Annotated in this window: 55 protein-coding genes (1 of these 55 running past the window's edge); 9 read left to right on the top strand and 46 right to left on the bottom strand. The window is 49.8% G+C overall.

Annotated elements, in window-relative coordinates; genetic code table 11:
• The 10 genes from H503_RS0103735 to trpS form a co-directional block, all read right to left on the bottom strand.
• A protein-coding gene (locus H503_RS0103735) for a 7(1) septoil knot domain-containing protein (RefSeq protein WP_009016088.1) crosses the window boundary here: on the bottom strand, window positions 1-235 show its 5' portion. Its footprint begins 95 nt before the window's first position; the window shows 235 of its 330 coding nt (coding positions 1-235); it begins with the start codon at window positions 233-235; the stop codon falls past the left edge of the window.
• 129 nt (window positions 236-364) lie between these two features.
• Window positions 365-1,876: an IMP dehydrogenase gene (locus H503_RS0103730; protein ID WP_009016089.1), complete on the bottom strand. Its 1,512-nt coding sequence runs from the start codon at window positions 1,874-1,876 to the stop codon at window positions 365-367.
• Between the two features lie 141 nt (window positions 1,877-2,017).
• Window positions 2,018-3,292 (bottom strand): phosphoribosylamine--glycine ligase, encoded by a 1,275-nt coding sequence (gene purD, locus H503_RS0103725; RefSeq protein WP_026385442.1) that lies wholly within the window; start codon window positions 3,290-3,292, stop codon window positions 2,018-2,020.
• Window positions 3,293-3,307: 15 nt separating this feature from the next.
• Window positions 3,308-3,898, bottom strand: a complete 591-nt coding sequence (locus H503_RS11760; RefSeq protein ID WP_014128428.1) for an IMP cyclohydrolase — start codon at window positions 3,896-3,898, stop codon at window positions 3,308-3,310.
• A gap of 10 nt (window positions 3,899-3,908) precedes the next feature.
• Complete coding sequence (gene purN, locus H503_RS0103715) at window positions 3,909-4,523, bottom strand: phosphoribosylglycinamide formyltransferase (protein WP_009016092.1); 615 nt, start codon at window positions 4,521-4,523, stop codon at window positions 3,909-3,911.
• Window positions 4,516-5,571: a phosphoribosylformylglycinamidine cyclo-ligase gene (gene purM, locus H503_RS0103710; RefSeq protein WP_009016093.1), complete on the bottom strand. Its 1,056-nt coding sequence runs from the start codon at window positions 5,569-5,571 to the stop codon at window positions 4,516-4,518. The genes purN and purM overlap by 8 nt, the downstream gene beginning before the upstream one ends.
• Before the next feature lie 13 nt (window positions 5,572-5,584).
• The gene (purF, locus tag H503_RS0103705) at window positions 5,585-7,027 is read right to left on the bottom strand and encodes an amidophosphoribosyltransferase (protein ID WP_009016094.1); all 1,443 of its coding nucleotides are present in this window, start codon (window positions 7,025-7,027) and stop codon (window positions 5,585-5,587) included.
• Between the two features lie 24 nt (window positions 7,028-7,051).
• Entirely contained in the window at window positions 7,052-7,546 is a 495-nt protein-coding gene (gene purE, locus H503_RS0103700) for a 5-(carboxyamino)imidazole ribonucleotide mutase (protein ID WP_016459534.1), read from the bottom strand.
• A gap of 279 nt (window positions 7,547-7,825) precedes the next feature.
• Entirely contained in the window at window positions 7,826-9,172 is a 1,347-nt protein-coding gene (locus tag H503_RS0103695; protein WP_009016096.1) for an MATE family efflux transporter, read from the bottom strand.
• A gap of 99 nt (window positions 9,173-9,271) precedes the next feature.
• Window positions 9,272-10,333, bottom strand: coding sequence for a tryptophan--tRNA ligase (gene trpS / locus H503_RS0103690; protein WP_009016097.1), 1,062 nt, complete (start codon window positions 10,331-10,333; stop codon window positions 9,272-9,274).
• A 293-nt stretch (window positions 10,334-10,626) separates the two neighbouring features.
• Here trpS and H503_RS0103685 point away from each other — a divergent pair, with 293 nt between their 5' ends.
• The 4 genes from H503_RS0103685 to H503_RS0103670 all read left to right on the top strand — a co-directional run bounded on the left by H503_RS0103685 (window position 10,627) and on the right by H503_RS0103670 (window position 13,695).
• On the top strand, window positions 10,627-11,004 hold the full coding sequence (locus tag H503_RS0103685) for an endonuclease domain-containing protein (protein ID WP_009016098.1): 378 nt from the start codon (window positions 10,627-10,629) through the stop codon (window positions 11,002-11,004).
• A gap of 328 nt (window positions 11,005-11,332) precedes the next feature.
• A complete protein-coding gene (sstT, locus tag H503_RS0103680; RefSeq protein WP_009016099.1) occupies window positions 11,333-12,583 on the top strand; it encodes a serine/threonine transporter SstT in 1,251 nt (416 codons plus the stop codon).
• A gap of 66 nt (window positions 12,584-12,649) precedes the next feature.
• Window positions 12,650-13,378, top strand: a complete 729-nt coding sequence (locus tag H503_RS0103675; RefSeq protein ID WP_009016100.1) for an AzlC family ABC transporter permease — start codon at window positions 12,650-12,652, stop codon at window positions 13,376-13,378.
• On the top strand, window positions 13,375-13,695 hold the full coding sequence (locus tag H503_RS0103670; RefSeq protein WP_009016101.1) for a branched-chain amino acid transporter permease: 321 nt from the start codon (window positions 13,375-13,377) through the stop codon (window positions 13,693-13,695). The genes H503_RS0103675 and H503_RS0103670 overlap by 4 nt, the downstream gene beginning before the upstream one ends.
• Window positions 13,696-13,859: 164 nt before the next feature.
• On the opposite strand, the gene phoU is transcribed toward H503_RS0103670, so the two are convergent.
• Genes phoU through H503_RS0103645 form a run of 5 tightly spaced genes read right to left on the bottom strand, consistent with a single transcriptional unit; the run spans window position 13,860 to window position 18,109 of the window.
• On the bottom strand, window positions 13,860-14,525 hold the full coding sequence (phoU, locus tag H503_RS0103665; protein ID WP_026385441.1) for a phosphate signaling complex protein PhoU: 666 nt from the start codon (window positions 14,523-14,525) through the stop codon (window positions 13,860-13,862).
• A gap of 20 nt (window positions 14,526-14,545) precedes the next feature.
• Window positions 14,546-15,322 (bottom strand): phosphate ABC transporter ATP-binding protein PstB, encoded by a 777-nt coding sequence (gene pstB / locus H503_RS0103660; protein ID WP_009016103.1) that lies wholly within the window; start codon window positions 15,320-15,322, stop codon window positions 14,546-14,548.
• Between the two features lie 3 nt (window positions 15,323-15,325).
• Entirely contained in the window at window positions 15,326-16,246 is a 921-nt protein-coding gene (locus H503_RS0103655; RefSeq protein ID WP_009016104.1) for a PstA family ABC transporter permease, read from the bottom strand.
• Window positions 16,243-17,169 carry a phosphate ABC transporter permease subunit PstC gene (gene pstC / locus H503_RS0103650; protein WP_009016105.1) on the bottom strand — a complete coding sequence of 309 codons (927 nt, stop codon included), beginning with the start codon at window positions 17,167-17,169 and terminating at the stop codon, window positions 16,243-16,245. Before pstC ends, H503_RS0103655 begins: the two co-directional genes overlap by 4 nt.
• Window positions 17,170-17,206: 37 nt before the next feature.
• Window positions 17,207-18,109, bottom strand: coding sequence for a phosphate ABC transporter substrate-binding protein (locus H503_RS0103645; RefSeq protein ID WP_009016106.1), 903 nt, complete (start codon window positions 18,107-18,109; stop codon window positions 17,207-17,209).
• A gap of 328 nt (window positions 18,110-18,437) precedes the next feature.
• Here H503_RS0103645 and H503_RS0103640 point away from each other — a divergent pair, with 328 nt between their 5' ends.
• Window positions 18,438-19,655: an iron-containing alcohol dehydrogenase gene (locus tag H503_RS0103640; RefSeq protein ID WP_009016107.1), complete on the top strand. Its 1,218-nt coding sequence runs from the start codon at window positions 18,438-18,440 to the stop codon at window positions 19,653-19,655.
• A gap of 126 nt (window positions 19,656-19,781) precedes the next feature.
• Here the strand turns inward: H503_RS0103640 and H503_RS0103635 are convergent, their stop codons facing one another.
• Window positions 19,782-20,633, bottom strand: a complete 852-nt coding sequence (locus H503_RS0103635) for an aldo/keto reductase (RefSeq protein ID WP_016459535.1) — start codon at window positions 20,631-20,633, stop codon at window positions 19,782-19,784.
• A gap of 151 nt (window positions 20,634-20,784) precedes the next feature.
• Here H503_RS0103635 and H503_RS0103630 point away from each other — a divergent pair, with 151 nt between their 5' ends.
• Window positions 20,785-21,630: a LysR family transcriptional regulator gene (locus tag H503_RS0103630; protein ID WP_016459536.1), complete on the top strand. Its 846-nt coding sequence runs from the start codon at window positions 20,785-20,787 to the stop codon at window positions 21,628-21,630.
• A 42-nt stretch (window positions 21,631-21,672) separates the two neighbouring features.
• On the opposite strand, the gene H503_RS0103625 is transcribed toward H503_RS0103630, so the two are convergent.
• The 6 genes from H503_RS0103625 to H503_RS0103595 form a co-directional block, all read right to left on the bottom strand.
• The gene (locus H503_RS0103625; RefSeq protein WP_009015672.1) at window positions 21,673-22,872 is read right to left on the bottom strand and encodes a quaternary amine ABC transporter ATP-binding protein; all 1,200 of its coding nucleotides are present in this window, start codon (window positions 22,870-22,872) and stop codon (window positions 21,673-21,675) included.
• Window positions 22,869-23,729, bottom strand: a complete 861-nt coding sequence (locus H503_RS0103620) for an ABC transporter permease (protein WP_009015673.1) — start codon at window positions 23,727-23,729, stop codon at window positions 22,869-22,871. Before H503_RS0103620 ends, H503_RS0103625 begins: the two co-directional genes overlap by 4 nt.
• A gap of 17 nt (window positions 23,730-23,746) precedes the next feature.
• The gene (locus H503_RS0103615; RefSeq protein ID WP_009015674.1) at window positions 23,747-24,730 is read right to left on the bottom strand and encodes an ABC transporter substrate-binding protein; all 984 of its coding nucleotides are present in this window, start codon (window positions 24,728-24,730) and stop codon (window positions 23,747-23,749) included.
• A gap of 266 nt (window positions 24,731-24,996) precedes the next feature.
• On the bottom strand, window positions 24,997-26,103 hold the full coding sequence (locus tag H503_RS0103610; RefSeq protein WP_016459537.1) for an amidohydrolase family protein: 1,107 nt from the start codon (window positions 26,101-26,103) through the stop codon (window positions 24,997-24,999).
• A gap of 45 nt (window positions 26,104-26,148) precedes the next feature.
• Window positions 26,149-27,738 carry an AbgT family transporter gene (locus H503_RS0103605; protein WP_026385439.1) on the bottom strand — a complete coding sequence of 530 codons (1,590 nt, stop codon included), beginning with the start codon at window positions 27,736-27,738 and terminating at the stop codon, window positions 26,149-26,151.
• 180 nt (window positions 27,739-27,918) lie between these two features.
• Window positions 27,919-29,520, bottom strand: a complete 1,602-nt coding sequence (locus tag H503_RS0103595) for an AbgT family transporter (protein WP_026385438.1) — start codon at window positions 29,518-29,520, stop codon at window positions 27,919-27,921.
• A gap of 455 nt (window positions 29,521-29,975) precedes the next feature.
• Between H503_RS0103595 and H503_RS0103590 the strand changes: the two genes are divergently transcribed.
• On the top strand, window positions 29,976-31,151 hold the full coding sequence (locus tag H503_RS0103590) for an MFS transporter (RefSeq protein WP_009015678.1): 1,176 nt from the start codon (window positions 29,976-29,978) through the stop codon (window positions 31,149-31,151).
• A 51-nt stretch (window positions 31,152-31,202) separates the two neighbouring features.
• On the opposite strand, the gene H503_RS12420 is transcribed toward H503_RS0103590, so the two are convergent.
• The 16 genes from H503_RS12420 to H503_RS0103510 form a co-directional block, all read right to left on the bottom strand.
• Complete coding sequence (locus H503_RS12420) at window positions 31,203-31,370, bottom strand: hypothetical protein (RefSeq protein ID WP_155877833.1); 168 nt, start codon at window positions 31,368-31,370, stop codon at window positions 31,203-31,205.
• Window positions 31,371-31,538: 168 nt separating this feature from the next.
• Window positions 31,539-32,054, bottom strand: coding sequence for a thiol peroxidase (tpx, locus tag H503_RS0103580; RefSeq protein ID WP_009015679.1), 516 nt, complete (start codon window positions 32,052-32,054; stop codon window positions 31,539-31,541).
• 240 nt (window positions 32,055-32,294) lie between these two features.
• Window positions 32,295-33,923 carry a chaperonin GroEL gene (gene groL / locus H503_RS0103575; protein WP_009015680.1) on the bottom strand — a complete coding sequence of 543 codons (1,629 nt, stop codon included), beginning with the start codon at window positions 33,921-33,923 and terminating at the stop codon, window positions 32,295-32,297.
• A 64-nt stretch (window positions 33,924-33,987) separates the two neighbouring features.
• Window positions 33,988-34,281 (bottom strand): co-chaperone GroES, encoded by a 294-nt coding sequence (gene groES, locus H503_RS0103570; RefSeq protein WP_009015681.1) that lies wholly within the window; start codon window positions 34,279-34,281, stop codon window positions 33,988-33,990.
• Between the two features lie 888 nt (window positions 34,282-35,169).
• Window positions 35,170-35,418 carry a cysteine-rich small domain-containing protein gene (locus H503_RS0103565; RefSeq protein WP_009015682.1) on the bottom strand — a complete coding sequence of 83 codons (249 nt, stop codon included), beginning with the start codon at window positions 35,416-35,418 and terminating at the stop codon, window positions 35,170-35,172.
• Entirely contained in the window at window positions 35,415-36,260 is an 846-nt protein-coding gene (rsmA, locus tag H503_RS0103560) for a 16S rRNA (adenine(1518)-N(6)/adenine(1519)-N(6))-dimethyltransferase RsmA (protein ID WP_016459540.1), read from the bottom strand. The genes H503_RS0103565 and rsmA overlap by 4 nt, the downstream gene beginning before the upstream one ends.
• A gap of 14 nt (window positions 36,261-36,274) precedes the next feature.
• Window positions 36,275-36,820, bottom strand: a complete 546-nt coding sequence (gene rnmV, locus H503_RS0103555; RefSeq protein WP_014128414.1) for a ribonuclease M5 — start codon at window positions 36,818-36,820, stop codon at window positions 36,275-36,277.
• Window positions 36,821-36,953: 133 nt separating this feature from the next.
• Complete coding sequence (locus tag H503_RS0103550) at window positions 36,954-37,937, bottom strand: 3D domain-containing protein (RefSeq protein WP_009015685.1); 984 nt, start codon at window positions 37,935-37,937, stop codon at window positions 36,954-36,956.
• Between the two features lie 147 nt (window positions 37,938-38,084).
• Window positions 38,085-38,870 (bottom strand): TatD family hydrolase, encoded by a 786-nt coding sequence (locus tag H503_RS0103545; protein WP_009015686.1) that lies wholly within the window; start codon window positions 38,868-38,870, stop codon window positions 38,085-38,087.
• Complete coding sequence (gene metG / locus H503_RS0103540; RefSeq protein WP_009015687.1) at window positions 38,870-40,804, bottom strand: methionine--tRNA ligase; 1,935 nt, start codon at window positions 40,802-40,804, stop codon at window positions 38,870-38,872. The genes H503_RS0103545 and metG overlap by 1 nt, the downstream gene beginning before the upstream one ends.
• Window positions 40,797-41,642: a 16S rRNA (cytidine(1402)-2'-O)-methyltransferase gene (gene rsmI / locus H503_RS0103535; protein WP_009015688.1), complete on the bottom strand. Its 846-nt coding sequence runs from the start codon at window positions 41,640-41,642 to the stop codon at window positions 40,797-40,799. Before rsmI ends, metG begins: the two co-directional genes overlap by 8 nt.
• On the bottom strand, window positions 41,635-42,363 hold the full coding sequence (locus H503_RS0103530) for a tRNA1(Val) (adenine(37)-N6)-methyltransferase (RefSeq protein ID WP_009015689.1): 729 nt from the start codon (window positions 42,361-42,363) through the stop codon (window positions 41,635-41,637). Before H503_RS0103530 ends, rsmI begins: the two co-directional genes overlap by 8 nt.
• Window positions 42,356-43,201 (bottom strand): PSP1 domain-containing protein, encoded by an 846-nt coding sequence (locus tag H503_RS0103525; protein WP_009015690.1) that lies wholly within the window; start codon window positions 43,199-43,201, stop codon window positions 42,356-42,358. Before H503_RS0103525 ends, H503_RS0103530 begins: the two co-directional genes overlap by 8 nt.
• Window positions 43,202-43,206: 5 nt before the next feature.
• Window positions 43,207-44,187, bottom strand: coding sequence for a DNA polymerase III subunit (locus tag H503_RS0103520; protein ID WP_026385437.1), 981 nt, complete (start codon window positions 44,185-44,187; stop codon window positions 43,207-43,209).
• Window positions 44,188-44,235: 48 nt separating this feature from the next.
• Entirely contained in the window at window positions 44,236-44,853 is a 618-nt protein-coding gene (gene tmk, locus H503_RS0103515) for a dTMP kinase (protein WP_009015692.1), read from the bottom strand.
• Window positions 44,850-46,292 (bottom strand): aminotransferase class I/II-fold pyridoxal phosphate-dependent enzyme, encoded by a 1,443-nt coding sequence (locus H503_RS0103510; RefSeq protein ID WP_016459543.1) that lies wholly within the window; start codon window positions 46,290-46,292, stop codon window positions 44,850-44,852. Before H503_RS0103510 ends, tmk begins: the two co-directional genes overlap by 4 nt.
• Here H503_RS0103510 and H503_RS12485 point away from each other — a divergent pair.
• Window positions 46,285-46,806 carry a hypothetical protein gene (locus H503_RS12485; protein WP_162141330.1) on the top strand — a complete coding sequence of 174 codons (522 nt, stop codon included), beginning with the start codon at window positions 46,285-46,287 and terminating at the stop codon, window positions 46,804-46,806. The two genes, H503_RS0103510 and H503_RS12485, sit on opposite strands and share 8 nt — an antisense overlap.
• Window positions 46,807-47,188: 382 nt before the next feature.
• Here H503_RS12485 and pyrE read toward each other — a convergent pair whose 3' ends face one another.
• From pyrE to H503_RS0103465, 8 genes are read right to left on the bottom strand one after another with little or no spacing between them, the layout of a single operon-like run.
• Window positions 47,189-47,761 (bottom strand): orotate phosphoribosyltransferase, encoded by a 573-nt coding sequence (gene pyrE / locus H503_RS0103500; RefSeq protein WP_016459545.1) that lies wholly within the window; start codon window positions 47,759-47,761, stop codon window positions 47,189-47,191.
• A complete protein-coding gene (gene pyrF / locus H503_RS0103495) occupies window positions 47,754-48,482 on the bottom strand; it encodes an orotidine-5'-phosphate decarboxylase (RefSeq protein WP_009015695.1) in 729 nt (242 codons plus the stop codon). The genes pyrE and pyrF overlap by 8 nt, the downstream gene beginning before the upstream one ends.
• Window positions 48,483-48,495: 13 nt before the next feature.
• Window positions 48,496-49,422 carry a dihydroorotate dehydrogenase gene (locus H503_RS0103490; protein ID WP_009015696.1) on the bottom strand — a complete coding sequence of 309 codons (927 nt, stop codon included), beginning with the start codon at window positions 49,420-49,422 and terminating at the stop codon, window positions 48,496-48,498.
• The gene (locus tag H503_RS0103485; protein ID WP_009015697.1) at window positions 49,416-50,183 is read right to left on the bottom strand and encodes a dihydroorotate dehydrogenase electron transfer subunit; all 768 of its coding nucleotides are present in this window, start codon (window positions 50,181-50,183) and stop codon (window positions 49,416-49,418) included. Before H503_RS0103485 ends, H503_RS0103490 begins: the two co-directional genes overlap by 7 nt.
• A gap of 3 nt (window positions 50,184-50,186) precedes the next feature.
• Entirely contained in the window at window positions 50,187-53,393 is a 3,207-nt protein-coding gene (carB, locus tag H503_RS0103480) for a carbamoyl-phosphate synthase large subunit (RefSeq protein ID WP_009015698.1), read from the bottom strand.
• Window positions 53,394-53,395: 2 nt separating this feature from the next.
• Complete coding sequence (gene carA, locus H503_RS0103475) at window positions 53,396-54,475, bottom strand: glutamine-hydrolyzing carbamoyl-phosphate synthase small subunit (RefSeq protein ID WP_026385435.1); 1,080 nt, start codon at window positions 54,473-54,475, stop codon at window positions 53,396-53,398.
• Window positions 54,463-55,755: a dihydroorotase gene (locus tag H503_RS0103470; RefSeq protein ID WP_009015700.1), complete on the bottom strand. Its 1,293-nt coding sequence runs from the start codon at window positions 55,753-55,755 to the stop codon at window positions 54,463-54,465. Before H503_RS0103470 ends, carA begins: the two co-directional genes overlap by 13 nt.
• The gene (locus H503_RS0103465; RefSeq protein WP_009015701.1) at window positions 55,739-56,695 is read right to left on the bottom strand and encodes an aspartate carbamoyltransferase catalytic subunit; all 957 of its coding nucleotides are present in this window, start codon (window positions 56,693-56,695) and stop codon (window positions 55,739-55,741) included. The genes H503_RS0103470 and H503_RS0103465 overlap by 17 nt, the downstream gene beginning before the upstream one ends.
• An 810-nt stretch (window positions 56,696-57,505) precedes the next feature.
• Between H503_RS0103465 and H503_RS12815 the strand changes: the two genes are divergently transcribed.
• Window positions 57,506-57,671 (top strand): DUF559 domain-containing protein (locus H503_RS12815; RefSeq protein WP_155877831.1); only part of this gene is annotated, 166 nt, incomplete at its 3' end.

The following is a 57,671-nucleotide window of genomic DNA, read 5'->3' as shown; positions in this document are numbered from 1 at the left end:
ACTGCCACTCTCCAATTTCATCCGGGAAATAGTCAACCACTTTCACTTTAAGGTCAGGGAAAGCATTGACGACCTTGACCTTGATATCGGCATTATATTCAACAATGCGTACCTTCCCACTGAGACGAATCTTTCCAAAATACCCATCCCTGGATACACCAGAAGTCCATCCGGTAAGCGGCAGGGCAAAGACGAACAGTAACAGGCAAAAAGCAGACAGTATGCGTTTTTTCATCGGCCTTCCCTCCTTTCTCTTATTATAACAGAAATATGCCCTAAAAAAAGAGGATAAGGGAGAGTTATTCTACCCATAAAAAAAACTGTGAAGAAAGACGACACGCATTCTTCACAGCCAGTTGTACACTTATTTAGGATAATTATTGGACGTACTGTCCTTAAGAACGACGTCATGGGCTCCACCTTCGACAAGGCTGGTTGCAGAAACAAGGGTCAATTTTGCTTTTTTCTGCAGCTCAGGAATCGTAAGCGCCCCACAGTTGCACATGGTAGAGGAAATCTTGGCAAGAGTGACACCGACGTTTTCTTTTAGCGGCCCTGCATAAGGAACATAAGAGTCTACGCCTTCAACAAAGGAGAGTTTCTTATCTCCGCCCAGGTCATACCGCTGCCAATTGCGGGCACGGGCAGAACCCTCACCCCAATATTCCTTCATATACGTGCCGTTGATATTGACACGCTTGGTAGGGGATTCATCAAAGCGGGCAAAATAGCGTCCCAGCATAATGAAATCAGCCCCCATGGCAAGGGCGAGGGTCATGTGATAGTCATAGACAATCCCGCCGTCCGAGCAGATTGGCACATAGATTCCTGTTTCTTCAAAGTATTCATCACGGGCTTTGGCTACTTCGATGACAGCCGTTGCCTGACCGCGGCCAATCCCCTTTTGTTCACGGGTAATGCAGATGGAGCCGCCGCCAATACCAATCTTGATGAAATCGGCACCCGCTTCAGCCAGGAAGCGGAACCCTTCCTTATCAACAACGTTGCCGGCACCAACCTTCACCTTGTCGCCATACTTGTCACGGATCCACTTGAGGGTCCGTGCCTGCCATTCACTGAATCCTTCGGAAGAATCGATGCAAAGGACATCAGCACCAGCTTCGACAAGGGCTGGAACACGCTGTTCATAATCCCGGGTGTTGATCCCGGCACCAACCATATGGCGCTTCTGACCATCAAGAAGCTCCAACGGATACTGTTTGTGGGTCTGGTAATCTTTCCGGAAGACCATATAAAGCAGATTTCCGTCTTTATCAATAATGGGAAGGGTGTTGAGTTTGTTATCCCAAATGACATCATTGGCTTCTTTAAGCGTTATGTCCGCATCGCCAACCACCATTTCAGAAACTGGCGTCATAAAGTCCTTGACAAGATCCGTCATATGCATGCGGCTGACACGATAGTCACGACTTGTTACGATACCTTCGAGGTGACCATGACCGGAACCATCGCTTGTAACTGCGACGGTAGAGTGTCCCGTTTTTTCCTTTAAGGCAAGAACATCGGCCAGGGTGCTGTCTGGGCGAAGATTGGAATCACTTACGACAAATCCCGCTTTATAGCTTTTTACGCGAGCAACCATCGCGGCTTCGCTTTCCACAGATTGAGATCCATAGATGAAGGACAGGCCCCCTTCACGGGAAAGGGCCACCGCCATCCCATCATCGGATACGGACTGCATAATAGCAGAAACAAGGGGAATGTTCAGGCTAAGGGCCGGCTTTTCACCCTTTTTAAACTTTACCAGAGGGGTCTTGAGACTTACGTTCGCAGGAATACATTCGCTGGAAGAGTACCCAGGGACCAACAGATATTCACTAAAAGTATGCGCAGGTTCATCATAAATGAATGCCATTCTCATTCCTCCTTGAAGATATTTTCCCTATTTTATCACTACACTGTCACAAATGCAACAGTTATTTTACAAATTCCCCGTTTCCCGTCTTAAAAGGCGAGATATGGGAAGGAACGGCCCGAAGGCCGTTCCTATGATCAATCAGCGGTTCAGCGCTCTCCAGGCAATATCTTTACGATATTGGGCCCCTTCGAAATGAATGCGTTCTACAGCACCGTAAGCGCGTTCCTTTGCTTTTGCGATTGTTTCATCGACAGCCGTCACTCCGAGAACCCGGCCGCCATTTGTGACAATCTGCCCGTCCACTTCCTTGGTTCCTGCATGGAAGACCACGACATCTTCGAGCTTGGACGCTTCCTCAAGACCCGTAATGGCGATGCCCTTGGGATAGGAACCAGGATAACCGCCGCTTGCCATGACAACACAGACAGCAGCACCAGATTTCCATTTCACCATATCAGGACGAAGGGTTCCTGTTGCGCAGGCATACATCACTTCTGCGAGGTCCCCGTCGAATAAAGGCAGGACGGCCTGGGTTTCCGGATCGCCAAAGCGGCAGTTGAATTCAACGACCTTGATGGAATCCCCACTGATCATGAGACCTGCATACAGACAGCCAGAATAAGGCCGTCCTTCCTTTTCCAAAGCATCAATGACAGGACGAATAATCGTATCCAGAGTCTTTTGCTTAAGGGCCTCTGTCATCACGGGTGCTGGGGCATAAGCGCCCATGCCACCCGTATTGGGCCCCTTATCCCCATCAAAGACCCTCTTATGGTCTTGGGCTGGAATCATAGGAACAATGGTCTTGCCATCGGTAAAGCACAAAAGGGAACATTCCTCCCCTTCCATAAATTCCTCGATGACAACGCGACTCCCGGCACTTCCAAAACGATGCTCTTGCCCCATCATTTCTTCCAGCGCTTCCAGCGCTTCTTTTTTCGTCATCGCGACAACGACACCTTTACCGGCAGCAAGTCCATCGGCCTTGATGACAATCGGGGCCCCTTTTTCGCGAACGTAAGCCTTCGCTTCATCCAAGGAATCGCATACCTTGAAAAATGCCGTAGGCACGTGGTACTTTTCCATCAGTTCCTTGGAAAAGATCTTGGATCCTTCAATCTCTGCCGCCTTGGCCTTAGGCCCAAAGGCCTTGAGCCCATGAGCTTCAAAGACATCGACGAGACCCGCTACAAGGGGTGCTTCCGGCCCCACTACGGTCAGGTCGATGGCATGCGTTTCGGCCCACTGGGCCAGACCTTCAAGATTGGTCACATCCATGGGAACGCATTCTGCCAATCCCATCATCCCCGGACCGCCAGGAATCGCATAGAGCTTCTTCACCTTAGGACTTTGGGCGAGTTTCCAAACAATTGTATGTTCGCGGCCGCCACCGCCGATGACGAGTACATTCATACCAATAGGCCTCCTTTATGACAGCAGTTTCTCGAAATAGGCGCTGATGGCCGTATCATAATGCGCCGTATGGGCAAAAGCCTCATGGGCCAGCATCCGGCGCGTCTTAAGGTCCACGTCACCTTTTTCGTCAAGCATCTTCATGAGACTGGCATAGCGATCCGGATTCGTGATGACCACCACATCGTGGAAATTCTTTGCCGAAGCCCGAACCATGCAGGGACCGCCAATGTCGATATTTTCGATGGCTTCCGCTTCTGTCACGTTCGGTTTAGCAATCGTCGCTTCAAAAGGATACAGGTTGCAGACCACCAAATCAATCGGTTTAATGCCGTTCTTTTTCATATCTTCCATGTGTTTGGGATTGCTGCGCACCGCAAGGATTCCGCCATGAATCTTTGGATTCAGCGTCTTGACGCGGCCGTCCATCATCTCCGGCGTGCCCGTCACATCACTGACATAGGTCACAGGAATACCGGCATCCTCGATGGCTTTCATGGTTCCGCCCGTAGAAATGATTTCGATGCCTTTATCATGAAGGAAGCGGGCTAATTCTACAATGCCACGCTTATCAGACACACTGAGGAGGGCTCTTTTGATTGCCATAGCGATCACCTTATTCCTTTCTGATCTTGACTCTCCGCCCTTTAACGCTCAGGCGGTCTTCACACCATAGTTTCACAGCTTCCGGAAGGATTGTATGTTCTTCTACTAGGATCCTCGCGGCAAGGGTATCGTGTGTATCCTCATCGTAGACGGGAACCGCCCTCTGGAGAATAATTGGACCGGAATCCATGCCGGCATCGACAAAATGAACGGTACAGCCAGCAATCTTGACTCCATACTGGAGGGCCTGCCCCTGTGCGTCAAGACCTTTGAAACTCGGCAGGAGGGCCGGATGGATATTGATGATGGCGTGAGGCCACTTGGTCACAAATTCACCGCTTAAGATGCGCATAAACCCAGCAAGGACAACAAGCTCGACCCCCGCATTCCGCAAGGCGGCATCAAGGGCCGCTTCATAGGAAGCCTTATCCTTAAACTCCTGACGGAGAATGGTCTTTCCCGTGATTCCCGCTTTGGCCGCCCGTTCAAGGGCAAAGGCTTCCGGACTGTCGCTGATAACAAGGCAAATCTCAATGGGAAGGGATTCTGCCGCAATCTTATCAATGATGGCCTGCAAGTTGCTTCCTCGACCGCTAACAAGGACACCGATCTTTCTTTTATTCACCAAAAACGCCGCCTTTCATGACCGTCTTCTTTGTTCCAGGTACAACATGACCAAGTTCATAGAAGGTTTCCCCATTTTCCTTCAAATGGGCACGGACGGCATCTGCTTCATCGGCCCCGACAACAAGGACCATGCCGACACCCATATTAAAGGTGCGGTACATTTCCTTCCAAGGCACGTTGCCCCATTCCTGGAGTTTCTTGAAGACCGCCGGCATTTCCCACGCATCGGCATGAACTTCGGCATCACAGTCAGCCGGAAGAATACGAGGAATGTTTTCATAGAATCCGCCGCCCGTGATATGCACCATGCCGTGGAGATCGAACTTCTTGATGAGCGGCAGGCACGTACGGGGATACAGACGGGTCGGTGTAAGAAGTTCTTCACCGAGAGTCTTGCCAAATTCAGGGATATACGTATCAACCTTCATGCCCATCACGTCAAAGCAAAGCTTACGAACAAGGGAATAACCATTTGAATGGATGCCCGTGGAAGGAAGGCCCAAGAGCACATCACCGGCCTTTACCTTATCACCAGTAATCATCTTGTCCCGTTCGACCACACCGACGGAAAAACCGGCAATGTCATATTCATCTTTGGCATAAAAGCCGGCCATTTCAGCGGTTTCACCGCCAATAAGGGCACAGCCCGATTCTTTGCAGGCGCCGGCCACACCGCGAACGATGTCAGCAATCTTTTGGGAATCCACCTTAGCCGTTGCAATGTAATCGAGAAAAAAGAGCGGTTCCGCTCCCTGGACAAGGATATCATTGACACACATGGCGACTGCATCCTGGCCGATGGTGTCATGACGGTCCATGAGGAAGGCAATCTTGAGCTTGGTACCCACGCCATCAGTGCCGGATACAAGAACAGGATTCTTGTAGGAACCCAGGGCAAAAAGACCTCCAAAACCACCTAGGTCACCAATGACCTCCGGACGATAGGTCGCGCGGACACTATCTTTCATCAGTTCAACGGCTTTGTTGCCGGCATCAATGTTTACCCCGGCATCAGCATAGGTAATGCTCTTTTTCTCATCACTCACGATTGGTACCTCCTTAGCAGCCCATTTCAAATTGATACTTGGAACCTTGTTTCATCTCTTCATCTGCCCCATCAGGATACTTGGCATTGAAGCAGGCATAGCACATATCATCCGGATCAAGGACGGACAGGGATGACCGTAAGCCTTCCATGGAAATATAATGCAGGCTATCAGCTTTAATGTATTCACAGATCTCTTTTTCCGTCTTGGTCGCAGCAATCAGTTCCTTGCGTTCTGACGTATCAATGCCATAATAGCAGGAATTCATGACCGGTGGAGAACTGATACAGACATGGACCTGCTTAGCCCCAGCATCACGCAGGAGCTGGACAATTTTGCCGCTTGTCGTCCCGCGGACAATCGAATCATCAACCATGACGACAGACTTGCCCGCCACCAAACTGCGGTTGGCATTGAGCTTCAGCCGAACTGCGTTGAGGCGCTGTTTCTGCGTCGGCTGGATAAAAGTCCTTCCAATATATTTATTCTTTGTCAATCCTTCGAGGAAAGGTATTCCCTTTTCAAGGCCATAGCCAATGGCGGCCGGCGTCCCTGAATCAGGAACGGAAATAACGATATCCGCCTTGATATCCTTAGTTTCACGGGCAAGGATACGTCCCATATTGACACGGGCCAAATAAATGCTTTCTCCATCCATGATGGAATCAGGACGGGCAAAATAGACAAACTCAAAGATGCAATGGGCGCGGTGTTCTGGTTGATGCTGGGCATACATGAGGCTTGTCGGCTCTTTATCAGCATCATCGATAACAATCATCTCGCCTGGTTTTATGTCACGGACATAATGAGCACCCACCAAATCAAGGGCACAGGTTTCACTGGCAACAACCCAGCCATGATCAAGACGTCCCAAACAAAGAGGCCGAAAACCATAAGGATCACGGAACGCAATCAGTTTATCATTACTCATGATGAGGATGGCAAAAGCACCCTTGATTGCATTGGCAGCCTCCGCTACGCGCTCTTCCAAGGTCTTTTTGCGGGAACGGGCAATCAGGGACAGAACGACCTCGCTATCAACCGTAGTCTGGAATACGTGTCCTTCCTTGGCAAGCTCCTGCCGCAGGCTAGCTGCATTTGTCAAGTTACCATTATGGGACAGGCAGAGATTTCCCCCATCATAGAACACTTTCAAAGGCTGGACATTGTAAGTCATACTGCTGCCCGTCGTGGAATAACGGACATGACCAATGCCAATATATCCGTCAAGACCCTCGAGTCCTGATTTGAACACATCGGAAACAAGGCCCATATTCTTTTTCACATGGACGTTCTGTCCGTCGCTGACAATAATTCCCGCACTTTCCTGACCGCGGTGCTGCAGTGCAAAAAGCCCCCAGTACGTATTAAGTGCTACATCGTCTTTGTGGGAATAGATACCGAATACACCGCATTCTTCATGCAGCTTATCCGCTTCGTAGAAAAGGTCCCGCATAGTTCCTCCTTAAATGACAATCAATTAGTTAGAAGCACGGGCAGCTGCCAGCTTCTCCCCTTTGGCTCTGACTTCTTCTTTCATCTTGGCACGATAAGTGGCAAGCTTCCGAACCAGTTCCGGATACTTAAGGGAAAGGATTTCTACAGCAAAAATAGCCGCGTTCTTGGCCCCGTCGATAGCCATGGCTGCCACAGGAATTCCGCTTGGCATCTGGACCGTACTCAAAAGGGCATCCATTCCATTAAGAGCCGTTGCATTAATTGGCACCCCAATGACCGGAAGCGTAGTATACGCAGCTACGACACCACCCAAGTGAGCCGCCGCTCCTGCAGCGGAGATAATGACATCAACACCGCGGTCCCGAGCCCCTTCGGCAAAGGCCTTGACGAGTTCCGGCGTACGATGGGCGCTAGCAACCGTGACCTCAAGGTCAATGCCAAATTCCTGAAAGACTTTTTCAGCGCTCTCCAGTTTAGGCCAATCAGAATTGCTTCCCATGATCATTGCAACTTTCATCTTAAGCACCTCCGAATAAAAAAGACCCAGAGCCTACCATGAATCGATTACCATGAAACTTCTCTAGGGTCAGTTGAACAAATGCATAAATGCTGATTACATTCTATCAATCTGCAGCCTTGCTGTCAATTCTAATTCGAACTTTTATTTCATATATTACAAAATTGTTCATGCATAAGTGAGGCTTTCCTCGTCCCTAACAAGGGTGCTTCCTGCTCTGCCATAAGGCCACAAGAGATAGAAAAAGAGCTGCCCGCAGGCAGCTCATACATACACGAGTCAAGCAAAGCGTTTTTCCCATCCTGATTTTTGGTAATAGAGATAAAGCAGGAAACTGCACATCATCCACCCCAAGGGGTAGCCAAAAGCCATGAGATGCGGCTCATTTTGGATATGGGAGACAATGAAAAGATAGATTTGTCTAAAAAAGACAAAGGAAAAGAGCATGATGACCATTGGCGCCCGGGCATCGCCAATGCCCCGCAGAACGCCAGCGTAGACCTGGTTCAGGCAGGCAAAGAGAGCGAACCAACAGTTCGTTCGGATGAAAAGGGTGCCATAATAAACAACGTCTGGATCTGTATTGAAAATCCGAACGATCTCCGGGGCAAAGCAGAGTGCCGGCAGAGCCAGGATCAGCGTCCCGATTTCCGCCATTTTCAAGGCGACCTTATGACCCTCCTTGATGCGGGAAAGATTCCGGGCCCCGGCGTTTTGACCAGTAAAGGTCGTAACAGCTAAGGCAATGGTCATCATAGGCATGAGGATAAAAGCATCAATTCGGAAATAGACACCCCACCCCGTGGTGCTCGCCGCCCCAAAAAAATTGATATAGGCCTGGACAAAAACATTGGAAAAACTGGTGAGAGCCTGTTGAAATCCTGCCGGCATACCGACATCGATGATCTGCTTAAAAACAAAGGCGTGGATCTTCATGTTCCTGAAACGGATCTGATAAACATCATGGGAGCGATAGAGAACAAATAGGATAAGGAATGCCGAAACATATTGGCTCATGACGGTTGCAAGCGCTGCGCCGGCCACACTCATCTTGAGGGAAACCACAAAATAAAGATCCAGTACGACATTAAGTAGACTCGTAAAGATAAGGAAATAGAGCGGCCTTTTAGAATCCCCGACGGCCCGTAAGACGGCAGAGCCCATGTTATAAAGCATGGTACTTGTGGATCCCGTCAAAAGGATCCGGAGATACACCGTCGCAAGAGGCGTAATGGAGGGCGCCGTCCGCATGAATCGAACCATATAGGGAGCTCCCACATAACCAATTGCATCAAAAATAAGGGAAAGGATAAAGGTCCCCAGCAAGGATGTATGGATGGCTTTTTTTAGCATGTCCGGGTCATGGGCGCCAAAGTATTGGGAAATGATGACACTGGCCCCCGTACTGATTCCCATAAAAAGGCCAATCAGCGTATTGACGGCAGGCATCATGCTGGTAACCGCGCCCAAGGCGTCGGCTCCCACAAAATTTCCCACAACAAGACTATCAACGGTGCTGTACAGCTGCTGAAAAAGATTACCCAGCAAAAGCGGCAGTGAAAAAAGGAAAAGGCTTTTCCAGATACTCCCCTTCGTCATATCCATAGTGGTTGAGGAATGGGCCATAGCTTCAGCTCCTTTGCATGAAGAAAAGGAAGCGCCGCCACGGGCCCTTCCCTTTCCAGATGATTCAGTTCAATGACAAGAAAAAATGTCTTCGCTTCCTTATTTCAGGAGACTGCGGTCCTCAAAATAATTGATCCGCATAGACCGGCGAACCTCAGCGAGGGTCTCTCCAGCCTTTTGGGAAGCTTGTTTGCTTCCTGCTTCAAGGATGTCATACACGTCGTCCGGGTGTTCTTCCCACGATCTGCGGCGGGTACGGATCGGTTCAAGGAAGGTCTCCATGACCTTATTGAGGAACTTCTTGATTTTCACATCCCCTAAGCCGCCTTGGCGGTAGTGATCCTTCAGTTCATCAAGGTTATTATATTCCGGCAGGAACTGCGCAAAATGTTCTGGTTTCGAAAACGCGTCAAGATAAGTAAAGACCGTATTGCCTTCCACGTGCCCCGGATCGGAAACCTGGAGGTGAGTGGGATCCGTGTACATGGACATGATTTTCTTTTTCACGGTTTCAGCATCGTCGGAAAGATAGATACAGTTGCCCAAGGATTTGCTCATCTTGGCTTTGCCATCAATCCCTGGCAGCCGATAACAAGCTTTATTAGGCGGCAGATAAATATCCGGTTCCGTCAAGGTTTCCCCGTAAACGGAATTGAACTTGCGCACAATTTCCCGACATTGTTCGAGCATAGGTTCCTGATCTTCCCCAACGGGAACATGGGTGGCATGGAAAGCCGTAATATCAGCAGCTTGGCTTACAGGGTAGCAGAAAAAGCCAAGGGGCACGCTGTTTTCAAAGTTCTTCTGCTGAATTTCCGCTTTAACGGTCGGGTTGCGCTGTACTCGTGAAACAGTAACAAGATCCATATAATAAGCAGTCAATTCATAAAGGGCCGGGACCATGGACTGGATAAAAATGGTGGCCTTTTCAGGGTCAATCCCTACAGCCAGATAATCGAGGGCAACTTGCAGTACATTTTGACGAACTTTTTCGGGATTTTCTGCATTATCCGTGAGTGCCTGGGAATCGGCAATCATAAAATAGATTTCATCGAAATCACCGGAATTCTGCAGTCTTACGCGATTTTGCAAGGACCCAACATAATGACCGACATGAAGATGACCCGTAGGACGATCCCCTGTTAAAATAATTTTTTTCATAAACCGATGCTCCTTCTTAGGATATTCCTTCGTTTTGACCGGTCATTCCCTAAAAAAGGAGACCGGAACGGTTCTTTCTTTGTATAACTATACTATGATTCTGTTTATTTTTCAAATAGCTGGCAAATCTTTTGAGATAATGACCAAAAGGATCATTTTGTCCCCGAAATCATCCCTTTTAACGTCAAAAACTTCCCTTTTATCCAATCCCCCTTTTATATCCGTTCTATTTAGGGCATAATAAAGGACATGAACCCATTACACGCCAATCCATAACGAAGGAGACACGACACATGATCTATTACCAACAACACGAAGATTGGGAAAACAGAGGCCTTGCTGCCACCATGAGACGGTCCATGAATGAAGCCGAATGTCATCTTTGGTTTGACTTCATGCGACCCTACCCTCTCCGGTTCGGCCGCAAGAAATGTATCTTTGGCTTCATTGCCGACTTTTACTGCGCCAAGGCAAAGCTGCTCATTGTCATAGACGGCAATCCCAACAATCCGACAACCCCCATAGATGATACAGCCGAAGGCAAGAAAAAGCTTTGGCGATATGGCTATGAGATCCTTCATCTGACCAGAGACGATATTATGCATCATTTTGAGGATGTTTGCCTAGAAATTGAAGAACGGATTGAAGAGGCAACGGGCGTTCTCTCCTAACAGCCCTCCTGATTTCAAATAAAGGCCTGCCCGAACTCCAACGCTTGTGGCAGGCCTTTTCAAATAGAAGATTCATTCAGGCGCTACTCATCAACGGCCAGTTGATCAACTCTCCCTTTTCAGCACGGGAGATAGAAAACTCACTATGTTAGAATTAGCGAATTAAAGATTACAATGTTTGTTTTAATTATCTTGTTTAGATAGCATTTGTAATGTGCATCCTTTTTTATGATTTTGTTGAAAACTATTGTACTTGCAACATGAAACGAGTATACTAGAAGAATCTTATTTTCATTTGTTTCAGTCATGAAAGAAAGGGAGTTTGCACATGAATCCGCTTGTTACCTTTGTAAAGAAAGTGCCCCTCATTGAACAGATTGCCATTGGACTCGTCATTGGCATCATGCTCGCCGTCTTTGTACCCTCTGCGGTCCCCTTCGTCAGTATCTTCGGCGATTTATTTGTCAGTGCCCTTAAAGGCGTGGCTCCAGTCCTTGTCTTTATTCTCGTTATGAACGCCATGACGCAGCGCAAGAGTGATGGTGATACCAACATGAAACCCATCGTCACACTTTATGTCCTAGGCACTTTCGCTGCCTCTCTTGTTGGCGTAACGCTGTCCTTTCTCTTTCCTGTCACTCTACAGCTATCGATTGGAAACAGTGAAATCAATCCGCCCAGCGGGATTGCCCAAGTCCTTCATACGCTGATCATGAACGTCGTGGATAACCCTGTTAACGCCCTCCTGCGGGCCAACTACATTGGGATCCTCGCCTGGGCCGTCATCATTGGCCTTGCCATGCATAGCGTCGCTAAAGAAGAAACGAAAAAAGTCTTTGATGACCTCTCGAAGGGCATCACCATTGTCGTCAGCTGGGTCATCCGTTTTGCCCCGCTCGGCATCATGGGTCTTGTGACGCAGTCCATTTCTGCAAGCGGACTTTCCGCCCTTCTTTCTTATTTAAAGCTGCTCGGGGTCCTCATTGCCTCGTATGCCTTGGTAGCCCTTGTCATGAACCCAATCATCGTCTTTGCCAAAATCCACCGCAATCCCTATCCCCTTGTCTTTGCCACGATTCGTGAATCAGGCATCTATGCCTTCTTTACCAGAAGTTCAGCTGCGAATATCCCCGTCAATCTGTCCCTTTGCAAACGCTTGGGACTTAATCCGGATACCTATACCATTTCCATTCCGCTTGGCGCTACAATCAATATGGCAGGTGCTTCGATTACAATTTCTGTCCTTGCCTTGGCAGCGGCCAACACCTTAGGAATCCAAGTCGATCTTTTGACAGCCCTCCTCTTATGCCTCATTTCCACCGTCGGTGCCTGTGGGGCTTCCGGTGTAGCTGGCGGTTCTCTGCTTCTGATTCCTGTCGCCTGTGCTTCCTTTGGCATCTCCAACGACCTTGCCATGCAGGTTGTTGGCGTTGGATTCATCATCTCCGTTTTGGAAGATGCTTGTGAAACAGCCCTTAACAGCAGCAGTGATGTCCTATTTACGGCAACGGCTGAGTTTGCGGAACGGGCCAAGCGCGGTGAATTAAAGGCCGGGGACCTTGTTCCCAGCAAAGATTGATTGTACAGCACATGAATGGGACTGCGCCAAAACGGCGGCAGTCCCTTTTAATAAGGAGTGATTACATTGGTTCTGCCCAAGTCCCCTGCCCGTCCACCCATCTTAAATGCTTTCAGGGAGGCCTTGACAGCTACACTTCCCATTGCGGCCGGATTTCTTTTTATCGGAGCAGCCTATGGATTTTATATGCAGCGTATGGGGTTTTCCTTTTGGTATCCCATGCTGATGGCCATGATCATCTTTGGCGGCTCCTTGGAGTTTGTTACAGTGACCATGCTCCTTTCTCCCTTTGCCCCGCTCCAAGCTTTTCTCATGGCTCTCATGATCCAGGCGCGGCACCTCTTTTATGGCATTGCCATGCTGGACCGCTATAAAGGAATGGGTTGGAAAAAACCGTTTCTGATCTACGGCATGTGTGATGAAACCTTCGCCCTGATCTTTGCCAAAAAGCCCCATCCCGACGTTGACCCAGGCTGGTTCATGCTTTTTGTTACGCTGCTTGACTACACGTACTGGTTTACAAGCGCAGCCCTTGGCGGCATTTTTGGTTCCCTCGTTCCCTTTGACACAAAAGGTATTGACTTTGTCATGACAAGCATGTTCATTGTCATTTTTGTTGAACAGGTTCGCCAGCAAAAAACGCCGCTCACCGCATCCATCGGACTTTGCTCTGCCGTAATCTGCAGGCTTCTATTTGGTCCCGACCACTTCCTGATTCCCACCATGATCGTGATTCTCATTCTCGTAACGGGCCTGCGCAAACGAATTACCCAAAAAGGAGGCTTTCCTTCATGACCTTTTTTGAAGAAGCCATTACGATTGGCGTCTGTGCCGCGGCAACCATCCTGACCCGCTTTCTTCCTTTCTTTGTCTTTTCATCTAGGCGCCCCACACCGCCTTTCATGACTTATCTGGGAAAGGCCCTGCCACCCGCCATTTTTGCCATGCTTTGCGTCTACTGCCTGCGCCATATCACCTTTCTTGTTTCGCCCTACGGACTGCCAGAATTATGTGCGTCAGCCGTCACCGTTTTCCTGCAGCTCAAAAAGCGCAGCATGATGCTTTCCATGGTCGTTGGAACGGTTTGTTACATGGTGCTGATTAGGCTCTGACAATCTGCTCGCTGCACGGATTTTGCTCACATCAATGAAATCGTAATAGTCCCGCGATTTAGAAAGGATGAACGAAGGCAAAGAACGTTTTCCTACTTGTTAGAGACAGCAAAAAAGGGCTCCATCACCCGAGCCCTTTTCTTCCCCACATCCGGATATCCAAATTATAGATTCGGCCGTCCAGGCAATTCATTATTTTTTTGATAGACGACCCACTCACCAATATTGGTTCCATGGTCCGCCATGCGCTCGATATATTTGATGATGAGCACGTAATCCACATAGGCACCCGTACTTAACCGGTCTTCCTGGTTCTCGATTTTATTGGAAAGATCATAAAGCAATTGGTTGAAGTGGGCATCGACAACATCATCCTTATCCTTGATCAGTTCCGCGGTCTTGGAATCCCCACTTAGGTAACAGTCAAAGGCCGTCGTGACAAGACCCTCCATATCTTCATAGAGATGATCGACCCCTTTCGGCAGTGGAAGGGGATTTTTCATTCCCGCAATACGCAGCACATAGCTGCTGATATCGGAACAATGATCTGCAATCCGTTCCATATCCCCTAGGATCTTGAAGGTTCCGACAAGACCCCGCCAATCACCGGCAACGGGTGACTGCAGGACCTGGATATTGAGGTCTTTGTGCATGATATCACGGATCATGTTATCAAAGGCCTCATCACCATCACGGATTTCCCGTGCCATATCGACATCCATGCTGAGCATGGCTTGCCCCGTCCTTTTGACTGTATCCTTGAGCGCGCAAATGAGCTTTTCCACATCTTTGTGCATTTCTTCAAGGGAGTCTACATAGGCATCCCGCATGTTTATTCCTCCTTTTGGCATCAACCGAACCGGCCCGTAATGTAAGATTCCGTACGAGGTTCGTCAGGATTGGTAAAGAGTTTTTCGGTTCGGTCCATTTCCACCAATTCACCCAAGTAGAAGAACGCTGTTCGGTCGGAAATCCGTTTGGCCTGCTGCATATTATGGGTCACGATGACAATCGTATATTGTCGCTTAAGTTCCAAGGCAAGATCCTCGATTTTCTGGGTAGAAATCGGATCTAGGGCACTTGTTGGTTCATCCATAAGGATCACGGAAGGCTGCGCGGCAAGTGTCCTTGCAATGCACAGGCGCTGCTGCTGCCCGCCGGAAAGGCCCAAGGCACTCGTGTTGAGTCGATCCTTGAGTTCATCCCAAATGGCAGCTTGCTTTAAACTTGTCTCCACGAGGCCGTCTAGGACGGACTGACTCGTAATGCCCTGGACGCGCGGCCCATAAGCAACATTATCATATATACTCTTAGGAAACGGCGAAGGCTGCTGAAAGACCATCCCCACCCGATAACGCAGGAGCAAGGAATCGATTTCCGTAAAGATATCAAGCCCTTCAAACTTGATGGATCCTTCAACGCGGCAGCCCTCAACAAAATCATTCATGCGGTTAAGTGTCTTAAGAAGCGTGGATTTCCCGCATCCGCTCGGTCCAATAAGAGCAGTGATCTCATTTTTGCGGACCTGCATGGAAATATCCTTCAAAGCTTGATTCTTTCCATAGAAAAGATTCACGTGCTGAATATCAAATGTCAGGTCCTCCGATCTTGCATCTAGTTTTTCCATGGATCAAATTCCTCCCATTTTCTTTTCCATGCGCCAGCTGATATAGCGAGCCAGCGCATTGAAAATAACAACGACCAACATCAGGATGGCACTCGTGACCCCTGCGATTTGCGCCGCATTGGGATCAAGCGCTTCCGTCCGTAGTGCCCAAATATGAAGGGCCAAGGTTTCACCCGGCCTAAACGGGTTCAGCGGACAGGATTGGCTTAAAATATCCCAGTTTGACCAGTCGATGTCCGTGCTCATTCCCGCCGTAAACATCAGGGCGGCCGCTTCCCCAAAGCCACGGCCAGCAGCGAGGATAAGACCGGTCATGATACGCGGAAAACATGCGGGCAGCTCGACGTGGATCAGTGTCTGCATCCGGGATGCTCCAAGGCCCAGGCTGCCCAATTTATAAAACGGCGGCAGTCCTTCAAGGGCGTCCTCCGTAACTGAGGCAAGCATGGGCAAGGTCATGATGGAAACAGACAGGGCCCCGGCCATCAGGTTCCATTGGGAACCGGTCATGACGATAAAGACCAGATAACCAAATAGGCCAACAACAATCGATGGAAGGGACGCGAGGGTTTCAATCGCCATCCGGACCCATTTGGTCAATTTACCATGACCGGCGAATTCTGCAAGAAAGATTCCTGCAGGAATCCCCCATAAGGCGCTGAAAAACAGGGCCAGGACCACAAGATAGAGGGTATTGAAAAAGATGCTGGAAAGGGAATCGAGAATATCTGGATTTACCGACAAGAAACCCTGCCCGATAACAAAAGCAACAAAGATAGTGAGCAGCAAGGCCGCGCCAAAAGCCCCCGCATAAAAAAAGCCGGTCATGATGGACGATATCATTCTTTTTCGCTTGATTCGGTTCAGCCCCGTTTCCTTAGAGGACTCATCATGGCGGGGGAGCGAAAGAATTTCTTCAATCATTGGTCAGCCCCCTTTAAGCGCTTTTTACCCACGTGATGGATAATAAAGATCAGGATGAATGAGATGACAAAGAGCAGCAACGCCAGCGTCCAAAGTGCGGCATTATATTCGCCGCCTTCCATGGCACTTCCCATATCAGAAGCAATGACCGTTGTCATGGCCGTTGCCGGCAGAAATAGGGAGGTTGGGAAAACCTTCATTTGACCTACAACCATAGCCACGGCAAGGGCTTCGCCCAAAGCACGGGCAAGACCTAGGACAATCCCTGTAAAGATTCCCGTCCGGGCAGAAGGAAGAACAACGGTACGGATTGTCTCCCAACGTGTCGCACCAAGGCCATAGGCTGCATCACGCAGGCTCTTGGGGACAGCCATCATGGCATCGGAGGCCATCATAGTAATCACGGGAAAAATCATAGTTGCCAGCACCAAAGAAGCAGAAAGGACGGAAAAGCCAAAAGGCATCGTGAAAAATTTCCGTAAAAAAGGAATCAGCACGGTAAGACCAATCCAGCCATAGATGACAGAGGGAATCCCCGTAAAAAGTTCAATAAAAGGTTGGACATGGCGCCGTGACGAAGGGGATGCAATTTCCGTCATATAAATGGCCGCCGCAAGACTGACTGGAAGGGCAAATAAAAGGGCCAGGAGGCAGATGACAAGGGAGCCCGAGATAAACATGGCAGCCCCCACCTGCCCTCCGCCGGACGCTGTATCAGAAGGGGCCCACTGCCCACTGAAAAGAAATTCCTGTAACGAATGTCCAAAGACCAGAAACGTCTCACTGCCGCGCATAAAAAGGAACAGGCCTATACAAAACGGAAGTAAAGCCGCTGTAAACCCGCATAGCTTTACTCCCGTCGTTGCAAGGAGTTCCCTGTGATGGATGGCTGCTGCATGCTGCAGCATCGCTTTTTCCTTCATAGAAAAATCTTCCTTTCTCAAAGCTGGAAAGATGGACTTAATCGTGGTCTGGATCCTTCAGCTCTATCTTGCTGCTGACACCGTAACCCAGTTCTTCAATCCGTTTGCCGTAATCAGCAGAACCAATGAATTCGAGGAAAGCTTTGACCGCCGGTTTCGGGTCTTTTGCCGTGTAGATATGTTCAAACCCAAAGACGTTATACTTACCGCTGTAGGTGTTTTCCAAGGTCGGGGCAACGCCGTCAATAGCTATGGCGGCGACCGTATCATTCTTTACAAGATAAGGCAGGGCCACATATCCAATGGCACCTTTATTCTGGGCAACACTCTGGAGCAGGAGTCCGGAGTTATCCGTCTCAAGGGACTTATTGGAAACTTCTTCCACTCCGCCCAATGCATACTTCGTAAAGAGGGCACGCGTACCGGAAGTCTTCGGACGGGTAATCAGGACAATCGGTTCGTCCGGACCGCCGACTTCTTTCCAATTCTTGATTTTCGTCGTAAAGATCTCTTTTAGCTGCTGGCTGGTCAGGTTCTTTACAGTGGCAGCTACATCCTTATTGACAATGGTCGCAACGGTCATAACGCAGATCTTGTGGTCAAGGAGATTTTCTGCTTTATCCTTAGGCAGTTTGGATGCAGCCGGAACATCGGAGTTTCCCATATCGACAGAGCCTTCGGAGACCTGTTTGAGACCGGTGCCGCTTCCCCCAGCATTAAGACTGATGGATACATCTTTATGGTTCTTCTTGAAGGCTTCTGCTGCATCCTTGACAAGCGGCAGGAGAGCCGATGAACCAGAACCCGTAATGTTTCCGGAAAGAGCCTTTTCGCCACCCGTCGTTGCTGCCTTCTTACCTCCGCAGCCAGCGAGCCCAACCACCATCATAGCTGTCAAACTCATCAGCAATCCTTTTCTTAACGCGCTTTTTACTTTCATCAATGATCCATCCTTTCTTACACCAATCTTTTTTATGAGCTGTATTGGTTTTGCTTTATGAATAGCCTACCCCACCTCTGTAAAGATTGACCTTTTCTTCCTGTAAAAATTTCGTAAAAACAAGCACGCCCGAAAGTACGTCCTCATCATGGGACAGCCTTACCCCATTTAGCAAAGGGCAATTGATTTGAGAACATGGCCAAAACTGCGGGTCTTATGGTAACTTTGTTACAGATTCACACCATAAATATGAACCCTTGGTGTCACTAGTTGAAATCCATCCGAACCATGATATGATGAACCCGTAACCTAAAAAGGAGGTCATATTATGCAGCGATTTACACTTCCAAGAGATATCTATCATGGCTATGGCTCCATGGAAATCCTTAAAAATTTAACAGGAAAACGTGCCATAATCTGCACCGGCGGAGGTTCCAGCCGTCGGAACGGTTCTCTCGGTAAAGCCGAGGCCTACCTCAAAGAGGCAGGCATGGAAGTAAAGATCTACGAAGGTATCGAATCCGATCCTTCAGTAGAAACTGTTCTTAAAGGCGCCAAGGTCATGCAGGAATTTGGTCCTGATTGGATCATCGCCATTGGCGGCGGCTCCCCCATTGATGCCGCAAAAGCCATGTGGATCAAATATGAGTACCCATCCATCACCTTTGATGAAATGCGCAAGGTCTTTGGACTCCCCAAATTAAGGCGCAAAGCCCATTTTATCGCGATTTCGTCCACATCAGGCACGGCCACGGAAGTGACCAGTTTTTCCATCATCACCGATTATAAAAGCGGAATCAAGTACCCGATTGCAGACTTTGAGATTACACCGGACATGGCCATCATCGATCCTGAATTAACCCATGGCATGCCCCCAAAACTCGTGGCACATACTGGTATGGATGCCTTTACTCACGCCGTGGAAGCCTATGTGTCAACGGCTCATTGTGAATTTACGGACGCCCTTGCCATCCATGCCATAGAAATGATTCAAAAATATCTGATTCCCTCTTACCAAGGCAACATGGAAGCAAGGGATAAGATGCATGATGCGCAGTGCCTTGCTGGGATGGCCTTTTCCAATGCCCTCCTGGGGATTGTCCACTCCATGGCCCATAAAACAGGAGCAGCCTTTGCTGATTATGGGGCCCACCTAATCCATGGGGCAGCCAATGCGATGTATCTGCCAAAGGTTATCCAGTTTAACGCGAAAGAAGAAGCGACCAAAAAACGCTACGCCATCATTTGCGACTACATGAAGCTGGGAGGAACGACAGACGAGGAAAAAGTCCATCTCCTCATTGACTGGATTCGTAATACGCAGAAAGAGCTGAGGATTCCCCGTGCCATCCGTTTCTATGGAAAGGATGCCCTTCCGACAGAGCAAGGGTTCATTCCGGAAGCCGTCTTTGAAGAAAGACTGCCCCAAATTGCCAAAGACGCCCTTTTAGATGCCTGCACCTCGTCCAATCCCCGTAAACCGACGGAAAGTGAGATGAAAAAGCTGCTCCAAGCCTGCTACTACGATAGGGATATTGATTTTTGAAGCCAACGGCGCCCCTTTCAGATGCATCAAAAGCTCCAGTCCTCCTTTAAAGAGGGCTGGAGCTTTTCTTACGCGCAATGAAATGGTTGAAATAAAAAGATCGATCTGGCAGGGTGGGTAAGGCACTCAATCATGGATCTTCAGTTGGTGAAGGGCCTGGACAAATTGGGGATCAAAGTGATTCACAATGTCGCTGCGGCCCCGGTCAAGGGCTGCAATGGCGCTACGGTCTTCTGCTGAAAGGGTAAAATCAAAGACATCTATATTTTGCTTCATCCGTTCCAGATGGGTCGACTTTGGAATGACGATGACGCCACGGTCAAGATTCCAGCGCAAAGCCACCTGGGCGGCGGACTTGCCATACTTTTTCCCGATTTCTGTTAGGACCGGATGGGTGAAAAGACCATGTTTTCCTTCTGCAAAAGGCCCCCAAGCTTCCGGTTTCACGCCATAGTGTTTCATAAGTGCCAAGGCATTTTCCTGCTGAAAGAAAGGATGCAGCTCGACTTGGTTAACTGCTGGCATGACGCGAACAGTCTCACAAAAATCAGCAAGGATATGAGGATAGAAATTACAGACCCCAATAGCTCGAACAAGTCCCTTGTCATGCGCCTCTTCCATGGCCCGATAGGCACCATAATAGTCCCCCATGGGCTGATGGATCAAGTAAAGATCCAGATAATCAAGATTCAGCTTATCAAGGGAAACCTTCAGGGCTTCCTTAGCCTTTTCATAAGAAGCATCTTGAACCCATAGTTTCGTCGTAATAAAGAGCTCATTCCGAGGAATCCCGCTTTCCTTGATTGCCTCTCCAACAGCTTTTTCGTTGAAATACGCGGCAGCCGTATCAATGAGCCGGTACCCAGTTTCAAGGGCCATAAGGACACTTTCCCTGCAAATTTTTTCGTCGGGAACCTGAAAAACACCAAATCCCAGTTGGGGCATCTTGATTCCCTGATTAAGGGTCACTTCCTGCATAAGGATTCCACCTTTCTTATTTTCTATCATATAATTTTTCAAATTGATTGCTGAATATGCCAATCTTTCTTATACTATAGCGAGAAATCCGTTTCTTGTACATTAGTAATATAGTATAATAGTATTTATAAAATAAATAGTGGAGGTGCGTATGATTGAATTTGAGCATCTTTTCCAATTCGTTGCCTTTGGAATGTACGGCACACTTTCAAAAACAGCAGAAATCCTGCACGTCTCACAGCCGACACTGACAAGGAACATGAAACTTTTGGAAAAGGAATTTGGTGTCATTCTATTTGCGCGGTCAAAAAATCACATTGCCCTCAATGAAAATGGGCTGCTTGCCATAAAGGAAGCAAGAAAGATTCTCTCCGAAATAGAAGTCATGACGGATAAAGTCCGTCAGCTCGACCGCTCAAGGCATACCTTGTCACTGGGAAGCTGTGCCCCCTATCCTGTCATGGACTTTGTACGGCTAGCAACGGAACTCTATCCATCGCAGTCACTGACAACGGAACTGCGCAGCACCGAGCCCCTTCTTCAAGGGCTGCGGGATGGGCGATACAATGTCATTATCCTGCCTTTTAAGCCGACTGACAGCGCACTCATCGCTCTCCCCTTCGGCAAGGAATCACTGTACTTCAACCTTCCCAAAGGGCATCCCCAGGAAAAAAGCTCCTCCCTTTCTTTTTCCGATTTGGACGGGACTGCCATGATTGTTTATTCCCACATCGGGTTCTGGAAGGATCTCATCAAGGAAACAATGCCCCATTCCCGTTTCCTGCTCCAAGAACAGAGAGATGACTTTTTCGAGCTGGAGAAAGCTTCCTCCCTGCCTTCCTTCATTACGGACCGTGTCCTTAGTGAAGAACCTCTCAAAAATCGGACGGCTGTCCCGATTGTGGACCAATCGGCCCAGATTGAGTACTCTCTTGTCATGACAAAAAAGATGGGCCAACGCTATCCCCTCTTTACTAAATGGCTAAAACAAAAATAAAAACAAAAAATCGGGTCCTCCTTTGGGAAGACCCGTTTTTGTTTAGACGGAAAGGGAAGACAGGACGGAGGCCTTTGTCACAATGCCGCGGAAGACATCATGCTCATCCACTACAGCAAGAGGATACTGCGTCTTTGCCGCCAGAGGGACAATGGAAGAAACTGGAGCATCAAGATTGCGTACAAAAGGAACCTCCCGAATGATGGCTTCTTCAAAAGTCTTCTTCCCATCCCGCACGGAAAGGGCTCCTTCCAAGGTGATGATTCCGTCAAAGTGCATATAATCACTCACCACATAGGCACTTGAAACGCCGCTCGCACGCATACTGTTTAGGGCCACATTGGCGCCGTCGGTCTTTTTTATGACCGAACCGGGAACGGTCATGATGTGCTTAACCGTGAGCACCTTGGTTGTATCAACACTGTCAATAAAGCGGCGGACATAGTCATTGGCCGGTGCGCTCAGCATTTTTTCCGGTGTATCAAGCTGGATCATGCGTCCGTCCCGCAAAATGCCCACGCGGCTTCCCAACTTAAATGCTTCATTGATGTCATGAGTAATGAAGATGATGGTCTTTCCCGTCTGCTCCTGGATGCGCAGCAGCTCAAACTGGAGATCATTTTTCACAAGGGGATCAAGGGCGGAAAAGGCTTCATCCATGAGCAGGATATCCGGGTCGCTTGCCAAGGCCCTGGCGATACCAACGCGCTGCCGCATCCCGCCGGACAAACTATCAAGACTCTCCCGTTCGTGCCCTTCAAGACCCACCATGCGAATCATTTCAAGAGCCTTGGCCTCCCGTTCCTCCTTCTTGACGCCGCGGATTTCAAGACCATAGCCCACATTGCCCATGACATCCCGATGAGCGAGAAGACCGCCGTTTTGGAAGACCATGGAAATTTTTGTCCGCCGCAGCTTCTGAAGTTTTACTTCATCGTACGCAGTGATATCTTCTCCGTCAATGAGGACTTCTCCCCGGCTGGGCCGATGCAGCATATTGAGGCAGCGCACAAGGGTCGATTTGCCGCTGCCAGACAGCCCTATAAGTACAAAGATTTCTCCTTTTCCCACCCGAAAGGACACGTCCGTCACAGCCGCCGTCATCCCGGTTGCTTCAAGGACATCCTGTCTTGTAGCCCCAAGTTCCAATAGCTTATAGGCCATTTTCTTTTCACCGCGAAAATCCAGAGGGGCAAAGATTTTGTAGAGGTGCCGGACCTCGAGAATGGGCGTTTGTGTCATTGGGATTCCTCCTTCCGAATCACGCTTTGGGTCAGACGGTCAAGCAGGATCGCAATGATGACAATACTGAGTCCCGCCGACAGACCACGACCTGATTCCATACGGTTGATGGCGATGAGGACTTCCATACCAAGGCCGTTGGCACCGATCATGGAACTTGTAACGACCATAGCAACCGCCATCATCATGGTCTGATTGATACCCGTCATGATCGTAGGCAGGGCCTGAGGGATCTGCACCTTGACGAGGGTCTGGAAGCGTGAGGCCCCAAATGAACGAGACGCTTCGACTACTTCTGGATCGACTTGCTTGATTCCATGACTGGTCAGCCGAATGACAGGAACAACTGCATATACAACGGTTGCAAGGACGGCAGGCACCTTTCCTGGCCCCAGGAGCATGACTGCGGGAATCATATAAACAAAGGTCGGCATGGTCTGCATGGCATCAAGAAAAGGCCGAATCAAAGGATCGGCCCGTTTGATGGAGGCAAGGAGGACGCCAATGGGAAGACCAATCAAAAGGGAAAAGAACACAGCCGCAAGGACAATGGAAAGGGTTTCACACATCATCTGCCAGTAACCCAAAAGACCGATAAAAAAGAGCAGCCCGCCAAAAAAAGCGCCTTTGCGGTAACTATTCATCAATCTGCCGCCGCCATAGGCCACGGCAAGAATCAAGATCCACCAAGGAATTGCGTCAAGTCCGCTGTTAAGGGCCCCAACAAAGATACCAATGAGACGCTTGAAGGAGACGAAGAATTCTCCATAATGAATGTTGATATAACGGACAAAAGCATCGACGGGCTCAGCCACATTGATGCGAAGGTTCGGAAACGTTGTGAGATAATTGATCATAAGGGCTCCTTTCCCAGTTAAAGTGCTTCCCTCAGTTTGGCTGCGTCTTCTGGCGTCAGCCAAGCATCAACAAGTTCCCCATGTTTTTTGAGGAACCAGCGGGCCGTTTCCTCATAGGAAGCCTTTGTATCCGCCATATGAGCCAAGGCTTCTGCCGTAAGGGTACTTGACGTATGGTAGCGGCTAAGGAACTTTGAAAACTCCGGCTCCCGTTTGGGGAAACGAGAATTGGCCGCAATCACAACCTTCACGGCAGGGGCTTCCGTAAGGCCCTCTTCAAAGGCGGCCTTCTCATAAGGGGCGTCTTCCAGCAATACAAGGTCAAGTTTACCGGAAAGCCAAGTAGGTTCCCATTGATACCCAACAACAGGAAGCCCTTTCTCGTAGGCAGTCAAAAAAGCCGTAGAAAGCGTAGCTTCGCTGCCAGGCCGAAAATAGATATAGTTCTGATTAAGCCCATAGACTTCATACTTCTTATAGAGGATGGCATCGATATTCCATCCTGGGATGGCACCATATAAGCGTCCTTTCGCGAGATCTTCCTCATCCTTAAAGAGCGCCGCATAGCGGCTCAGATCCTTGACGGATTTCAGGTCCGGCGCCATAGGGGCAATACCGCGTTCGGCATCACCTTCAATGACGTAGCGCGGGACATAAAACCCTTGGCGGTTATCATCATAGTTGACGCCCAGATCCACGATCCCGCCGGCGGCCTTATCAGCTTCATAAGTGGGAACGTTATCCGTCCACAGCTCCATATTGACATCTGCATCGCCGCGTACAAGGGCGGCCTGCGTGATGGGCGTGGAGCCATAAAGGATTTCCGTCTTGAGTCCATAGACCTTTTCAGCAACGAGCTGAGCCACAGCGTTATGGAACCGGACACTATCCCATCCAGGATCTGCAAAGACAACAGGCCGCTTTTCGTCAGGGGAACACCCTGATAGAATTCCCAGCAAAACAAGAAAAGCAGTAAGGATCATCAACTTGAATGCTTTCATGAAACCATCCTTTCTTCAGTATATTTATTCAAAATATTTGTTCATAATATTAATTTAACATGTTGCTAAATACTCCGTCAAATATTTTACAATTTGTTCATAAAATGATACATATTTGTGTAAGTATAATTTATCTTGTATATCCGTTCAAACACGTCCGATTTTATTCCCATTATCATTATTATCTGTACACAAATCATCCTTTTCAGTAAAAAGAAAGCCTCTCCTATCAAAGTTGATAGGAGAGGTTCATAAATTGCTTCTTTTTAATTAGAGGCGTCAAGAAAAATTCCGTCCATCATGACAGCCAAAGGATCTTGAATCGTGACAAAAGGTTTATCCTTGAAAAGGACCAAATCGGCATCCTTTCCTTTTTCTAGGCTCCCAACCCGCTGATCAACGCCCATGACGCGGGCCGCATTGATGGTGACCGCTGCAAGAGCTTTTTCATAGGCCATGCCCTTGCTGATGGCAAGGCCAACGCAAACAGGCAAATACTGCAGGGGAATCACGGGAGCATCCGTAATGATGCAGATATCACGGCCTTCTGCTAACGCCGCTACACTGTCAAATCCCTTCCCGTGAAGCTCCACCTTGCCGCGGCTTCCCAGGCTGGGCCCTACAAGAAGAGGGATCTCCGGACGTTTGCGCAAAAATTCCAAGATATCCGTCCCGCTTGTCACATGGTCCAAGGTAAACCGTAAATGAAATTCATCACAAATGCGGATAGCCGTCACAATATCAAGGGCCTCATGGCAATGAATCTTAAGCGGTTTTTCGCCACGCATGACAGGCACCATGGGTTCCAGTTTCCGGTCATAATCACGGACAGGCGTTTCCGCATAAACTTTGGCAGTAAGGAGAAATTCCCGAAGTGTTGCCGCAATCCCCATACGAGTTGTTTCATATCCCTTTTTAGGATTTTCCCCCAGGGCGCATTTCATGGCAAAATAAGGATCAAGGACCATCTCGTCAATGATCTTGCCCCGCGTCTTGATGGCAGCATACTGACCGCCGATCACATTAAGCGAACCAGGGCCGCTTGCGCAGCACGTAATCCCGGCATTTCGCGCCTCCTCAAAGGTCCGGTCAAGAGGATTGATGGCATCAATGGCACGCATCTCTGGTGAAAGAATCATCTTCTTCTCATTATGATCAGCGTAAAATTCACCCAGCGAATCTGCTTTGAGTCCAAGATGTGTGTGGGCATCAATGAATCCAGGCGTCACATAGGCCCCGCCAGCATCCCGAACGGATTCACCTTCTGCCGAAAGGCTCTCCCCCACTTCGGCAATTTTTCCGTCAAGGACCCTAATATCATAGAACCCCTCTGTCACATGGGGACTGAGTACATGAGCATTTTTGATCAGCATTGCTGTTCCTCCTTCATTGAGTTTTCTTTCAGTATAGCACAAAAATCACAGATACATGGAAACCCCTGGCCCGATAGGCAGATCAAGCAGCAGCCAAAGAACCAGCATGACCGTCATGGTTGATAGGAGAACCAGGGAATATGGAATCGTAAGAGAGAAAATGGTTCCAATCCCCAGTTCCCGTTGCATCGTCTCGCCGGGACGCAAAGGAATCTTCCCTTCGGCTTGATATTCCGTGAGGAGTCCTATAATGATGGGCAGGGCGGAATGAAGGGGCGAACAAATATTGGTGCACGAATCCCCAATGCGAAAGGCCAGCTGGGCATAGGCAGGATGGACATTGAGGAGGGTGAACATGGGCACAATCATGGGGGCAATAAGGAGCCATTTAGATGATCCACTGGTCATGAAAGGATTGATAATGGCTGTCACAACAACAATCATTAGGCACAAAGGAATAAGCCCCACATCGGCCCCTTTGAAGATTTCAGCTCCAACAATGGCGACAACCTTGAATATATTGGACTTATTCATCATATCGATAAAAAGGGAAGCAATCAAGGTTGTTGTCAAAAGAGGAATGGCTTGCTGCAGCCCGGCTGATACCAGACGGGGAATATCTCGCATCTCCTTGATTGTTCCTGTTGCTGCCGCATAAGGAATTCCCGTTGCCACAAAAGCAAAGCCTATAATGACGATGATGCCCTCAAAGAGTGGGGATTTTGGAAGAAATCCCCCTTTGGCATTACGCAGGAGTGCTCCCTCTGGAATCGTGAGAAGTCCCATAATGAAAAGGAAGAAAAGGAAGCCATAAAAAGCCCAGCGCAGTCCTTTTTCCTGATCTTCCGTAAGGCGATGTTTTGCGATGAGGCTCTCATCAAGGGTCCCATCCCCATCGCCCACCATACGGCAAACGACTTTTTCGGTAAAAATGGTCATGGTCACGGAAAGAACAAAAGTGGCTGCCGCCATGAAAAAATAGTTGACCGCGGGATTAATGGGTACAGAAAGTCCCATTTCCTTGACAATGCTTTCTGTTATCCCCGCGAGCAGTGCATCCGTCCCGGCAAGAAAGAGGTTGGCTGTAAAACCGCCGCTGGCGCTCGCATAGCCAAGGATGACCCTAATAAGAGGATTGCGTCCCAAGGCGGCAAAGATGACACCGCCCATGGTAAAGGAAAAAATCGTCCCCGCGTCACTCATCAGATTGGCATTGATTCCCACAAAGACGACAGCAAAAGTAATGAGACTGCGTGGTGCCTTGAGCAGATATTTTTTCATGAAGGTCTCAAAAAAGCCCGTTTTTTCAATGAAGGCACTGGCAGCCATCATGACAAGGACCAATTTAAGCGGTGGATAAGAAACAAAGATTTCCGGGAATTTTATGATGATGTAGCGCAGGTTATCTCCAGAAAGAAGATTAACAACAGCAACTGTCACAAGCTTTTCCGGTTCACCGGGAATCTTTGATGCACTCATATAGGAGATACTGACACCCATACGGGCAAGAAGCCAGGAAATGAATAAAGTAGCAAGGAGCATACCGCCAAAGAGCATAAAAGGATGGGGTAATTTGTTGCCCCAATACTCGATGGTATCAATAAATCGATTGAGGAAGGTTTTCTTTGTTTTCATGAGGATTATTCTCCGTTTAGAAAAAGGAAGCCTCAACCAGAAGCCTCTCCAAAAGGATATTCATCGCGATGAATTTCTACTGATTCTACAAATCCCCCAGCAGCTGATTAGCTGCCAGGGGATTTTCCATCTTAGTCTGATGCCTTCTTAAGGGGGGACAAAATCAAGGAAGCCGGAACGTTACTGAATATGCATAGGAATGCCCGGTCCAATGGGAAGACCAAAGGTGAGCCAAACAATGAGCATGGCCGTCATGGTCAGAAGAATAACCATGGCATAGGGAATAGTCAAGGAAAAAATCGTACCAATCCCAATCTTGCGATGTTCCGTTTCACCTGGACGCAGAGGGATTTTCCCGTCTTCCTGGTATTGTGTCAGCATGCCAATGATTACGGGCAGAAGTTCCTGCAGAGGGGAACAGATATTCGTAGCCGAGTCACCAATGCGATACGCAAGCTGGGCATAAGCAGGATGCACATTCAGCATGGTGAACATAGGAACAATCATGGGCGCGATGATGAGCCACTTGGAGGAACCGCTTGTCATGAACGGGTTGATGATGGTGGTCACGACAATGATCATCAAACAAAGCGGCAAAAGACCGATATTGGCTCCACGCAGAGCTTCTGCACCAGCTACAGCAACCATTTTAAAGATATTGGATTTATTCATCATATCGATGAAGACCGCTGCCATCATGGTCGTCGTCAAAAGGGGAATCGCTTCCCGCAGACCGGCGGAAACAAGGCGGGGAATATCCTTCCACTTCTTGATTTCCCCTGTTGCCACACCATAAGGCAGGCCTGTGGAAACAAAGAAGAAAGCAATAAGTGTGATGATGCCAGCAAAGAACGGTGATTTCGGCAGGAAACCACCCTTCGCATTGCGCAGGATGGCCCAGGAAGGAACGGTAAGGGCTGCCATAACGGCAAGGAAGAAGAGAAATCCATAAAAAGCCCAACGCAGTCCCTTTTCCTGATCCGCCGTTAGTTTATGCTCCTCAAGCAAAGCCATATTGACCTTTCCATCCCCATCACCGACCATACGGCAGACAACCTTTTCCGTAAAAAGGGTAAGCGTCACAGAAAGGAAGAAGGTCGCTGAAGCCATAAAGAAGTAGTTCATGGCTGGATTGATATCGACTGCAACGCCCATCTCCTTGACAACACCTTCCGTTATGCCAGCAAGCAGAGCATCCGTCCCAGCAAGGAAGAGATTTGCCGTAAAGCCGCCGCTCGAACTTGCCCAACCAAGAATAACACCAATCAGGGGATTTCGGCCCAAAGCAGCAAAAATAATTCCACCCATGGTCAAGGCAAAAAGGGTCCCGGCATCACTCATCAAATTGGAGTTGACGCCGACAAAGACAACAGCAAAAGTCACGAGGCCCCGAGGCGCGCGGAGCAGATACTTTTTCATAAAAGTCCCAAAGAAACCGGTCTTTTCGATAAAGGCCGTTGCCGCCATCATCACAAGAACAAGTTTCATAGGTGGATACCCAATAAAAATATCAGGATACTTCGTAATCAGGTAACGCAGGTTTTCTCCGGATAGCAGATTGGTAACGGCAATGGTCACTTCCTTTTCCGGTTCCCCTGGGGTTCGTGAAGCTGCCATATAGGTTATGCTGCAGCCAGCCTGGGATAAGATCCAGGACCCAATAAGGGTAATGACGACGAGCATCCCAAAAAGGATAAAAGGATGGGGCAATTTATTTCCCCAATACTCAATGGTGTCGATGAATCGATTCATCCACGATTTCTTTCTTACAGATGGTTGCATGCGATTTGTTGCCTCCTTTTGTTTAATTGGGTTCCGTTCCTGCTAAAAGCGCCTGCCGGATTTTTAAGCCGTCTATCCAAGCCGCGGCTGGTTTGACCGTTGCGTCCCCTTCGATAGAAAAAACGGCGCTTTGAGAAAAATGATTGCATCTTTATTATACCCAAAGTCAGGATAGAATGCTAGTTATTTTCTGAAAATATAAAATTTTGCAAAAATAACGGCGATTCATCCATGTGATGTGGTCAAATTCGATATTGTCTTTATGGATTCATTACATTTCTAAACAATATGATTCGATATTTGGCGTATAATGGCCCATTGATTCAAACTGCCAGTTAACTTATCCACACCAAAAGGTCTTATTCGAGGTTTCTCCTCTTTTACCTTGCAGGATGAAGCGCTGTCGAATACAATGAAAGAAAAACGTTTCTCCCCATGCAGAAAGGAAGGCTTCCATGGAACATTCCCAGAATAACGTGCTGCACTTTACCTTGGGCCATTTTGGTACAGACTGGGCCCAAGGCGGGATTCCAGCCCTTCTCCCCTATTTTATCGCGGCCTGCCATCTTTCCTATCAGGAAGCAGCGGGCATCATCTTTGCAAATATTGTCCTCGCCTCTGTAACGCAGCCTCTCATCGGCTACTATTCGGACCGTGCATCCCTTCCTTATTTGGTCCCCCTTGGTGTCTTTCTCTGTGGGTTCAGTCTTTCAGCCATGGCCTTTACCCAGAATTATTGGTTCATCCTCTTTTTAGCCATGCTGAGCGGATTGGGCAGCAGCCTTTTCCATCCCGAAGCAGCTCGTCTTGTAAACGGCATTTCAGGCGCCCAAAAAGGCAAGGCGATGGGGATTTTTTCTGTCGGGGGCAATGCAGGCTTTGCCGTCGGTCCCGTGGCAGCAGGGTTCAGCGCCTATCAGTTTGGCATCAAGGGGCTCATCATTTACGCCGTAGTCAATTTTCTTACGGCTCTCTATCTGATGAAGAAACTTCCTGCAATCAAAAAAAGACTCAAAGGGACAGAAAAAAGGGAATGCCATTCAAACGAACCTCAGCCGAAAAATGATTGGAACGCCTTCGGGAAACTTAGTTTCGTTATTTTTGCACGCTCAATTGGCTTTACCATCCTTAACTCCTTTATCCCAATTTACTGGATCAGCGTTCTTGGCACATCAGCAAGCAGCGGCAGTCTTGCCCTTTCCCTGCTTTTTTCCATGGGGGTTGTCATGACTTTTTTGGGCGGTATCCTGGCAGACAAAGTGGGACACATCAAGGTCATGCGGATATCCTTCCTCGTCATGGTCCCCGCCCTCTTCTTTCTCACAAACAGTACCAGCCAAACGACAGCAACCCTGCTCTTGGTGCCGACGGCTCTTTCCCTTTTTGCGCCTTACAGTCCCATGGTCATCTTGGGACAGACCTACCTTGCCCGCAACATTGGTTTTGCTTCCGGCGTGACCTTGGGTCTCAGTGCCAGTGTAGGCGGCCTGATTTCTCCCCTGGTCGGATGGGCTGCCGACCGTTGGGGTGTTGGTCCTAGCCTGCAGATTCTCTGGATCGTCGCCGCCATTGGCTGCTTCTTCGCCTTCCTCGTTCCCGTCCCGCCTTCCATGATAAAGAAAAAAGCATGAAAAATTCCCGACTGGTATCATTTCCAGTCGGGAATTTTTCTTTTTATCTAGTTATAAGATCATATTTTGAATGATTTCGCCGTCCTCATCCTGCTGATACTGGACCTTGAACGAATAGCCTTCAGAATTTCCGCTTTTTGTATAAAATCCGCGGATCTCAAAAAATTCCTCATTGGAAACAGCATAAGCTTCCGTAAGGTCCCCCAAGTAAACAGTCAAAGATTGGGCTGATCCATCAAACGTCTTAAGGACAGAGGCAAACCAATGGGCAAATCAATCCACATTCCGGTAGATGATGTTTTCTTTTTGAAAGTCCTGGTCTCGATACGTCATCAAAAAGTCTCGCTCACCGGTGCAGGTGAATAGGTCGATCAGGAAGCCCTACAATTAAATCAGAGCCTTTACTGCAGCAAGGACACCATCAAAATTAATGGCATGGGTGACTTCTGGAACGTATTCCACATAGGTGACCTTATCATTTTTATCAATGACAACAACACCACGGGCTTCAAGACGCAGTCCTTCCATGAGGAAGCCATAGTTCGTCCCAAAGGAGGCATCACGATGGTCAGAAAGGGTAACTACATTCTTGACCCCAGCAGCCCCGCACCAACGAGCCTGAGCAAAGGGCAGATCCATGGAAACCGTGAGGACCACGACATCGGAAGAAAGACCAGTTACGTCCTTATTGAACCAACGGGTCTGGGCATCACAGACACCCGTATCAAGGGACGGTACAACAGAAATAACCTTGATTTTGCCTTCATAGTCCTTCAAGGTCTTTTCAGCAAGGCTATTATCAAGCAACTTGAAATCAGGCGCCTTTTCTCCCACTTTCACTTCGGGACCAACAAGGGTTACAGGGCCTCCAGCAAAAGTAACTGCACCAGAACGTTTTTCCATAATTCATTCCTCCTATATCATAGCAAAATGGATGATCCATATGATTCATTCATACGACACGTATACTATAGCACTTTAATAATGATTAGTAAATAGTTATTTTAACTATTTACAGAAAAATTACAGCAAGAAAAACGTCCCTATGGAACACTCCATAGGGACGTTTCAGGCACCTCACGGTGCGTATGCGATTTTTTAAGGATAAAAGGAGCCTACCTGCGGCACAACTCCCGATTCATCTTACATCATGCCAGGCATGCCACCCATGGCAGGAGCCGCCGGAGCCGGATTTTCAGCCGGTTTATCCGCAACAACGGCTTCCGTGGTAAGAATCATGGCAGCAATGGAAGCTGCATTCTGCAGGGCACTGCGTGTAACCTTGCAAGGATCTACAATACCGCTCTTGATCATATCAACATATTCTTCCGTCTGGGCATTGAAGCCAATTCCCTTCTTAGCCTTCTTGACAGCTTCAACGATAACGGCACCTTCAAGACCGGCGTTGTTGGCGATTTGACGGACAGGAGCTTCGATAGCGCGTCTAACGATATCAATACCTGTCTTCTCATCCCCTTCGGTTTCCTTTTCCAGTTCATCGAGGGCCGGCTGTACTTGCAGAAGAGCCGTACCGCCACCGGCAACGATTCCTTCGGCCACAGCAGCGCGAGTAGCGTTCAGAGCGTCTTCGATACGGAGTTTCTTATCTTTCAGTTCCGTTTCCGTAGCGGCACCAACTTTGATAACGGCAACACCGCCAGAGAGTTTAGCCAAACGTTCCTGAAGTTTTTCCTTGTCGAACTGGGAAGTCGTTTCAGGAATCTGGGCACGGATGGAAGCAACACGGTCAGCAATGGCCTGTTTGTCACCAGCACCATCAACGATGGTAGTAAGGTCCTTGGTTACACGGACCTGGCTGCAGGAACCAAGATCAGCAACTGTAGCGCTGTCGAGCTTACGGCCAACTTCTTCACTGATAACCGTCGCACCCGTCAGGGTTGCAATATCCTGAAGCATAGCCTTGCGACGATCACCAAAGCCAGGAGCCTTGACGGCAACAGCCTTAAAGGTGCCACGGAGTCTGTTCACAACGAGTGTAGCCAGGGCTTCACCTTCGATATCTTCAGCAATGATCAAGAGTTCACGGCCCTGTTGTACCACTTTTTCAAGAACAGGCATGATGTCTTGGATCATAGTGATTTTACGGTCCGTAATGAAGACGTACGGATTGGAAAGAACGGCTTCCATCTTGTCCGGATCCGTAACCATATACGGGGAAATATAGCCGCGGTCGAACTGCATCCCTTCAACGGTTTCAAGGGAGGTTTCCATGGTCTTGGATTCTTCAACGGTGATGACGCCATCGTTGCCGACTTTTTCCATAGCATCAGCAATCAGGCCACCGATTTCCGTGTCACCAGCAGAAATGGAAGCAACCTGTGCTTTTTCTTCCTTGGTGCTGACCGTCTTGGCATTTTCCTGGAGCTTCTTGACGAGGCAGTCCGTTGCTTTCTTGATGCCTCTCTTGAGGACCATGGGGTTAGCACCGGCAACCACGTTCTTCATGCCTTCATGAACGATGGACTGAGCAAGAAGGGTAGCCGTCGTGGTCCCGTCACCAGCAATATCGTTGGTCTTGGTTGCCACTTCACGAACAAGAGCAGCCCCCATGTTTTCAAACGGATCTTCCAGTTCAATGTCCTTAGCAATGGTTACACCATCATTGGTGATGGTCGGGGAACCGAATTTCTTTTCAAGGACAACGTTGCGGCCCTTGGGCCCCAAGGTAACTTTTACAGCATCAGCCAGTTTATTGACGCCGCGTTCCAGACCACGACGTGCTTCTTCATCAAATTGAATGAGTTTAGCCATTTTTATCTACTCCTTAGTTCCAAATGATATAAGGTGATTGGTTCTCCACAAAAAAGGGAGCGATTCACTTATCCTCAACGACGGCCAAGATATCACTGTCACGGAGGATGATATAATCCTTGCCGTCCAGTTCGACTTCGCTGCCGGAGTATTTAGCAAAGACAACAGTTTCGCCAACCTTGACTTCAGAAGCAATGCGGGTGCCATTATCAAGGAGACGGCCCGTACCTACAGCTACGACTTTACCGGTCTGGGGTTTGTCCTTATGAGCCGTATCGGGCAGATAAATCCCGCTTTCCGTTTTTTCTTCCTGCACAACCGGTTCTACGACGACATGATCTTCCAAAGGTCTTAACATGTTTGTAATCCCCTTTCACTATGGATAAATTTTAACTTTTTGATTTATTAGCACTCATTACATTGGAGTGCTAACCACAGCTATAATAATAGCATCTTTCAAAAAAAATGCAAGGGGTTTTACTAAAAAAGTCAAACTTTTTGTCTTTTAGGTTGGAAAGACATATAGGAATGCTATGGAGCTTTGATGCTTTGATGCTTATAGTGCGTTGAAGGGAAAGATGATAACGAGCGGCGCCTAATCGTCTCCCTGTCGGTCGTGGGCGCCAAATTACATTCGCCCTCAAACATGTTCTTCTGCTTTTCGCTCCGTTCCATAGCAGCCTCAGAACCCGGGCAAATCCGCCTCGCAAGCCGCTGTTATGAACTGACCTTTTTCAAGACGGTTTCCAAAAATCTTTTCCCTCATACTTGACCCAAAGGTAATACCTGGCAGCATATGGCAAGAGCTAGGGTTTCACAGTCTCCGGCTTTTGCCTTTTCTGTTATACGTGGATTGGTTACCAACAGGCTAATGGGTTCGCCGAGAGCCCCACTATCTCATATCACGGATCTTAAGGTACAACCTATAAGCGGCTCGTAAGGAAACGTCTGCTTCGCGTCTTCATCCACCACCGAAAGACCATGTTTCCTCTTTTTAATGTGGCAACATGCGGCTTTTGTCCCCCCTTGGCAAAGGCGGATTGATTTCGGAGAAATCAAGTTCTAACGCGTAACACGATAGCAGGTCGTACCGAATATAAAGTAACCGTTGTCGGGTATCATCATAGCAACACTTTTATAGCTGGTTTATCTACCTGCCGCCTTTGGCAGCAGCATCATAGCGCTGCAGCATCACAGCAAAAGCCAGAGTGCATGGATTCATCCATGCACTCTGGCTTTTCTTTCCTCATTTCTTTTCCATTTCTTCTTTGAGCCGAGCCATGATTCTGCCATAGTTTTCCTTTTTATGGGGAAAAAGGCAATGAGAGCAGTCCTTGGTGCCTGTCTCCGTATAAGTATAGGCTCCGCCGCAGGCCTTAACTAGATACAAAGGACAGAAACAAAAGAGACAGTTAAAGTCCTTCCCGTCACTTTCCTTATGACAGGGGAAGAACTCACATTCCTTATGGGAAAAGTACTTATAGTGATTCGTCATTTTTCTTCCCAGCTTTCCGCCAGTTTGCCAAACTCTTCTATGGTAAGGGACTCCCCTCTGCGCGTCGGCTCAATCCCAGCACGGGCCATCCAGGCCTCCGCTGTATCACCAGGACGCACCATTGACTTTAGACAAGTGCGGAGCATCTTCCGGCGCTGGGAAAAAGCCGCCCGCACGACCTTAACATATAAAGACGCATCCACATTGACAATGGGACTCTCCCTTTTTTCACATACGACGACCATGGAATCAACCTTTGGGGCCGGCATGAAATCGTGAGCCGGAACGGGAATTGCCAGCTGGGGCTCCGAATAATACTGCAGCGCCAAGGAAAGGGGCCCATAAGCCTTTGTTCCAGGACGAGCAGCCATCCGCTCAGCCACTTCTTTTTGCACCATAACGACAATACGCTTTAAGGGAAGGTTTGCTTCAAGCAGGGAAAAGATGATGGGCGTCGTAATGTAATAAGGCAGGTTCGCCGCCACTGTAAAAGGCTTTCCCCCCGTAATGTCTTTGAGGTCAACCTTAAGGATATCCCCATGGATGATTTCTACATTGTCATACCCTTCAAGCGTCTTGCGAAGGATTGGAAGAAGAGACTCATCGATTTCAACACTCTTGACATTGGCTCCGGTTTCCGCAAGGGCCTGGGTCAATGTGCCGATTCCAGGCCCGACTTCAAGGACCAGGTCCCCAGGACCAATCTTTGCTTTTTCTGCAATGCCCCTTACAACAGACTCATTGATGAGGAAGTTCTGTCCAAAGCGTTTTTTTGTATGAAGGCCAAAGGTATCAAGAATATACCGCGTTACTTCACGGCTTGCAATCACAGGATGAAGCATACTGAAGTCCTTTCTCACGCATGACGTGTTTCGATGATCTGAAGTGCTTTATTGAATTCGTCGCGGGTCACGCCATAATGATTGAGACGCTCCACCATTTTCTTCACATTGCCGTAGCCAATACCCAGTTCGGCTCCAAGGGCATCCCGTTTTTCCGCCGCAGACTGGGATCCGCTCATACCGTTATGGTAAAGGTCCATGGCCGTAAATTCTTCCTGCGGCGTCATCGTGGTGTGACGCACCTTGGAAAGTGCCTTGAGGATTGCCTCCGGCTGAGCCTGCTCAATGCCCACATCATGGTGGGCCAGAGCTTCACACTTTGGCACAAAGGCCTGTCCCGCCTCAGGAAAGCGCTCCGTCAAATAACGGCGGATTCGCTCCCCTGCCCCATCAGGGTCGGTGAGGATGATGATGCCCCGCTTCTTATAGGCTGCTTCAATCTTTTTAAGGGTATACGGCGACAAGGTAAAGCCGCCTGTTTCGATTGTATCGGCATCAAGGGCCTTCTTGATCGCCACTGTATCCATTTTTCCTTCTACGACAAGGACTTCCTTAAGCAATCTTGTCACGCTCCCTATTCTTGGACCTCTCGTTCCGGATTTTTACTCTAACAGATTGCAGGAAGAATGTCAAAAGAAAGTTCTCCCCACAAATAAGGAAAGAGGCCATTGCCAATTGGCAACAGCCCCTTTTCTACTCAAGGAAATACACGGTTACGTCGCGCCTGCCCCAACTGATTGCGTCAGAGTAGTTTTCCATGTACAGGTCAATCCGGCTGCCATTGATAGCACCGCCGCAATCACCTGCCACGGCAAAACCATAACCAGGGATATACATCCGCGTTCCATATGGAATCACATCAGGATCCACAGCTACGATTCCATGATAAGGCACAACGCCTGTCGAAGTCAGACCGGTTCCACTGCCCTCGGCAAGGGTATACGCGGAAGCCTCAAAGGTTCTCGCGCTGCGGTACCGAACAAAGCCACGGCTTGTTTCCACCATCAGATTTTTGCCTGTGCCTACTTCTACGACTTGCGGAACAGGTTGGGAAACAACATCACGCGCCAGTTCACGTCTTACTTCTTGATTTCCAATCTTCACCGTGCGGTAGGTGACCACAGCTTCCCCATTGCGGCCTTCCGATACAACAGACTGTCTGCCGCGGGGCAGGTTGTCATTGTTGCGGAATTCCACTTCAAAAGGAATGCTTTCTTTGGCCGTCTTCACCTCAGTTGTGGGGGAAACGACATGGATGGTCATGTCTTTTTTTGCCGGGGACTCCAAGGACGGATACACCTTATATCCTTTGTAGTCCACACCCACAGCATCCAGCACTTCTTTTACCGTTTTGCGTCCGATGGTATACTCGGTCGTTCTTCCATTATGCCACACCTTGATTGGAATGGCACGGATGACTTCGATCGTCGATCCATCTTCAAAGTTTCCATGACCAACTACATCATAACCGTCGGCTTTTTGAAGAACAACACCGGCTTCTTCCAAAGCACCTTTAACCGTAAGGGCTCTGGTTGAAAGGGCAATCGTCTGCCCGTCAACTTGAATCTTCACCTGTTTTGGAGCGGCAGCAAAGCCGAGAAAATTCAAGCTGAAGACAAGCATGAGCATGACAACAACCCACTTTTCAGGACGCTTCCAAGTATTTGTTATTCGCAAATTCTCGCCTCCTTAAAGCTTTTGTATTCTACCATGGAGACGAAAAACCTGTCAAAACAAAATTAGGACCAGCTCCTAAAAATGAACATTTTCATAGCTTGATTTTGTGACGGTTTTGAAAAATTTACAGCAAAGTCATCGCGATTTTTAGTAACTTTTTAATTTTGGGAAGAGATTTTGCGAATTTTTTGTGGCAATTTCCATCATCGAAAGGACTGGAATTCCTTTGACCTCCGCTGCCATTTCAGCAACAAGCTTCACATAAAGCGGGTTATTGCGTTTCCCGCGGTAAGGAACAGGGGCCATATAAGGCGAATCTGTTTCAAAAACAATGCGGTCAAGAGGCATCTTGCGAAGGATTTCCCTGACCCCATGATCATTCTTAAAGGTACTTGTCCCGCCAAAGCCAAAGTACCAGCCGGCCTTAATAAAGGTTTCAGCCATGGCCCAGTCTCCGCTGAAACAATGAAGAACCCCTCGCACGCCCTGCCCTTCCGTCAGAAGGAGCCTTGTCATATCCTCATGGGCCTCCCGGTCATGGATGATGACGGGCAGCTTAAGTTCACGGGCCATGGCAAGTTGGCGGATAAGGAAAGTCTGCTGCCGCTCATGGGGTGAATCTTCATCGTTATAATAGTCAAGACCGATCTCACCAATGGCGACCACCTTGTCATCTTGGGCAAGCTGGTAAATTTCCTCAAGGTCCCCTTCGCTCACATGGCCCAAATCTTCTGGATGAAGTCCGACGGCGGCATACACATAATCATAGCGGTGGGCCATAGCAAGCGATGCCTTCGAGCTTCTCACGTCACAACCGGGATTGATGAATCCCAACATGTGCGATCCAATCTCCTGGAGCAGCGCTTCTCGGTCCGCGTCAAAGTCCTCCGTGTCAAGGTGGGCATGCGTATCAAAATAAGGAAGTCGTTCCATTATTTGACCTTGCTGCCCGACGCAATTCCCGGCACTTCGGCAAGGACGAGGTTTCCCTTGCCGTCACTTGCAGCAAGGAGCATGCCGCGAGATTCGATGCCTTTGAGCTTGGCTGGTTTGAGATTAGCCACAACGATGACATTCTTGCCAATAAGCTCCTTGGCTTCATAGTACTGGGCAATCCCGGAGACAATGATCCGTTCACGGCCTGCCATATCAACGGTAATCTTCATGAGCTTATCTGTGTTGGGGACCCGTTCGGCCGTTTTGATTACAGCAACACGGAGGTCAACCTTCTGGAAATCATCGATGGCGATTTCTTCGGGCGTAACCACACCGACGTTCTTCTTTTCCGCTTTTTTTGCTTTCGGGGCTTCCTTCGGAGGTGTCTTTTCCGACTCCACTTCAATGCGCGGGAAAATGGGCTGCCCCTTCATGACTTTCGTGCCATCAGAGAAACCGCCATACTTCACTTCATTAAGATCGAAGTTTTCCGGCACGGCAAGACCGAGCTGTTCGAAAATCTTCGGTGCCGTAAAAGGCATCATAGGTGAAATCAGGATGGCAATATTGCGAACAGCATCAGCAAGGTTGTACATCACGGCTTCAAGGCGATCCTTCTGCGCAGGATCCTTAGCAAGGATCCACGGCGTCGTTACATCAATGTATTTATTGGCAGCGCCAATATAGGACCAGACAGCCTTCAGCGCGTCATTGATCTGGTATTCATCCATAGCTTTACGGTAACTGCCAAGCGTTTCCTCGGCAAGGGCCGCAAAAGCCTTGTCATCGGCATGATCTGATGCCGTCTTATGAACAATACCTTGATGATATTTTTCAATCATGGAAACCGTACGATACTGGAGGTTGCCCAAGTCGTTGGCAAGGTCCGTATTCCAACGGCGGATGAGGCCTTCGCGGGAATAATTCCCATCGTTGCCCAAGGCAATTTCGCTGAGGAGGAAGTAACGGACGGCATCAGGACCAAATTCCTTGATTGGTTCCACAGGATCGACGACATTGCCCTTGGATTTACTCATCTTGTCACCATTAACGACAAGCCAGCCGTGACCATAAACCTTCTTCGGCAGTTCATACCCCATGGAAAGGAGCATAGCCGGCCAAATGATCGTATGGAAACGGACGATTTCCTTTCCTACAAGGTGCAGGTCAACCGGCCAGAAACGGTTAAATTCCTCTTCATTGCGCAGGAACCCAATCCCCGTGAAATAGCACAAAAGGGCATCGAACCAGACATAAGTAATCTGTTTCTTATCAAAAGGAACCGGAATGCCCCAGTCGAACGTGGAACGGGAAATACACAGATCCTCCAACCCTTGTTTAAGAAAAGCGATCATTTCGTTGCGGCGGGAAACGGGCTGGATGAAATCAGGATGATTTTCAATATGTTTGAGAATTTGGTCAGCATATTTGGACATACGGAAGAAATAGTCCTCTTCTTCCATCGTTTCCACAGGACGGCCACAGTCCGGGCAAACGCCGCCTGCTTCCTCAATCTGACGGTCCGTCCAGAAGGATTCGCAAGGAACGCAGTATTTCCCGACATATTTCTTTTTATAGATATCGCCCTTATCATAGACGCGCTGCAGGATTTCCTGAACGACCCGTTCGTGTTCCGCACTGGAAGAGCGTACAAAATCCGTGTAGCTGATACCCAGCATTTCCCAAAGTTTCTTGAAGTTTGCCACAATGCCATCTACGTACTGGAGCGGCGTCATCCCATTTTCTTCCGCTTTGCGCTGGATCTTGAGGCCATGTTCATCACTGCCCGTCACGAATCGGACATCAAACCCATTGGCCCTTTTATACCGAGCAATCGTATCAGCAATGGTCGAGCAGTACGCATGACCAATATGCAGATTGGCACTCGGATAGTAAATCGGTGTCGTAATGAAAAAAGCTGGTTTACTCATCTTCTACCCCTTCTTTGACTAGTCTATTATAAAGCTCCCGTTTAGGCAGCTTATAAACTTTGGCAATTTGCTGGAGCGCTTCTTTTTTTCCCACGCCGTCAGCCATCAGGCGACGCACGGCATCAAGGGGATCCCCTGTTGGGGCTTCTTCCACCTTGGTTCCGCCAGCAATCACGAGGACAAACTCACCGCGTGGCGCCTGTTCCAAAAGGTGCGCCCGGCACGTGGAAACCGTGCCGCGAAAAAACTCTTCATGAAGCTTTGTCAGTTCCCTCGCCATGGTCATGGTCCGGTCTCCCCATGCGTCTTCAATATCAGAAAGCACCTCTATGATTCGGTGCGGTGCCTCATACAGGATGATAGTTGCTGGAATGTCTTTCCATTCTGCTAGCTTCTCCCGCCGGTTTTTCCGACTTTTAGGAAGAAACCCGCCAAAAAAGAAAGGCGTGCTCGATAGACCTGAAGCTACAAGGGCTGTCAGTGCCGCATTGGCTCCCGGAACAGGCACAACAGGAATGCCTTCTGCAATACACGTCTGGGCAATGTGTTCACCCGGATCGGAAATACCAGGGAAGCCGGCATCGGAAACAAGGGCGATGTTTTTGCCTTCTTTTAGATGCTCCAGAAGAACAGGCCCCATTTTTTCTTTGTTATGCTCATGATAGCTCAGAAGCGTCCCATGGATATCAAAATGATTCAAAAGCTGCCGCGTATGACGTGTATCTTCCGCGGCGATAAGATTGGCTTCCCGCAGCATCCGCAGGGCACGGGGCGTCATATCTTCCAAATTCCCAATGGGTGTTGCGCATAGATATAAGGTTCCAACCGATTCAGCCATGGACCCACTCCTTTCCTTCATAATAAGCAAGGGCATCCTCACTCAGGCTGCCGTCATGCCGGTACATGATAAGGGGCGGCAGGACCGTAAGCCCTCCCCGGCCCCCTTTTTGAAACTCCGCCAAAAAAATCCACGCCCCCCGATCAATATACGAATGGACCCACTGTAGCCGCTTGATTTCTAGATGATAGCGATCAGCTAGGCGTAGGGCATCGGTAAACCGGTCAGGAAGCTGGACCATGGCAAGGCGCCCCCGTGTCTTTAACGCAAAAGCAGCGGCTTTGATGAAATCTTCTAACGTAACGCCCACTTCATGGCAGGCCTCGGTCATGAGCTGACGCCGCCTTCCGCCAATGCGGTAAGGGGGATTCATATAGACAAGATCCATTGTGTCCGGCTTAAGATACTCACGATAAGCCAGGATATCCCCCACAAACGGCATAACCTGCTGCTCAAGGCCGTTTTCCCTTACGCTGCGCTTCAGGAGCTCAATGACATGGGGATTTTTATCCACGGCAAGAACGGACTGGGCTCCCCTGTTTGCAGCCAGAAGGGAAATAGCGCCGGTTCCACAGCCAAGCTCAAGGACGCAGGCTTTTTTCACCATATGGGGAAACGCGGCCAAAAAGACCGCGTCCGTTGTAAAGGAAAATTCTTTTTCATCCTGCCAAATCCGGAGATTTCCACTGGGCAGGCTGTCAAGGCGTTCCGTTTCATTCATCACTTTTGGCGGCTTCGACGATTTCGTCCCAGCTTGCCGTAATCCGGTTGCCTGGGGACAGTTCAACCACAACCGTCTGATCGCGGCGGGAAACATGCATGACCATGCCCTCCCCAGTAGGCGTGACAACCTTCATGCCCGGTTTAGGAATAAGGTGACTTGCTTCCTTCTTTTTCCCCTTGTTCTTGCAGCAGCGGCCGCAGTACATTTCACTTTCGTACTTAAGGCAGCACAAGAGCCGTCCGCAAATTCCTGAAATCTTCGTCGGATTAAGGGACAGGTTCTGCTCCTTTGCCATCTTGATGGAGACAGGTTCAAAGTCTCCCAAAAAAGTTGCACAGCACAAGGGCCGTCCGCAGCATCCAATGCCGCCTAGCATCTTTGCTTCATCGCGCACACCAATTTGGCGCAGCTCGATGCGCGTCCGGAAAACAGCGGCCAAATCCTTGACAAGATTGCGGAAATCAATGCGCCCATCGGCTGTAAAGTAGAAGATGATCCGCCCGCCGTCAAAGGTATACTCTACATTGACAAGACGCATTTCCAGTTTGCGGGCAGCAATCTTCTTTTCACAGATGGTGAACGCTTCCTTTTCCTTACGATGGTTTTCCTCCACCTTGCGGGCATCCCGCTCATCCGCCTTGCGGATCACGCTCTTTAAGGGAGATACGATGCTCTTTTCATCGACTTCCTGGGGCCCCATGACCACTTCCCCATATTCAACACCCCGGGCCGTCTCTACAATGGCATGGTCGCCTTTTTGCAGATCAAAGCTGCCTGGAGCAAAATAATAGATTTTCCCGGCTCTTTTGAACCGGATTCCAACAATCGTAACCACGGTCGTTACTCCTTTAGAAAAGTATGGATCTCAAGAAAGAGGGCCTCAAGGATCATCCGTGTATTGACGCCCTTATTGAGCCCAAGGTAAAAACGCTCCGTTTCAAGGAGGGATTTCTTGAGAGCAGATAAAGTAAATGAAGCAAAAATCGAAGCGATTCGCTCGCGTTCATCTTCATTATAAAGAAGAAGGCCGCTGCCTTCTTGGATCATCATAGCATCGCGCAAGATGAGGAGCAGCATTTCCAAAAAGGTCTGTGTCTGGTCCACATCCATATCGCCCAGCCATTCAAGACGGGCAAGGCTTGCCATGAGATAAGGATCTTCTATGCCTTCCATAATGAATAAGGCCCGCTCCCGCCACATCAGCGCTTCTGCCTCGGCAAGATGGAGGGCTTTTCCCGGCGAGCCATCAGATAGACGCGCCAAGGTTTCGCCTTGCGGAACAGAAAGCTCCTCCATGACACGTACCGCTTTCTCCCTGTGAAGGGGCTCAAAGCGGATGGCCATGAGACGGCTGCGGATGGTCGGCAGGATGCGCGAAATTTCGGATGCAACGAGGATAAAGAGCCAGTACGTCGGCGGCTCTTCAAGGAGCTTCAACAAGGAATTGGACGCTTCTTCCCGCATGCGGTCCGCACCATCAATGAGACAGACCTTATAAGGGGAAAGGACGGGGGAAAAGACTTCCTTTTTTTCTACTTCCTTGATTTGTTCAATTAGGATATCATGCCGGGCGCCCTGCCCTTCTACATAGATAAAGTCGGGGTGACTTTCCCCGCAAAAGGCGCGGCAGCTGCGGCACTTGCAGTCATCATGGGTGGGATCATCAAGGCAAAGAAAACTCCGGGCAAATTCATAGGCAAGTTTCTTCTTACCAATGCCATCAGGCCCATAAAAAAGGAGGGCCGGTGTTTTACGCTCTCCTTGGAGCATGTTTCCCAAAAATATTTTATTGGCTTCATGACCCAAAATGGTATCCCACATGATGATGTTCCTTCCATTGTATTACACAACAAGTAGACTATACCCCATTTAGAGAAATTTTTCCACTTTTTTTATGAGGGCATCCGTCACACTGTCTGGAGTTCCTTCCCCATCGATGAGGATCATGCGCTCTGGATAGCGGTCAAGAAGGGTCAAATACCCCTGACGGATCTTTTCCTGGAAAAGAAGGCCTTGGGCCTCAAACTTATCCGTAACGCCCCGGGCTTCCCGCCGGGAAAGGAGGACGCGGGGATTGCCGTCAATAAGAAAGGTCACATCAGGGCTGAGCCCTTTAGACCCGAAAAGGGACAGTCTTTCCAGTTCATCAAGGTCCATACCGCCCAAGATGCCTTGGTAAATGAGGGTGGAATCACTGAAACGGTCGCAGATGACCACTTTTCCTGCTTCAAGAGCGGGCCGAATGACCTTATCCACATGGTCGGCCCGGGCTGCCACATGAAGGAGGCTTTCCACCCGTTTACTCATGGTGATCTCTGGGGAAAGGGCAAGGCTGCGCAGCGTTTCCGCAAGGCCCGTCCCGCCCGGTTCCCGGGTGAGGACAACCTCCCGTCCCTTCGTTTCAAGATATGCCTTAAGGCGTTTTGCCTGCGTCGTCTTACCGCTGCCGTCAGGGCCTTCCAACGTAATAAAGAGTCCTTTTTTCATTTTATGACCTCGATTTCTCTAAGGGAGGGATCCTGGGGCCCGCTGACAAGAAGCTTCTTTTCCTGCATAAGACGGGCGTAGGCAATAAGCTCTTCCGTAATGACTTCTCCCGGCATGATGAGAGGGATCCCAGGGGGATAAAAGCTGATGGATTCAGTGGTCACACGGCCTGCAGATTCGTCAAAAGGCACCCTCTCATGGGGCGCAAAAAACGCGTCCCGCGGCAGGAGTCGCCGTTCCGGAATCTTTGAGAGAACAGCCGCTGGCGCTACGTTCCGTACCGGTTTCCGGCTTTTTTCCAGCGTTTCCCGGATAAGAACGGCCTTTTGGGCAAATTCTGCATGGTCATCAGCATAGGTAACAAGAAAGAGCACGTGATCTTCATCGACAAGCTCAACGGCAATTTTTTCGCGGCGCAGAATTTCCGCCGCTTCCGGTCCCGTAAGCCCCAGGGCGCTGGTCATAATCGTGACCTTCCCCGGATCCATGGCCGCAACGCCGCCCTTTCCGATCAGTTCATCTGTAAGGACCGGAAGACCGTCAATCTTTTTAAGTTCTTCGCGGAGAAGCGCAGCCGCGCGAAGGGAGGCTTTCGCCATGGCTGTGCCTTTTTGGGCAAGCTGAAAACGCGCCGCATCAAGGGATCCCATAAGAAGATAGTTCGGGCTTGTTGTCGTCACAAGGCTCATGGCCCGTTCCATAGCGTCCTTATCGATGCGGTCATAGGAAACCTGAAGAAGTGAGCACTGCGTCATGGCACCCACAATCTTATGGGTACTTTGCGCTGCTGCATCAGCGCCGCACTGCATGGCGCTTTTGGGAAGCAGGGACGAAAATCCAAGATGGGGACCGTGGGCTTCATCAACAAGGAGCAGTACCCCTTTTTCATGACAGATCCTGGCAATTTTTTCCGTATCGGCAGCAAGGCCAAAATAATTTGGGGTCGTAAGAAAGACGGCCTTGATATCAGGCTTCTTGTTAAGAGCCGCATCCACCTGCTCCGGTGTAATCTGAAGCGTCATGCGCCACGACTCATCATAACAAGGAGCCAGGGAAATCGGTTCTAAGCCGCCAAGAATGAGACCGCCCAAAACAGACTTATGGCTGTTTCTGGGAACCAGGATCTTGTCCCCAGGACGCAGCGCGCCAAGGAGCATGCCATGGATGACGCCCGTCGTGCCATTGACACCAAAAAAGCAGCGGTCTGCCCCATAAAGCGTCGCTGCCAGCGTTTCAGCGTCCTTGATGGCTCCTTCAGGATGGTGGATATCGTCCAGTTCCTCCATAAGTGATACGTCAGATAAAAGGGCATTTTCACCCAATAGGTCCTTGAGATCCTCATCAGCACCGCGTCCGCCCTTATGGCCCGGTGTATGAAGGGGGTATACATGATCTTCCCGATAAGCCTTCATAGCCTCGAGGAGTGGTTTTGTGAGCATAGGGATTCCTCCTTGCATAACACTTAATTTTATCATAATTATGGGGGAAAAGGAACATGATGGGAGGCATAAAGGTAGGCTAAGGCGGAAGGCATATGTGACGGGGCTTTCCTTGGCTAAGGCTACCGGTGGCAGCTGGCTAAAAAAGTGGAAGGCAACTGTAACGCCGGACCCAAACCGCCCCCTGCGGGGGAACGGGTCCGAACTTGATTCGCCCAGGGACATGTTTCTCGGACTTTCGCTCCGCTTCAAAATCGTCCTTCGAAACTCCGGGCGAATCTACCTCACTGCCGTTCGTAAGGAAACGTCGCTACGCTCCTCATCCACCACCGAAAGGGCACGCTTGCCTCATTTCAATGAGGCAACATGCGGCTTTCGGTCCCCCGCCCTGGCGGGGCGGATCGATTTCAGAGAAATCGAGTTTAGAGGCAAAATACCAAGACGGGCAGTGGTGAGAATAAGGAATGCGCTGCTGAATATCATCATAGCAATAATCCCACAGATTGAATTTTGAGCTAGGCCCGATTGAGAAATACGCAAACAACAGCTCATTTACCAAGAGCATACAGTACCTCCCACGCTCAAAAAGCCCTGAACCGAATTCGTGTAATTCGTGTCTACGTTCGGTTCAGGGCTCACGTTACGGTCTTTTGCCTTGGAGACGGCGAATGCCGTTCCGCTTTCGATGGGCCAAAACCGCTAATCACAAGACGCTGCCAACGCAATTCGGTTCACGGACCGTGTGACCAAAAAATCAATTCGGCGCCCACGACCGATAGGGAGACGGTTTGGCGCCGTGCCGTGCGGTCTTTTAGCATCACAATATCACAGCACCACAGCATCTTTCCCAAACAAAAAACTGCGGCGCCTTTGGCACCGCAGTTTTCCTTATCTTCTTACTTCCCCGTCCGGCCGCGCTGAGTCAGGGGTGTACCTTCTTTGCACATGGGACACTCTTCCGGTTTATAGGTTTCTACATCAAGACGCAGGAGCGGTTCCGTGCGGACACCAAAGTCCACTTTGCCGCCGCTGCGGTCTACGAGGAGGCCGACACCAACGGGAACGCCGCCTTCGCCCTTGACGACATCGAGCACTTCCCGGACACTGCCGCCCGTCGTTACAATATCTTCCACCACAAGGACACGGGTTCCCGGTTTGATGGCAAAGCCCCGCTTGAAGGTCATCTTGCCATTGACTCGTTCCGTAAAGAAGAATCTCGTTCCAAGGTTCTTTGCCACTTCATAGGCCAGGAGAATGCCGCCCGTCATCGGACCGACAACAAGTTCCACATTGTCGTTGATGAACCGGCTGGCAATTTCCTTGCAGAGCTGTTCCGTATATTCCGGGCGCTGCAGGACATTGAATTTTTCCACATAGATGGGACTATGAAGTCCGCTCGTGAGGAGAAAATGGCCATGCATGACAGCATTGGTTTCTTCGAGCATACTCAGGACACTTTTGTTATTCATGAAGGGCACCTTCCATTTCTTTCAAGATCCGATTGACCGCGTCAATCTTGTTTTCCGCTTTCGTAATGGGCCGACCGACTACAAGATGGGTTGACCCATTTTTCATGGCCATACTTGGCGTCGCAATGCGGCTCTGGTCATTGGCTGCCGCCCAAGTCGGACGGATACCGGGCGTCACGATGAGAAAATCGCTGCCACAGGCCTTGCGGATGGCTTCAGCTTCCCGCGGGGAAGCAACGACCCCACTAAGGCCGCTTTCCTTAGCAAGCGCCGCCAGGGCAAGGACTTCCTCGCCAATGGGCTTTGCATAACCAAGAGGCGCCCACTGCGCTTCATCCATACTCGTAAGGATTGTCACAGCAATGAGTTTTGGTGCCGCGACGCAGAGTTTTTCCGCTGCTTCCCGGATGGCGTTCATGCCTTCTGCCATCATTTTGGGTCCACCAACGGCGTGGACATTCATGATATCCACCCCAAGACGCGTCAACACAGCAAGACTGTGCGCCACTGTATTGGGAATATCCTGGAGCTTGAGGTCAAGGAAGACCTTCTTGCCCTGTTCCTTCAGATAGGAAACAATGGCCGGGCCTTCACTGTAAAAAAGCTCCATCCCTACTTTATAAAATGTAACCGCATCACCCAGTTCCTCAACAAGGGCCCTCGCCTCTTGTCCCGTAGGAAAATCAAGGGCCACAATCAGACGGTCTTGTACCTTCGTCATTTCCTTCTTCTCCTTACTGATTGGGCAGGGCCTTGCCAACAAGGTCCCGAATATTTTTGAGGTTATGGTCGATAAGATAGGCCGCGATCCCCTGCGAAATGGTTTCTGCAAGCCGTGGATTGTCAAAATTAGCAGTCCCTACGGCAATGGCAGACGCTCCGGCAAGGAAAAATTCAATGGCATCAGCGGCACAGGTAATCCCGCCCATCCCAATGAGGGGCACCTTAACAGCCTGAGCAACTTGATAGACCATGCGCACAGCAACCGGACGGACCGCTGGACCGGAAAGGCCGCCCATGATATTGCCCAGGACCGGCTTTTGGGTCTGGATATCAATCTTCATACCCACCAGCGTATTGATCAAGGAAATCATATCGGTCCCTGCCGCTTCCACGGCTCTGGCAATTTCCGTGATATCCGTCACATTCGGTGAAAGTTTTGTAATGATGGGCTTATGGGTTCGCTTCTTGGCTGCTTCCACGACTTGCGCGGCAGCACTGCAGCTCGTGCCAAAAGCAAGGCCCCCTTGGGCAACATTGGGGCAGGAAATATTGAGTTCCAGCGCATCAACGCCATCCACGTCAAGCATGGCAGCAAGTTCGCCATATTCGGCAGCGCTGTCCCCATCAATGTTCACGATGACCTTTGTGTCATATGCCTTCAGCTGAGGCAGGGTCTCTTTTAGGAAAACGTCCACACCGGGGTTTTCAAGACCTACACAGTTAAGGATACCCGAAGGGGTCTCAACAATGCGCTGTCCCTTGTTGCCGGCCCGGGGATGAAGGGTCGTGCCCTTTACCGTAATGGCGCCCACATTATTTAGGTCAAGAAAATCCGTAAATTCAAGGCCAAACCCAAAGGTCCCCGACGCTGTGGTGATAGGGGTCTTAAGATGAAGGTCACAAAGCTCAGTTTCAAGAAGGGTCCTATTGTTTACCATTCCGACACCTCCCGTGACCAAAAGACAGGGCCATCTTTACAGACCTTGACCCGTTTGCCGATACCGCTGCATGTGCAGGAAAGGCACGCGCCAAGGCCGCAGCCCATGTACTTTTCAAGGGAAATCTGACAGGGAATGCCCCGCGGTTCCACGACTTTCGTCACAGCCCGCATCATCGGCGAAGGTCCGCAGACATAGACACAGTCATATCCGCCCTCATCAAGAAGCTGCCCCAAGGGCGCCGTGATAAGGCCCTTCGTCCCCCGGGAACCATCTTCCGTGGTCTCAAATTGGTGAACCGTCTTATCCCGAAACAGGTCCGTCCAAAAAAGCTCCTCTGCCGTGCGGGCGCCAATGAGGACATCCACGTCCGCTTGGGGATAGTCTTCCGCAAGGAAACGAAGGGGCGCAAGACCAACACCGCCGCCAACAAGAAGAACCTTATGGTGGCTCCGGTCAAAACCGCGTCCCAAAGGACCCATGACACTGATAGAATCCCCTTTTCTCAGCTGGTCAAGCAGCTGCGTCGCCTCCCCCACAATCCGGTAGATGAGAAGGAAGGTACCTTTGTCACGATTGACGCCGGATACCCCAAAAGGACGGCGCAAAAGAGGCACACTCAAATCGTTGCTCTTTACAGTCACAAACTGACCGGGTTCAGCCGAGGCCGCTACCTGCGGTGACCAAATTTCCATGATTCGGATGTCGTGGGACAGGCTGCGCTGCCCCACCACTCTTCCATCTTCCAAGAATTTCGTCATGGCTTACTCCGTTTTAAGGTCCTGCAGGGCAACGACACTGACAATGCGGCGGCGGCGCATAGCCCCCAGGGCATGCTGGAGGGCGCGGGCCGTATCAAGGCTCGTCAGGCAAGGAATGGCGTGTTCCACCGTACTGCGGCGGATCCGGAACCCGTCACTGCGCGTGCTTTCCCCATGGTTCATGGTATTGATGACCATGCAGATCTTGCCTTCCTTGATATCATCCAGGAGGTTCGGACTGTCCTCGCCAATCTTGGCTGCCGTTTCCACGGTCATGCCCTTGCTGCGGAGGAAGTTTGCCGTGCCTTCCGTTGCCGCAATCGTATAGCCCAAATCTTCAAAGCCTTCGGCAATTTCCGTCACTTCGTCTTTATCCTTATCAGCGACCGTAATGAGGATAGTTCCCTTATCCGGCACATTGGTCCCAGCAGCAACGCAGGCCTTATAAAGGGCGCGTGGGAACTGGTTATCAATGCACATGACTTCGCCCGTGGACTTCATTTCCGGTCCCAAGGTGATATCCACATCGGTCATCTTGTTGAAGGAAAAGACCGGTGCCTTGACAGCGTAATAATCCGGGAAGAGTTTCAGGCCCGATTCAAAGCCCTGTTCCTTGAGGCTCTTACCTACCGCACACTTGGTAGCAACATCCACCATGGAAATCCCCGTGACCTTCGACAGGAACGGGACGGTCCGGCTGGAGCGCGGGTTCACTTCGATGATATAGAGCTTTTCATCGCGGACGATGTACTGGATATTGAGCAGACCTTTGACGTGGAGCGTCAGGGCCAGCTTATTGGTGTATTCAATGATTGCTTCGATGATGTGTTCGCTCAGCGTGCGCGGCGGGTAAACGGCGATGGAGTCACCGGAGTGTACACCAGCCCGTTCAATGTGTTCCATGATGCCCGGGATGACGACATCGACGCCGTCACTGATGGCATCGACTTCGACTTCCGTCCCCATGAGGTAATGGTCAACAAGGACAGGATGTTCCTTCGAGGCCTTGACGGCATTTGCCATATAGTAGCGCAGCTGATCATCGTTATAGACGATTTCCATCGCACGGCCGCCAAGAACGTAGCTCGGACGGACCATGACAGGATAGCCGTCATCGTGGGCGGCTTTCACAGCGCCTTCCACATCAAAGACGGTGTGTCCTTTCGGACGGGGAATGCCTACTTCCGTCAGGACTTCATCAAAGCGTTCACGGTCTTCAGCGCGGTCAATATCATCGACGCTCGTACCAAGGATCTTCACGCCGCAGCTATGAAGGGGCCCGGCAAGGTTGATGGCCGTCTGGCCGCCAAACTGGACAATGACGCCTTCAGGCTGTTCCCGGTCGATGACGTTCAGCACGTCTTCCAAGGTCAGCGGTTCAAAATACAGACGGTCTGCCGTATCAAAGTCCGTGGAAACCGTTTCCGGGTTGTTGTTGATGATGATTGTTTCGTATCCTTCTTCTTTGAGGGCCCAGACAGAGTGTACCGAGCAGTAGTCGAATTCAACGCCCTGACCGATGCGGATTGGACCGGACCCGAGAACGACAACTTTCTTCTTATTGCTGGGCCGCACTTCGTCTTCGACACCGTAGGTCGAATAGTAGTACGGCGTTTCCGCGTCAAATTCGGCTGCGCATGTATCCACCATCTTGTAGACCGGTACAATTCCCATTTCCTTGCGCAGGGCGCGGATTTCAAGAGCCGACTTGCCTGTAAGAAGGCCAATTTCCTCATCGCAGAAACCGCGTTTCTTGGCTTCCTTCATGAGCTCTTTCGTAAGCGGACCTTCCTTGATGGCCTTTTCGATTTCTACGATATGACGGATCTTCCGCAGGAAGAATTCATCAATCTTAGTAATTTCGTGAGCCTCGTCGACGGTCATGCCACGGCGGAAGGCTTCAGCGATGGCAAAGAAGCGTTCATCATTGACAAGATGAACCTTGGCAAAAACTTCTTCGTCACTGAGGGCATGGAATTCCGGCATATCGAGGTGAATCAGGCCGATTTCAAGGGAGCGAATGGCTTTGAGGAGCCCTGCTTCGATGTTGCGTTCAATGGCCATGACTTCGCCCGTTGCCTTCATCTGCGTGCCCAGGGTGTGGTCTGCCTTGACAAATTTGTCAAAAGGCCAGCGAGGAATCTTCAGTACGCAGTAGTCCAAGGTCGGTTCAAAGCAAGCCGTGGTCTTTTTCGTAACGGCATTTTCGATTTCATCAAGGGTATAGCCGGCAGCAATCTTTGATGCCACCTTGGCAATGGGATATCCCGTTGCTTTGGAAGCAAGAGCGGACGAACGGCTGACGCGGGGATTGACTTCAATGACGATATATTCCTCGCTGTCAGGGTTCAGGGCATACTGCACGTTGCAGCCGCCTTCAACGCCGAGTTCGCGGACAATATCAATAGCGGCCGTACGCAGCATCTGGACTTCACGGTCCGTCAGGGTCTGGCACGGCGCCACGACGATGGAGTCGCCCGTATGGACGCCCACAGGATCAAGGTTTTCCATATTGCAGACCGTAATGCAGTTGTCGGCATGGTCGCGGATGACTTCAAATTCAATTTCCTTCCAGCCGGCAACGGAGCGTTCAATGAGGACCTGACCAATGAGGCTGTACTGGAGCCCCTTCGTGCAGATATCGTCGAGTTCAGCATCGTTGTGGGCAATGCCGCCGCCCGTACCGCCCAATGTATAGGCCGGACGCACAATGAGCGGATAGCCGATGCGGTCGGCAAATTCCTTTGCCGCGGCAACGCTTTCCACAATCGTGCTCTGAGGAATGGGCTGATGGAGTTTTTCCATCGTTTCTTTGAAGAGTTCGCGGTCCTCAGCCTTCATGATGCTCGGGATCTGGGTCCCAATGAGCTTCACATTGTATTTTTTGAGGATGCCCGTCTTATCAAGTTCGATGGCAAGGTTAAGGCCAATCTGGCCGCCTAAGGTAGCAAGCAAGGAATCCGGCCGTTCCTTTTGGATGACGCTTTCAAGAAATTCCACATTGAGCGGTTCGACATAGACGCGGTCAGCAATATGCACATCGGTCATGATGGTCGCCGGGTTGGAGTTTACAAGGACAACTTCCAGTCCTTCTTCTTTAAGGGCCCGGCAGGCCTGGGTTCCTGCATAGTCAAATTCGGCAGCCTGACCAATGATGATTGGACCGGAGCCAATGACCATGACTTTATTGACATCGTTTCTTTTTGGCATAATCAGTGTCCCCCCATCATGGTAATAAAGCGGTCAAAGAGATATCCGTTTCCGCTCGGTCCCGGGGAAGCTTCCGGATGGAACTGGACCGTAAAGGTCGGATGATCAAGATACTGGATTCCTTCAATGGTGCCATCGTTGAGGGAACGGTTGATGACCTTCACATGAAGCCCCTTCAGGGAATCTTCGTCAACCATAAAGCCGTGGTTCTGGGACGTAATCATGATGCAGTTATCCACATAGTCCCGCACCGGCTGGTTGATGCCGCGGTGGCCAAAGAGCATTTTCTTTGTCTTGGCCCCGCACGCAAGGGCCATGACCTGATGCCCCAGGCAAATTCCAAAGATAGGTTTCTTGCCAATCATCTTCTTGATGTTGTCGATTTCAACCGTAAGGTCCGCCGGGTCGCCGGGGCCATTTGAAAGGAAGATCCCATCAGGATCGATGGCAAGGACTTCTTCAGCCGGTGTTTCCGCCGGGAAGACCGTCAGATAGCAGCCCTTTTCCACAAGGCTCTTGAGGATATTGCGCTTAATACCATAGTCCATGACAGCAACGCTGAATTTGCTCTTTTCCTTGTCCCCCATGTGGTAGACTTTCTTTGTCGTCACCTGAGCCACCTGATCATGCCGTTCCGGCGTGGCAAGGAGCTTTTGGACGTCTTCATCAGGCATATCATAAGGAACGATGACGCCTTGAAGCGTACCGTAAGCCCGGATGCGGCGCGTAATGGCCCGCGTGTCCACATCAGCAAGGACCGGAATATGGTTCTTTTCAAGGAAGGAAAGGACCGTTCCTTCGTCGCGCCAAGAACTCGGTTCATCGCAGAGTTCATCAACGATAAGCCCTTCATAGCAGCAGCCATCCCCCTGATCAAAAATGGGATTGCAGCCATAGTTGCCGATGAGCGGATAGGTAAAGACTACAATCTGTCCGCAGAAAGAAGGGTCCGTCAGGGTTTCCTGATAGCCGCTCATGCCTGTTGTGAAGACGACTTCACCAACAGCCGGATGGTCCCCATAAAGGGTTCCTTCATAGACACCACCATCTTTTAGTACCAACTTACCTTTTACTTTTTGCATACGACACCGTCTTTCATCACAAATACACCATCGACCATGGTGGCGGCAGCCTGCCCTTTGCAGTGTTTTCCATTAAAAGGCGTGACCTTGCCGCGGGTATAGAACTTGCTGCTGTCGACGACCCAATCCTTATCAAGATCCAGGATGGTGATATTGGCGGAACTGCCTTCGCGGAGGGTGCCCCCGTCAAGGTGGAAAAGTTCAGCCGGTCGGCAGCTCATTTTATCGACAATCTCATTAATGGTAAATAGACCCGTATGATAGAGTTCCGTCAGAATGACCCCGACACTCGTTTCAAGACCGCAGAATCCGTTCGGGGCATTGCGGAATTCCACATCCTTTTCTTCCGGTGCATGCGGTGCGTGATCCGTTACGATGGCATCAATGGTCCCATCCTTGAGGGCGTCCCGCAGGGCTTCCACATGGTCCCGGCTGCGAAGGGGCGGCGAAACGCGGGTTGCCGTACTAAAGGAAGCACAGGCTTCATCAGTGAGCGTCAAATGATGAACCGTCACTTCGCACGTAATGGGCACACCTCTTTTCTTTGCTTGGCGAACGATATCCACCGCCCCTTTACTTGCAATATGAGCGATGTGGACATGGGTTCCTGTATACTCGGCAATGATGGCATCGCGGGCAACTGCCATATCTTCTGCAATGGAAGGAATGCCCGGCACACCCAGCCTTGCCGATACGGCGCCTTCGTGCATATAGCCCGAATGATTCATGTGTTCCTCAATGGCATGGACAATGAGCGCCTTATCAAAGGAATTCACATAACGGGCCGCCTTGAGCATCATCAGGGGATCCTCTACAAAGTGCCCATCATCGGAAAACGCCATTGCGCCCCGCATGGCCATATCTCCCATTTCAGAAAGTTCCTTGCCCTTTTCGCCCTTCGTAATAGCCCCAATGACTTCCACATGGACATAACCTTCTTCTGCCGCTCTCTTTTTGATTCCGCTCACGACAATCGAGGTATCGATGACAGGGTTCGTGTTCGGCATGCAGGCGATGCGCGTAATGCCACCGTGAGCCGCTGCCATCGTCCCGGAAACGATATCTTCCTTTGCTTCAAGTCCCGGTTCGCGAAGATGGGTATGCAGGTCGATGAAGCCCGGAGCAACCACCTTTCCTGAAGCATCATACGTTTCGTCAGCGGCTTCTTCGATGGAATCAGCCACACGTTTAATGATCCCGTCCTCCACGAGGATATCCTTCACAGCATCCAGATGCTGGCTGGGATCGACAAGGTGTCCCTTTTTAATCAGCGTTTTCAACTTGTTTCCCCCCTGTCAGTGTCAAGAATAAGAGCGCCATCCGAACCGCCACCCCATTGGTAACCTGTTCACGGATCACAGCCTGGTCGCTGTAGCCCACTTCATAGGAAATTTCAAGACCGCGGTTCATGGGACCGGGATGCATGATCATCACATCCGGTTTGGCCAGTTTCATGCGTTCCTCGTTGACCCCAAAGATACGGGCATATTCGCGAGGTGTCGGGAAAAGACCGCTCTGCTGCCGTTCAAGCTGGATACGGAGGATGTCGACAACATCCGCGCCTTCAATGGCCTCTTCCACTCGTTTATGGACCGTGACGCCCAGTTTTTCCATTTCGTAAGGCATGAGCGTGACCGGCCCCGCCACATGGACATCGGCACCAAGCTTCGTCCAAGCAGCAATATTGCTGCGTGCCACACGGCTGTAGAGGATATCTCCGATGATGGCCATCTTGAGGCCCTTGAAGGATTTCTTCTTTTCAAGGATTGTGAACATATCCAGGAGACCCTGGGTGGGGTGGGCATGACAGCCATCTCCGGCATTGATGACAACCGGTTTTACGATATCGGCAATGTACTTGGCCGCACCTTCGATGGGGTGCCGCATAACAATGGCATCGCAGGCCATGGACTGCATGGTGAGCACCGTATCCTTGAGGCACTCCCCTTTCTTGACGCTCGAAGTGCCCGTACTGATATTGATGACATCGGCCCCCAAATATTTACCGGCAAGTTCAAACGAAGAACGCGTGCGCGTGCTGTTTTCATAAAACAGGTTAACAATGGATTTTCCCCTGAGGGAAGGCACCTTCTTGATATCCCGTTTCAGGATTTTCTTCATTTCTGCTGCTGTCTTCATGATGAGGTCGTATTCCTCGACCGAAAGGGATGACAGATCCAAGATATCCCTTCCGGACAGGCTGACCGCTGCCTTTGCCATGTGATAGCCTCCTTACTTGTCATGGTCAATCTGGGAAACAATTCATTGCAACAAAAATAAGCCCCCTTGTCCCCATAAGACAAGAAGGCTTCTCTTTAAAGGCACGCACCCTAAAGTACGCCGCCCACTGCAGCTCATTTCTTCTGTAGCAAAAGTCCCTTTCTTAGTCTCACAGGACTAGATTAAAAGGCCTATATTCATTTTTAGTCATTGTAGCACGGGGAGGGGAAAATGTAAAGGGCGCACTGTTTTTACTCGGAGCAAAAATCGCTCCGATTCTCCACCCCAGCGTGCCCCCATTGCTTAATTTCTCATTTTAAGGATGCAATGGAGGCATGACGATTCGTACGATGATTCGTTGCTGGTTTGGGGATACCTTACGCCTGGGCGCTTCCCCTCCTAACCTCGTGTCGTCACCTCCAGCGCCCAGCTCATCAGGCAAGAAGCTTTTTTCAGCCTATGGACCTTTACGCAGCCATCTGCGTTGTCGCCCACGACCTCGATCGCCTCGACGTACACAAATCGTACGCCGTCGTCGATGAGGCCGGGTGCTCCTAGCATCTGACTACGTCTAGGCCATATTTGAAAAAAGCAAATGGAGATAAAAATTAATTAAGGGGAAAGATTGAAAGGCACGGCGCCAAACAGTCTTTTTCCTTACGGTCTTTTCAAATCCCGATTATCCTTCATTTTATCCCATTTATCTCTCAAAAACGGACATTCATCCTACTATATAGATTTCATCGGACTTTTCGGGCATAATGACCCATATAACAGGATTTATCCTACTGCATTAAAAGGAGATGCCCTATGAAAACGTACTACCAAAATCACAAGGATAAAGAGAACCTCGCCTATGCCCGTGAAATGCGCCGCCATATGACCCCGGAGGAATCCAAGCTTTGGTTTGGTTTCCTAAAACGATACCCGATACGCTTTGTAAGACAAAAGCGTATCGCAGGATATATAGCGGATT

Source organism: Acidaminococcus intestini DSM 21505, from assembly GCF_000425045.1.
Classification (GTDB): domain Bacteria; phylum Bacillota; class Negativicutes; order Acidaminococcales; family Acidaminococcaceae; genus Acidaminococcus; species Acidaminococcus intestini.
Note: the sequence above shows the minus strand (reverse complement) of the source record. Positions and strands in the feature narration are given on the sequence as shown.

Excerpts from the sequence above, each read along its gene's own strand:
- pyrF (WP_009015695.1), bottom strand. The coding sequence starts at position 48,482 with ATGACGAAGGTACAAGACCGTCTGATTGTGGCCCTTGATTTTCCTACG.
- H503_RS0103485 (WP_009015697.1), bottom strand. The coding sequence starts at position 50,183 with ATGACGAAATTCTTGGAAGATGGAAGAGTGGTGGGGCAGCGCAGCCTG.
- pyrE (WP_016459545.1), bottom strand. The coding sequence starts at position 47,761 with ATGAATAACAAAAGTGTCCTGAGTATGCTCGAAGAAACCAATGCTGTC.
- H503_RS0103620 (WP_009015673.1), bottom strand. The coding sequence starts at position 23,729 with ATGATCAATTATCTCACAACGTTTCCGAACCTTCGCATCAATGTGGCT.
- H503_RS0103510 (WP_016459543.1), bottom strand. The coding sequence starts at position 46,292 with ATGCTCACAAAACCACTCCTCGAGGCTATGAAGGCTTATCGGGAAGAT.
- H503_RS0103590 (WP_009015678.1), top strand. The coding sequence starts at position 29,976 with ATGGAACATTCCCAGAATAACGTGCTGCACTTTACCTTGGGCCATTTT.
- pstC (WP_009016105.1), bottom strand. The coding sequence starts at position 17,169 with ATGAAGGAAAAAGCGATGCTGCAGCATGCAGCAGCCATCCATCACAGG.
- pstB (WP_009016103.1), bottom strand. The coding sequence starts at position 15,322 with ATGGAAAAACTAGATGCAAGATCGGAGGACCTGACATTTGATATTCAG.
- sstT (WP_009016099.1), top strand. The coding sequence starts at position 11,333 with ATGAATCCGCTTGTTACCTTTGTAAAGAAAGTGCCCCTCATTGAACAG.
- H503_RS0103695 (WP_009016096.1), bottom strand. The coding sequence starts at position 9,172 with ATGGCCCATTCCTCAACCACTATGGATATGACGAAGGGGAGTATCTGG.
- H503_RS0103670 (WP_009016101.1), top strand. The coding sequence starts at position 13,375 with ATGACCTTTTTTGAAGAAGCCATTACGATTGGCGTCTGTGCCGCGGCA.
- H503_RS0103645 (WP_009016106.1), bottom strand. The coding sequence starts at position 18,109 with ATGAAAGTAAAAAGCGCGTTAAGAAAAGGATTGCTGATGAGTTTGACA.
- H503_RS0103545 (WP_009015686.1), bottom strand. The coding sequence starts at position 38,870 with ATGGAACGACTTCCTTATTTTGATACGCATGCCCACCTTGACACGGAG.
- trpS (WP_009016097.1), bottom strand. The coding sequence starts at position 10,333 with ATGAAAAAAATTATTTTAACAGGGGATCGTCCTACGGGTCATCTTCAT.
- H503_RS0103595 (WP_026385438.1), bottom strand. The coding sequence starts at position 29,520 with ATGCAACCATCTGTAAGAAAGAAATCGTGGATGAATCGATTCATCGAC.
- H503_RS11760 (WP_014128428.1), bottom strand. The coding sequence starts at position 3,898 with ATGGCAATCAAAAGAGCCCTCCTCAGTGTGTCTGATAAGCGTGGCATT.
- tpx (WP_009015679.1), bottom strand. The coding sequence starts at position 32,054 with ATGGAAAAACGTTCTGGTGCAGTTACTTTTGCTGGAGGCCCTGTAACC.
- H503_RS0103730 (WP_009016089.1), bottom strand. The coding sequence starts at position 1,876 with ATGGCATTCATTTATGATGAACCTGCGCATACTTTTAGTGAATATCTG.
- H503_RS0103530 (WP_009015689.1), bottom strand. The coding sequence starts at position 42,363 with ATGAATGAAACGGAACGCCTTGACAGCCTGCCCAGTGGAAATCTCCGG.
- groES (WP_009015681.1), bottom strand. The coding sequence starts at position 34,281 with ATGTTAAGACCTTTGGAAGATCATGTCGTCGTAGAACCGGTTGTGCAG.
- carA (WP_026385435.1), bottom strand. The coding sequence starts at position 54,475 with ATGCAAAAAGTAAAAGGTAAGTTGGTACTAAAAGATGGTGGTGTCTAT.
- tmk (WP_009015692.1), bottom strand. The coding sequence starts at position 44,853 with ATGAAAAAAGGACTCTTTATTACGTTGGAAGGCCCTGACGGCAGCGGT.
- H503_RS0103520 (WP_026385437.1), bottom strand. The coding sequence starts at position 44,187 with ATGTGGGATACCATTTTGGGTCATGAAGCCAATAAAATATTTTTGGGA.
- rsmI (WP_009015688.1), bottom strand. The coding sequence starts at position 41,642 with ATGGCTGAATCGGTTGGAACCTTATATCTATGCGCAACACCCATTGGG.
- H503_RS0103630 (WP_016459536.1), top strand. The coding sequence starts at position 20,785 with ATGATTGAATTTGAGCATCTTTTCCAATTCGTTGCCTTTGGAATGTAC.
- purD (WP_026385442.1), bottom strand. The coding sequence starts at position 3,292 with ATGAATGTACTCGTCATCGGCGGTGGCGGCCGCGAACATACAATTGTT.
- groL (WP_009015680.1), bottom strand. The coding sequence starts at position 33,923 with ATGGCTAAACTCATTCAATTTGATGAAGAAGCACGTCGTGGTCTGGAA.
- carB (WP_009015698.1), bottom strand. The coding sequence starts at position 53,393 with ATGCCAAAAAGAAACGATGTCAATAAAGTCATGGTCATTGGCTCCGGT.
- H503_RS0103605 (WP_026385439.1), bottom strand. The coding sequence starts at position 27,738 with ATGAAAACAAAGAAAACCTTCCTCAATCGATTTATTGATACCATCGAG.
- metG (WP_009015687.1), bottom strand. The coding sequence starts at position 40,804 with ATGAGTAAACCAGCTTTTTTCATTACGACACCGATTTACTATCCGAGT.
- H503_RS0103635 (WP_016459535.1), bottom strand. The coding sequence starts at position 20,633 with ATGCAGGAAGTGACCCTTAATCAGGGAATCAAGATGCCCCAACTGGGA.
- purF (WP_009016094.1), bottom strand. The coding sequence starts at position 7,027 with ATGCGGGACCTTTTCTACGAAGCGGATAAGCTGCATGAAGAATGCGGT.
- H503_RS0103615 (WP_009015674.1), bottom strand. The coding sequence starts at position 24,730 with ATGAAAGCATTCAAGTTGATGATCCTTACTGCTTTTCTTGTTTTGCTG.
- H503_RS0103490 (WP_009015696.1), bottom strand. The coding sequence starts at position 49,422 with ATGGTAAACAATAGGACCCTTCTTGAAACTGAGCTTTGTGACCTTCAT.
- purE (WP_016459534.1), bottom strand. The coding sequence starts at position 7,546 with ATGAAAGTTGCAATGATCATGGGAAGCAATTCTGATTGGCCTAAACTG.
- H503_RS0103610 (WP_016459537.1), bottom strand. The coding sequence starts at position 26,103 with ATGCTGATCAAAAATGCTCATGTACTCAGTCCCCATGTGACAGAGGGG.
- H503_RS0103685 (WP_009016098.1), top strand. The coding sequence starts at position 10,627 with ATGATCTATTACCAACAACACGAAGATTGGGAAAACAGAGGCCTTGCT.
- H503_RS0103640 (WP_009016107.1), top strand. The coding sequence starts at position 18,438 with ATGCAGCGATTTACACTTCCAAGAGATATCTATCATGGCTATGGCTCC.
- H503_RS0103565 (WP_009015682.1), bottom strand. The coding sequence starts at position 35,418 with ATGACGAATCACTATAAGTACTTTTCCCATAAGGAATGTGAGTTCTTC.
- H503_RS0103465 (WP_009015701.1), bottom strand. The coding sequence starts at position 56,695 with ATGGCAAAGGCAGCGGTCAGCCTGTCCGGAAGGGATATCTTGGATCTG.
- H503_RS0103625 (WP_009015672.1), bottom strand. The coding sequence starts at position 22,872 with ATGACACAAACGCCCATTCTCGAGGTCCGGCACCTCTACAAAATCTTT.
- phoU (WP_026385441.1), bottom strand. The coding sequence starts at position 14,525 with ATGCGGGATGCCTATGTAGACTCCCTTGAAGAAATGCACAAAGATGTG.
- rsmA (WP_016459540.1), bottom strand. The coding sequence starts at position 36,260 with ATGCTTCATCCTGTGATTGCAAGCCGTGAAGTAACGCGGTATATTCTT.
- H503_RS0103655 (WP_009016104.1), bottom strand. The coding sequence starts at position 16,246 with ATGATTGAAGAAATTCTTTCGCTCCCCCGCCATGATGAGTCCTCTAAG.